The organism is Synechococcus sp. RedBA-s, from assembly GCF_024345495.1.
GTDB lineage: Bacteria > Cyanobacteriota > Cyanobacteriia > PCC-6307 > Cyanobiaceae > Regnicoccus_A.
The window spans coordinates 1-54,731 of the sequence record NZ_JAGQBF010000020.1; the positions used below are offsets into that span (position 1 = coordinate 1).

Below are 54,731 nucleotides of genomic sequence, written 5' to 3' on the forward strand. Positions count from 1 at the left end.
GAGCGGGCGGGGGGGCTCAGCCGCCGTCCCTCTCGCCAACCTGGGCCCGCCCGCTCTGGGGCACCAGGCCGAGACCGTTATGGATCGAGGCGGCCACGCCCCGGCCCCGCACGGTCTGGGTGTTGCCCAGGAACAGACCGGTGGAGCTGCCGCCATCGAGGTTAAGGGCCTCTTGCAGGCCCAGCTGGCGCAGCAGGACCGCTGTTTCGCCCAGGGTGGGTCCGGCATGGTCCACCCCCTGCAGCGTCAGCAACCAGATTTGACGGCCATCGCTGCCGATCACCGTGCGCGGGGCCCCTTGCCCCTGGAAGGCGCTGCTGAACCCTTCGGCCGTGCCGTTGAGCACCACCTGACCCCCCAGCAGCAGCAGGGGGCCGCCCCCCATCACGAAGGCCTGCTGACCGAGCGGATCGCTGGGTTGGCTGGCGAGGGTCAGCCGGCTGGCCTCGGGCCAGGGCGGACTCACGCCGGCCCGTCCCACCACCAGGGTGTCTTCGCGGCCCAGGGGAATGCCCCGCTGCAGCTGGGCGCCATCCAGCCGCTGCAGCACCACCCCAGCCCGGATCAGCACCCCCGATTCGTTGCCGCTCAGGGCCTGGTAGCTGCTCCCCCAGTCGGCGGTGTAGCGGGCCAGACCCCGCTGCACGTAGCCGCTGTTCAGGCTCGACAGCGGCCAGCGCTGACCCCGTTCATCGATCAGCTGCTCCTGCAGGGCCAGCCGACCGAAACTGGGCAGGCCTCCGGGCTGCCAGCCGATGGCGCCACGGTTGAGGATCGGCCCGGAGAGCCAGCGTCCTTCGGCCTTGAGGGCGCCCAGGGGCAGCCGTCGCACGCGGTTGAAAAAGCCGCCGTTGATGGCCACCAGGGCCTTGTCCCGCTGGGCCAGGGCCGTGAGCGAGGTGAGCCCCTGCATCCCGTCAGGACGGGTCAGCACCCTGAGTTCCAGCGGATTCTGCTGGGGATTGAATCGGACACTGTTGACCAGCATGCGCCGGGATCCCACGGGCAGCACCTGGCGATTGACGCTGACGCTGCGATTGAGCAGGGCCTGCAGGCGCGGGTCGAGCGGCGGGGCGGCCTGGGGTGTCGTTGGTGTCGCCCCGGTGCTGGCTCCCGCGGGGATGGCCAACACCACTCGGTCGGGCCCCCCGAGGGTCAACACCCTCCCGCCGCCGCTCGGACGCAGGAGCAGCCCTTCCCGGCTGGAGCTGACCGCCAGACCGAGGGCCTGCAGTTCAGAGCGCTGAGTGGCGGTGCTGAGCAGGCCCAGCAGGATCTGACCGGACTCCTGGCGCACCAAGGCCGCCCCACTGAGATCCAGCACCACCTGGCGATCGGGCCCCGGGGCTGAGGCCCGCACCCGAACAAGCCCGGGCAGGGGCAACTCCAGCAGCAGGCGGTCCCCATCGGTCTGAATGCGGACTCCGGCTGCCTGCAGCAGGGGGATGGCGTCCACGGCCACCTCATCGTCGAGGCTGCGCTGCCCGCTGGCGGGCACCTGCTGCTTTCGCCCGAACCACTCCAGATCCAGTCCTCCATCGACGCGGCTGCTGCTGGCCACCCCCAGCTGGCCCTGCAGCACCTCGAGGGGTAGCCAGAGCTGGGACGGGTTGCCGCCAACGGCTGGCATTCCTTGCCAGCGGGCGCTCTGCTCCCGGCCGTTGATCACGATCCGGCGGCCCTCCTGGAGTGGAGTCGCAGGGCTGCGGGCCAGCAGAATCCCGCGGGCGGCCCCAGGGAGAGCTGCTGCCCCAGGGAAGGGAGCGGCCGCTCGGGCCGGGGCCGAGGCAAAGCTGCCGTCGGCGGCTGGCAGCAGGGCCATCACCGCCAGGCTCATCAGTCCGGCTGGAAGGGATCGGCACGGGACCACGTCTGGACACTCATCCGTTGGTGATGAACGCTATCCCTGAACGCACGTCTCTAAGATCAAAATCCCCTTCCGCGCGGACGTCTCCTTGTTTGAGGCGTCCGCGGTCTACCGACAGGTTGTTGCCGGGCTATGCCACTTCTTCGCCGCTCTGTTTGGCCCCATTGTGACAGTCCGGCACCGACGGAAGTCGCTGGCGAAAAGGATGCCTGCGGGGTTGGTTTTCTCGCCCAGCTCAGTGGTGAGCCCAGCCATTGGCTGCTGGAGCAGGCCCTGCGCGGTCTGGACTGCATGGAGCACCGTGGCGGCTGCGGTGGCGATGGCGATTCCGGCGATGGCGCCGGTGTGCTCTGCGGCATTCCCTGGGGCTACCTGGGGGAGGTCTGGCCCGAATCCAGCCGGGCTGAGGAGGGTCGCCGGGGCCTGGCGATGGTTTTTCTGCCGGTCTCGGAGCCGAAGCGTCAGCAGGCCAAGGCGCTGTGTGAGCAGGCAGCGGCCCTGGTGGGTCTGCGCAGCCTCGGCTGGCGAGAGGTTCCCGTGGAGCCCTCCGTGCTCGGGCCCCTCGCCCTCAAGACCGTCCCACGCATTGAGCAATGGCTGGTGGAAGGCCCGGAGCCGGGCGATGCGCTCGAATCGCTGCTGTTCCGCTGCCGCCGCCGGGCCGTGGATCTGGTGCGGGCCACCCCGGGCGGCGATCCCAACGACCTTTACTTTTCCTCGTTCAGCGGCCGCACCGTTGTGTACAAGGGCATGGTGCGCTCCGAGGTGCTCGCGGCTTTCTATGCCGACCTGCGCGATCCGCGCTTTGCGGTGAGTTTCGCGGTCTACCACCGCCGCTTCAGCACCAACACCCTGCCCCGCTGGCCCCTGGCTCAGCCCATGCGGCTGCTGGGTCACAACGGCGAGATCAACACCCTGTTGGGGAACATCAACTGGGCCCAGGCGGCTGAATCTCACCTCGATGCGGTCTGGGGTGAGGCCTCCTCCGACCTCAAGCCGGTGGTCAATGCCGCCTTCAGCGATTCAGCCAACCTCGACGCCATGCTCGAGCTGATGGTGCGCAGCGGCCGGCCGATCACCGACAGCCTGCTCACCCTCGTGCCGGAAGCGTTCCGACAGCAGCCCGAGCTGGAGTCCCGTCCGGATGTCCAGGCCTTCTATGAATATTCCGCCTGCCTGCAGGAGCCCTGGGACGGCCCGGCCCTGCTGGTGTTCAGCGACGGCCGCAGCGTCGGTGCCACTCTCGATCGCAACGGTCTGCGTCCTGCCCGTTACTGCATCACCAGCGATGGCCTGGTGGTGATGGGTTCGGAAACCGGCGTGGTGGAGATCGACGAGAGCCGCATCGTCGAGAAGGGCCGCCTCGGCCCCGGCCAGATGCTGGCAGTGGATCTCGAGAATGGCCGCCTGCTGCAGAACTGGCAGGTGAAGGAGGAGGCGGCCTCCCGCTATCCCTACGCCGCCTGGCTGCAGGAACACCGCCGCTCGCTGGAGCCCCAGCCCTGGCGCACGGAGCAGCAGCTGGCGAATCTCGATCTGCTCCGTCACCAGACCGCCTTCGGCTTCACCGCCGAGGACCTGGACCTTGTGATCGAAGACATGGCCGGCCAGGGCAAGGAGCCCACCTACTGCATGGGTGACGACATCCCCCTGGCGGTGCTCTCCAGCAAGCCCCACCTCCTCTACGACTACTTCAAGCAGCGCTTCGCCCAGGTCACCAATCCCCCGATCGACCCCCTGCGCGAGGAGCTGGTGATGAGTCTGGAGATGCACCTGGGGCGGCGGGGGTCAGCCCTGCGGCCGGAGCCTTCGGCCGCCTCGGTGCTTCACCTCGCCACGCCCGTTCTCAACGAAGCCGATCTGGAGGCCCTGCCCCTGCAGGGACTGGCCACCACCACCCTGTCCACCCTCTATGGGCTGGATCAGGGTCCGGCTGGTCTGGAGGCCGCTGTGCAGCGCCTCTGTCAGGCGGCGGAGCAGGCCGTGGGCAACGGCAGCCAGATCCTGGTGCTCTCCGACCGAGTCGACGCTGGCCTCAGTGCCACCACCACCTTCATCCCGGCGCTGCTGGCGGTGGGCGCGGTGCACCAGCACCTGCTGCGGCTGGGGGTGCGCCTGCACTGCTCCCTGGTGATTGACACCGCCCAGTGCTGGAGCACTCACCATCTGGCCTGCCTGATCGGCTTCGGCGCCAGTGCCGTCTGCCCCTGGCTCACCTGGGAAACCACCCGCCACTGGTTGGCCCACCCCAAGACCCGCTCCCTGATGGAGCGCGGCAAGCTGCCAGCGATCGACTCCGCCCAGGCCCAGGCCAATGTGCGCAAGGCCCTGGAGGCGGGCCTGCGCAAGATCCTCTCCAAGATCGGCATCTCGCTGCTGGCCAGCTACCACGGGGCCCAGATCTTCGAGGCCATCGGCATCGGCGCCGATCTGATCGATCTGGCCTTCCGCGGCACCACCAGCCGGGTGGCGGGCCTCAGCCTGGCTGATCTCGCCAACGAAACCCTGGCGTTCCACGCCAAGGCCTTCCCCGAGCTCAACCGCACCAAGCTGGAGTTCATGGGCTTCGTGCAATACCGCTCCGGCGGTGAGTTCCACCTCAACAGCCCGGAGATGGCCAAGGCGCTGCATGCGGCGGTGGCCGCGGGTCCCGGCTACGACCATTTCGCCACCTATCGCACCCTGCTGGAGAACCGCCCGGTCACGGGCCTGCGCGACCTGCTGGAGCTGCGGCCCGCCCTCACCCCCCTGCCGATCGAGCAGGTGGAGAGCGTGGAGAGCATCTGCAGCCGCTTCTGCACCGGTGGCATGAGCCTGGGGGCCCTCTCCCGAGAGGCCCACGAGGTGCTGGCGGTGGCCATGAACCGCATCGGCGGCAAGAGCAACAGTGGTGAGGGAGGAGAGGATCCGGCCCGCTATCACCCCCTCACCGATGTGGATGAGGGCGGTCACTCCGCCACCCTGCCTAGCCTCCGCGGCCTAGTGCCCGGCGACAGCGCCTGCTCAGCCATCAAGCAGGTGGCCTCGGGGCGTTTCGGCGTGACGCCGGAGTACCTGCGCAGCGGCAAGCAGCTGGAGATCAAGGTGGCCCAGGGGGCCAAACCCGGCGAAGGGGGCCAGCTGCCCGGTCCCAAGGTGGATGCCTACATCGGCTGGCTGCGCAACAGCAAACCCGGCGTGGCACTGATCTCACCGCCGCCCCACCACGACATCTATTCCATTGAGGATCTGGCCCAGCTGATCCACGACCTGCACCAGGTGCATCCGGCTGCCAAGGTGTCGGTGAAGCTGGTGGCCGAAATCGGCATCGGCACGATCGCCGCCGGCGTGGCCAAGGCCAACGCTGATGTGATTCAGATCTCCGGCCACGACGGCGGCACCGGTGCATCGCCCCTGAGCTCGATCAAGCATGCCGGCAGTCCCTGGGAGCTGGGCCTTTCCGAGGTGCATCGCAGCCTGCTGACGAACGGCCTGCGTGAGCGGGTGCTCCTGCGGGCCGATGGTGGCCTCAAGACCGGCTGGGATGTGCTGATGGCGGCTCTGCTCGGGGCCGAGGAATACGGATTCGGCTCGGTGGCCATGATCGCCGAGGGCTGCATCATGGCGCGCGTCTGCCACACCAACAATTGCCCGGTGGGGGTGGCCACCCAGAAGGAGGCCCTGCGCAAGCGCTTCACCGGCCTGCCGGAGCACGTGGTCAATTTCTTCCACTACGTGGCTGAGGAAGTGCGCCAGTTGCTGAGTGTGCTCGGGGTGGCCCGGCTGGAGGATCTGATCGGACGGGTGGAGCTGCTGCACCCCCGCCAGGTGGCCCTGGCCAAGACCAGCGCCCTTGATCTCACCTGCCTGCTGGCCCCGCTGCCTGGCTCCGACGACCGCAGCTGGCTGCGCCATGACAGCCAGGCCCATGGCAATGGCGCCATTCTCGAGGATCAGCTCCTGGCAGATCCCGAGCTGGTGGCGGCCATTGAGCAGCACGGGCAGGTGGCCCGCCGTCTGGCGATCGTCAACACCGACCGCAGTGTCGGGGCACGCCTGGCTGGTGAGCTGGCGGCCCGCCACGGCAACAAGGGGTTCCAGGGCCTGCTCGATCTCTGCTTCGAAGGTGCCGCCGGCCAGAGCTTCGGCGCCTTCAACTTGCAGGGCATGGACCTGCGCCTGGAGGGGGATGCCAACGACTACGTCGGCAAGGGCATCAACGGTGGCCGCATCACGGTTGTGCCATCGGCGGCAACCCGGGATCCCGGCAATCAGGTGATCCTGGGTAACACCTGCCTCTACGGCGCCACTGGTGGCGAGCTGTTCGCTCTCGGCCGGGCCGGTGAGCGCTTCGCTGTGCGCAACAGCGGCGCTCGCACTGTGATTGAAGGCTGCGGCGACCACTGCTGTGAGTACATGACCGGCGGCGTGGTGGTGGTGCTCGGCAGCACCGGCCGCAACGTGGCGGCGGGCATGACCGGCGGGGTGGCCTTCCTGCTGGATGAGCACGACGCGATGGCGGGGCTCCTCAATCCCGAGATCGTCTCGGTCCATGCCCTGGACACCCCCGAGCAGGAGCAGTTGATCAAACCGTTGCTGGAGGCCCACCTCGAGCGCACCGGCAGCCGCAAAGCCGCCGAGATCCTGGCGAACTGGCCCCAGTGGCGCCCCCGCTTCAAGGTGCTGGTGCCCCCCAGCGAGGTGGCCACGGTGGGGCTGCTGGAGCGGCAGAAACTGGCGATGGCCACCTGAGCGTGGCGGTTCAGCCGCGCTCGAATTCGATCAGGCGTGAAAAATAGAAGGGGGCCTGGTTGAGGTTGCGGCGCTTGGGCTGGAAGCCGGCGGCGGCGGCGGCGGCCACGATGCCGTCCTCCCGCAGGGTGTAGGCCCGGGTGGTCTTGCTGGGTCCGGGGAAGAGCTGGCCGATCGATTTGAGCAGGGCCAGCAGGGGGGTGTAGGGGGCAAAGCTCACGATCAGCCGCCGCTCGGCCAGCCCGCCCAGGTGGCGGACCATCTCCTCGGCCGCGGCCTGGGGGTAGTGGATGAACACGTCCAGGCAGACCACCGTGTCGTAACGGCCCTGGAGGCTCTCCAGGTCGGAGGCGCTGAACTGCACTCGATCAGCGGCAAGGCCGCTGGCCTCCAGGCGACGGCGGGCCTCCTCCACCATGGCTTCCGAGAGGTCGCTGGCGGCGATGTAGCCCGCTCCGAGCTGGGCCAGTGGCAGGCTGAGACTGCCCACGCCGCAGCCGGCATCGCAGAAACTGCGGCCAGGCAGATCGCCCTCCTCCTGCAGCCACTGCAGCACCTGATCCACCGTCTTCTGGTGCCCCAGACGGATGTTGCGCTGCACCTTGTTGACGTCGTCGCTGTCGCTGTAGATCCGCTTCCAGCGCTCGAATCCCGTGCTGTTGAAGTAGTCGCGCACTTCGGCCTTCTCAGCCAGCTTGGCGCCGGCGTCAGGCGCTGAAGAGGTGGCCATGGGGGCGCAGCAACGGGTGGGCGGATCCTAAAGAGCCGCTTCGGACGCGCGCCGCCAGCCCATCGCACCGTCTGCCCCCACGCGCCAGCGCAGGCTTTCGCTCAGGGGTCGTCCGAGCAGCAGCTGGGGCAGTGTTCGCCGCTCGCCGAGCACCCGCCGGGGCACGAGGGTGGCGGCAGCGATCGCCCGGCCCGGTTCACCGCTCCAGCGGGCCAGGCGCGTCGCCCCCTCCAGCAGGGGCAGGGTGACGCCCGCCAGGGTGCCGTCCTCCAGCCGACAGCTGCCGTCTTTCACCAGCAGCACCCGTTCATCCCAGCGGTGGCGGCCCTCCGTCAGGCCATAGGGACCGAGCGCGTCACTCACCAGCAGCACCTGCTCGGGGGCCAGCCGCTGCAGCAGCACCGCCATCGAGGGGGCCACATGCACCCCATCGGCGATCAGCCCGAGGGCCACATCGCCGCGCAGCAGCGCCGCCGCCACCGGACCGGGGGCCCGCCGGTGCAGGTCGGGCATGGCATTGAAGACATGGGTGAGCATGCCCACGCCCGCCGCGAAAGCCCGCTCGGCCTCCGCTTCCGTGGCGGCGCTGTGGCCCAGGCTCACCACGATGCCGCGCTGGCGCAGGGCGGCGATCACCGCATCGGCCCCCTCCAGTTCCGGGGCCAGGGTCACCAGGGCGATCTCCTGTTCATGGCCACTGATGCGCTCCTGCAGGGCCCCAGGGCTGGGGACCACCAGGTGGGCCGCTGGGTGGGCGCCGCGCCGCGCCGCGGCCAGGAAGGGACCCTCCAGATGGGCGCCCAGCAGCTGGCAGCGGCCGGGCCGGTGCTGGAGGCGGGCCTGCTGGAGTACGGCCAGGGCCTGGCGCAGGGGAGGCACGGCGCAGGTCACCAGCGTGGGGCAGATCGCCTCCACCCCATCGGCCCAGAGCAGCTCCAGCAACTCCAGCAGCCGCGGCAGGTCGGTGGACTCCAGTTCTGGGAAGGCCAGCCCCAGGCCTCCGTTGATCTGCAGATCAACGCCGGTGGGGCTGATCCAGTCGCCGTCCCAGTTGTCGCCGGCGGCGTGGCTGCCAGCATCGAGGGGTAGCACCCTCACGATCCGGCCGCTGTGATCGATCCCGAGGCGCCAGCGCCGCTCGGCGCCATGGCGGCATGCCGAGGCTTGGGGCAGACGGACGTTGCTGATCCAGCGCACGGTCATCGGCTCCTGGGCGAGCGGGCGGAGAGAATGCCATCCTCGCCGCACGGCCCCTGCCGCCCCTGCCTTGACCCTCGAACCCGACTCAGCCGCCGCTGTCGCTCCCCTGGTGGCGGTGGTGATGGGCAGCGATTCCGACCTGCCGACGATGCAGCCGGCGGTGCAAGTGCTCGAGGATTTCGGTGTGGCGGTGGAGGTGCGGGTGCTCTCAGCCCACCGCACTCCGCTGGAGATGGTGGCCTTCGCTGAAGCGGCCGCCGGCCGCGGGCTCAAGGTGATCGTGGCGGGGGCCGGCGGCGCCGCCCACCTGCCGGGGATGGTGGCGGCGCTCACCACCCTGCCGGTGATCGGTGTGCCGGTGCAGAGCCGAGCCCTCTCGGGGGTGGATTCGCTCCATTCGATCGTGCAGATGCCGGCCGGGATCCCGGTGGCCACGGTGGCGATCGGCAACGGCACCAACGCCGGGTTGTTGGCGGTGCAGATCCTGGCCACAGCGGATCCGGCCCTGGCCGAGGCGATCAGTCGGTACCGCCTCCGGCTCCATGACCAGGTCTGCGCCAAGGACGCCCGCCTGCTTGAGCTGGGCAGCACGGCCTATCTGGCCGCCATGGAGGCCTGAGGGATGGCGGACCCGAGCCTGGCAACACCTTCACAGGCACTGCGGCGACCGCCGGCGGCCCCCTGGATCTGGTGGCTGTTGTTGTTCCTGGCGGGTGTCTTCAGCCGCTGGCTTACCCGCACCGAGCTGGTGCAGGCCTGGGATGCGGGCAATTTCGTGTTGGCGCTCACCGACTTCGACCTGGATCGCCATCAGCCCCACCTGCCCGGTTGCTTCTGGTGGCTGATCAGTCTCGGGCGCCTCAGCCTGCCGCTCACCGGCGGCAACGGGGTGGCGGCACTGGAGCTGGTGAATGCCCTGGTGTCGGCGGCGGCGCTGCCCTTCGGCTGGATTCTGGCCCGGCGCTGGGGGGGGCAGCGGGCAGCCTGGTGGATGGTGGTGCTGCTGTTCAGCAGCCCCCTGCTCTGGTTCTATGCCAGCCAACCGCTCAGCTACGGCACCGAGCTGGGCTGGGTCATGGCGATCGCCTGCTGTGCCTGGTTCGTGGCCGAAGGGGACCCGCGCTTCCTGCCGCCGCTGGCGCTGCTGATGGCCACCGCCGGTGGCATCCGCCCGAACACCCCCATCTTTCTCTTCCCCCTGGTGCTGGTCTGCTGCCTCAGGGGCTGGCGTCGGGGCCTGCAGGCCTGGCGGCTGCTGCTGGCTGTGGCCCTCGGTCTCGGGGTCCTGGCGTGGTGGGGCCAGGCCTTCCTCGAGGAGGCGGGTGGGCTGGAGGCGTTCTGGTCGCAGTTGATGGCCTGGAAGGGGGACCATTCCCAGCAGGCCGCCGACCGTGGGCTGCTCGGCAACGGTTGGTTGCTGATCCGCACGTTGGCGCTCACGGCACCCGCTGGGCTGGGCCTGGCCCTGGGCACCAGCTGGGCTGGGCCCGCCGCCAAGTCCCCAGGACCGCTGCCGCGGCTGGAGCGGCTCTGGCGGTGCTGGTTCATCGCCCTCTGGGCGCTCCCCTCGGTGTTCTATCTGCTGGTGGTGCACTTCACCCGCATGGGCCATGCCACCACCATTCTTCCGGCCCTGGTGTTGCTGTTGGCTGCCCGTCTGGCGGAGAGGGCCGACGGTGGCGGGGCGCTGCGCTGGCCCCGGCCGCTGCTGCTGGTGCTGGCCCTCCAATGCGCCCTTTTTCTGCTGGTGCCCGGTGATCGCTTCCTGGAGAATCTGCGCTCCTACGATCACGACTGGGGCCTGGCGATCCGCGCGGTGAAGCGCTTCGATCCAGCTACCACCCTGGTGGTGGTGACCGGCCGCTCCAACCGCCGTGCCTACCGCCTGCCCTCGGTGCATCTCCCCGCCTACGACCACGGTGAGGCGGATCTGGTGCTCGACCAACGGGACGAGAGCATTGAGGTGCTCCCACCGCTGCAGCGGGTGCTGCTGCTCGATCGCGGGCTCTCGGTGCAGCCTGGCGATGTGCCGGGCGGACGGTTCGAGGCTCTGATCCCCGGGCGGCTGCAGCTGATCGAGGTGGCGGTGCCCGCCTCCGGCCTGGAGGTGTTCCGCCGGCAGGTGAAGCCCCTGCGCCCGACCCAGCCGGCCCCCTCTGAGTCAGCCCCGCCTGAGTTGGCCCCGGAGGTGGCTCCCTCACCATGATCCGGCCGGCCCCGTTCACCGCCTGGCAGCGGCTGGGCCTGGCCCTGCCCCTGCTGGTGCTCAATTTCTGGGTGCTGCGTCAGCTGTTGCTGCCGCTGGCACCTTTTCCGGCGCTGTTTCTCACCGCGGCGCTGATTGCTTTTCTGCTGGATCTGCCCAGCCGCTGGCTGACGGGTCGCGGCCTGCCGCGACCCCTGGCCCTGGTGCTGGTGCTGGGCCTGGGGCTTCTGGTGCTGGTGCTGGTGGCCCTCTGGATCATTCCCCTGCTGGTGGAGCAGCTGGCAGATCTGCTCACGGCTCTGCCGGGCTGGTTTACCCAGGCGGAAACCCTGCTCAACCAGGCCCAGGCCTGGGCCGTGGAGCATGGCCTGCCGGCAGATTTCGGTGACCTCAGCAGTGACCTGCTGACCCGCTCCACCCAATTCGCCTCGCAGCTGAGCCAGAAGCTCTTGGCACTCCTCGGTGCCACCCTCACCCTGACGATCAACAGCGTGATCGTGATCGTGCTGGCCATCTTTCTGTTGCTGGGCGGCGAGTCGATCAGCCGCGGCCTGGCCCGCTGGTTGCCCGCCAGCTGGCGGGAGATGGTGCTGGGCACCGTGAACCGCACCTTTCGTGGTTACTTCGGCGGCCAGGTGATCCTGGCGCTGATCCTCAGCGCGGCCCAGATCGTGGTCTTCACCCTGCTGGGGATTCCCTATGGCGTGCTCTTTGCCGTGGCGATCGGCTTCACCACCTTGATCCCCTATGCCAGCGCCTTCACCATCGTGCTGGTGAGCCTGCTGCTGGCACTGGAGGATCCCAGCACCGGCCTGGAGGTGCTGGCGGTGGCGATCGCCGTGGGCCAGGTGGTCGACCAGGGGATCCAGCCCCGCTTGATGGGCAAGATCGTGGGACTCCAGCCGGCCTGGCTGCTGCTCAGCCTGCCGGTCGGGGCCAGGATCGGCAGCCTGCTCGGCCTGGGCGACCTGCTCGGTCTGCTGCTGGCGGTTCCGGTGGCCAGCTGTCTCAAGGCGTTCCTCGATGAGGTGGCCCGTCGCCTGGGGCTGCCGGAGCCGGATCTGCTGCTGAACCGGCCGGCCACAGCACCGGGCCTCAGCCCGCCGCGATCAACCCCTGGCCCTCCAGGTAACTGATCACCTCGGCCACGTTGTCCTGGAGCCTGCCGCCGGTGTCGATGCGCAGCTCAGGCGACTCCGGCGCTTCGTAGGGGCTGGAGATGCCGGTGAACTCCTTGATCTCGCCGGCGCGGGCCTTGGCGTAGAGCCCCTTGGGATCGCGCTGCTCACAGACCGCCAGCTCAGCGGCACAGTGGATCTCGATGAAATCATCGCTCTCCACCAGGGCCCGGGCCCGATCGCGGTCGGCGCGGAAGGGCGAAACGAAGGCGGTGAGGGTGATCACACCGGCGTCGAGGAAGAGCTTGGCCACCTCGCCGATGCGGCGGATGTTCTCTTCGCGGTCGGCATCGGAGAAGCCCAGATCGCAGCAGAGACCATGGCGCACGTTGTCTCCATCGAGCAGGTAAGTGGCCAGCCCCCGCTGGAACAGCTCCACATTGACGGCGTTGGCCAGGGTGCTCTTGCCGGCGCCCGAGAGCCCCGTGAACCAAAGGATGGCGCTGCGGTGGCCCCGCTGGCTGGCGCGGGAGTCGCGGTCCACCGCGGCCTCATGCCAGACGATGTTGGTGGCTTTGCTGTTGGAGGCTTTGCTGTCGGTGGGGGAGCTGGTCATCGACGGCGTGGGTGGGGGGAAGTGCGCTGGGGCGATCGTCTCACCTTTGCGCCACCCCTGGCGATAGGCCGTGACGCCGCAGCTGCTCAGCCCCCCGCCTGCTTGGGTCGGAAGCCTTCAGCCGTGAGCGTCTCCAGGCAGGTGCTCAGCTGATCCCCCTGCAGTTCGATCACGCCGTCCTTGAGGGTGCCACCACTACCGGCTGTGGCTTTGAGCCGTTTCAGCAGGACCCGGGCGTCGCTGTCGCTGATCTCCAGGCCGGTGATGGCCGTCACGGTCTTGCCGCCCTTGCCCGCCTTCGTGCGCTGCACCCGCACCCGTTGCTGCGCTCGGGCCGGGGCCGCCGCCCCCGCAGCCTCGGGCCGGGCGGTGCTCACCGCTGCGCTGAATTCCTGCCAGCCTCCCTTGCCCATGGCGCCCATTGCCGCTACGCCTTCCATCACAGCGCACCCCTGAGCTTTTGGATCTGCCGCCCGTTCGCTTCGAGATGCTGCGCCTGAACCTGAACCCCAGCCCGGCGGCGCCGGCCTGCATCCCGGCGCCAGGGTCGGATGCCCAGGTCCTGAGTTTTTCGATGGTGGAGGCGCCCCCCTGCCGCGATCCCTCTGCGCGGCTGGCCGTTGATGAGCCCCCGGGCTGGACCCTGCCGCCGCCACCGGTGCCGCCGCGGCCCACTTCCTAGGCTGGAGTCACCCCGATCGATCGCCGGTGACGAGCACCCTTCCCCCGATCCCCCAGGATTCCGCTGCCCTCGCCGGTGCCGCTGCCCTGGAGGAGGGGGCCCGCCCCAACGCGCAGGGCCGCTTCGGGCGCTATGGCGGCCAGTATGTGCCTGAAACCCTGATGCCGGCCCTGGCGGAGCTGGAGCAGGCGGCGGCGGAGGCCTGGGCTGATTCCGCCTTCACCAGCCGGCTTGATCACCTGCTCAAGACCTATGTGGGCCGCCCTTCGCCGCTCTACGAAGCCGAGCGGCTCAGTGCCCACTACCGGCGCCCCGAAGGCGGTCCCCGCATCTGGCTGAAGCGCGAAGACCTCAACCACACCGGTGCCCACAAGATCAACAACGCCCTGGGTCAGGCGCTGCTGGCCCTGCGCATGGGCAAGAAACGGATCATTGCCGAAACCGGCGCCGGCCAGCACGGGGTGGCCACCGCCACCGTCTGTGCCCGCTTCGGCCTGGAGTGCGTGGTTTACATGGGCGCTGAGGACATGCGCCGCCAGGCCCTGAATGTGTTCCGGATGCGGCTGCTGGGCGCCACGGTGGAACCGGTCACGGCCGGCACCGCCACCCTCAAGGATGCCACCAGCGAAGCCATCCGCGACTGGGTGACCAACGTCGAGAGCACCCACTACATCCTGGGGTCAGTGGCTGGACCCCACCCCTACCCGATGCTGGTGCGCGATTTTCACGCGGTGATCGGCGAGGAAACCAAGGTCCAGTGTCAGGCCGCCTTCGGCCGGCTGCCCGATGTGCTGCTGGCTTGCGTGGGCGGTGGCTCCAACGCCATGGGCCTCTTCCACCCCTTCGTCACCGACACCTCCGTGCGCCTGATCGGCGTGGAGGCCGCCGGTGATGGCGTGGCCACGGGCCGCCATGCCGCCACGATCACCGAAGGCAGGGTGGGGGTGCTGCACGGGGCCATGAGCCTCTTGCTCCAGGACGAGCAGGGTCAGGTGCAGGAGGCCCACTCCATCAGCGCCGGTCTCGATTACCCCGGCGTCGGCCCGGAGCACAGCTATTTGCAGGAGCTGGGCCGCGCCGAGTACGCCGCCGTCACCGACCAGGAGGCCCTCGATGCGCTGCAACGGGTGAGTCTGCTAGAAGGCATCATTCCAGCCCTGGAAACGGCCCACGCCTTCGCCTGGCTGGAACAGCTCTGTCCCACCCTGGCGCCGGGCACCGAGCTGGTGATCAACCTCTCCGGCCGCGGCGACAAGGATGTGACCACGGTGGCCGAGCGGCTGGGGGATCAACTGGCCGGTGGCTGATCTGCTGATCTGATCCCTAGCCTCAGGCCCCGGGGGGCTGGGGCTGCTCCCAGGGGAAGCGGGGCAGCTTCTCCATGGCCTGGCGCTGGGTTTCGATCCAGATCCTGTTGATCTCGGAGATTTCCTTGGCACCCCGCTCCAGCTTCTGGTAATTGGCCACCGCCAGGCTGTCGCGGGGGTAGAGCGCCACCTCGAAGGGGGGGCCCACGGTGAGGTTGGAGCGGCGGGTGATCACCTGCGACACCAGGCAGAGCCGGGCGGCATCCTCCAGCGACATCCGGCAGTGCCCCACCGAATCAAGCGGGGGCTTGCCGTACTTGCTCTCGCCGATCTGCAGGAAGGGTGTCTCCGGCGTGGCCATGATCGCGTTGCCCTGGGGGTAGATCAGGTACAGACCATGGGGCTGGCCGGCGATCTGGCCGCCGAGGATGAAGCTGGCCTCACCGCTGGCACCCACCTGGTGCAGTGCCGAGTGGTTCTCGTTCTGCACTTCCACACTCAGCCGGCCGATGTAAGCGGCCACCTCGAACAGGTAGCTGGCGCTGAGCAGATCGTGCTGCCTGGAGGGCCCGCCGGAACCCCCCTGGCCCATCAACGGCAATCCCGCCAGGGGCGGCCCCTCACGCCGGGCCTGGTTCAGGTCGCGCTTGATGTGGTTGATCACCGCCTGGGTGGTGGCCAGGTTGCCGGCGGCCAGCAGCATGAACAGCCGATCGGGTGCCGGCTCGAAGGTGTGCAGCTTCCGGTACGACGAGATGTAGTCGACACCGGCGTTGGTGCGGGAGTCGGAGGCCATCACCAGGCCGTCTTCCAACCAGAACCCGACGCAATAGGTCATCCCCTTGGGGCCTCAGCTGAGCAGACGCTGCAGGCTAGAGGCCACCGAACGTACCGCTGAGAGGGCCGTGGCGTAGGCCATGCGCATGGGGCCCAGCAACGCCACCTGGCCTTCACTGCCGTCGCCGCTCCGGTAGGTGGCCCGCACTAGCGCGCAATGGTGCAGGGCGGGGTGGGGATGCTCCGCACCGATCCAGATGCCCTCCAGCTGCTGTTCTCTGTCCGGGCGCAGCAGGCGCAGAGGCTCCTCCTCCACCAGCTGCAGCAGGGGCCTGAGATCGGCACTGCGGCTGAATTCGGGCTGCCCCAGCAGTCCGCCCAGACCCACCACCACGGCACTGTCGCCCTCACTGATCCGGGCCTGACGGTGGCTGCGCAGGGCCTGGCGCAGCACGCCGCCGCTGTTGCGCAGCTGGGAGGGGAGGTTCTCCCAGCGGATCTGGCCCCCGGGAGGGCGATCCAGCTCCGACTGCAGCCACCCCTCCAGGGCCGGCAGCTCCGGGCTGACCCCAGGGGGCAGGTGCAGGTTGAGGCTGCTGGCCACCAGCGCGTTCTCCACCAGCAGCACCAGCAGTCGCTCAGCGTTGGCCACCAGCCGAAGGGATTGCAGCCGTGATTCAGCCAGCTGCGGTGGGGTGATCAGGCTCATCAGCCCGGTGAGATCGGCCAGGCGCCGCGCCAGGTGCAGCAACAGATCATCGAGGGCAGCCCACTGCAGGCTCAGGCCCAGCAATTCCCGCTGCAGTTGCACGGCCCCGGCACCGGGAGCTGGTAACAGCTCATTCACGTAGAGGCGGTAGCCCTTCTGGCTGGGGATGCGACCGGCCGAAGTGTGGGGCTGCAGCAACAGGCCCCGCTGCTCCAGGGCTCCCATGGTGGAGCGCACCGTGGCGGCGCTGGCGGCCAGGCCGAAGCGTCGGATCAGGGTGCGACTGCCCACGGGCTCCATCGTGTCGACGTAGTGATGCACCGTGGCCTGCAACACCTGCTGCTGGCGCTGGGGCAGGGCGATCAAATGCGCATCGGCGGACGGTCAGGAGTTGATGGTACGGAGAAAGTCGCCACTGCAGCCAGTCCGCGGCCCTCACGCGGCAATCCAGCAGCGCTGATCGGGCTTCAGTAACGCGGCACCGAGGGATCCGCCTCCACGCTCCAGGCGTCGATGCCCCCCTGCAGGTTGAGTACGTCGTCGTAGCCCTGGGCCTCCATCAACCAGCAGGCGAACTGCCAGCTGCGGATTCCGGCATGGCAGAGCACCACTACGGTCCGGTCGCGACCGATCAGGCTCTCGATGCGCTCCACCCACTCGGCTGAGCGGCTGAGCGGCAGATGCAGCACGGGCTCCTGCAGCGAGGCCATCTCCAGCTCAGCCGGCTCGCGCACGTCCACCAGCAGCAGCGGTTCGCCGGCCTGCAGCCGTTGCTGGAGTTCGTTGGCGCGGATCGCCCGGGGGGTCGGGGTGGTCATGGCATCGATGGTGACGGGATCGGCTGCGCACTGGGCCCTGGGGCTGTCAGCCGGCATGGCCATGGATGAAGATGACAGAACCCCTGAGTGCGGCGCATGAAGGTTCGCCCCTTCCTGGCTGCTGTGCTGACGGCAGCACTGCTTCTGCTCTCCCTGGGGGGAGGCTTCTGGTGGCTGGCTCTGCGCCAGAGTCCCATGCGCCTGGAGCGGCAGCCGTTGCACCTGCCCCTGGCTGCCCGTTTCGTGCCGCGCAGCGCGCTGCTCAGTCTTCACCTGCTGGTGGAACCCGACGACCTGGTGGCCTACGCCAGGGCCGTGGCACCTCCGCGCCAACGTCGGGATGCGGCCGAGCTGATGCTGAACCTGCGCGATGGCGCCTTCGCTACGGCCGGCCTCGACTACTCCAGCGAACTGGCCGGCTGGCTGGGTCCAGACACCAGCCTGGCGGTGATCGCCCCTGAGGGGAGTGGGGGGGCAACGGGTTGGCTGCTGGCGCTGGGTTGCCGCGAACCGGAGGGCGCCCGCCGCTTCCTGCAGCGCTTCTGGCAGTCCCGCAGCCTGGCGGGCACCGCCCTGCAGATCAGCAGTTACCGGGGCATGGGGCTGATCAGCGGCCGCGGCGCCCTGGTGGGTGAGTCGAGCCAGCCCCTGGCCACGGCCCTGATCGACGACCAGCTGGTGCTGATCGCCTCCGGCCGCGGGGTGCTGGAGCAGGCCCTTGATGTGTCTCAGATCGAGGAACTCAACCAGGCGGGGCAGGCCTCGCTCCAGGCCGCCGTGGACCGGCTGGAGCGGGGTGTGGTCCTGCTCACCGCCCGCCCGCAGGCCTTCAGCGACTGGCTCGATCTTCCTCCAGCCTTGGCGGGGGTTGAGGGGATCGGTGAACTGGTGGCGGCCCTGGTGCCTGACGGCCGCAGCCTGCAGCTGCAGGCGCTGCTGCCCGTTCGTCAGGCCTTGTCGCCGCTCCAGCTGGATCCGCTCCCCGACCTGCTCGGCCAGCTCAGCGGGCCGGTGGCGAGCCTGGCTCTGCTCCAGGATCCGGCCTCCCTGCTGGCGGATCCTGCTGATCAGGCCGATCCGGCCAGCGCTGATCTCTGGACGGCCCTGGTGGGGCCGCTGTTGCGACAGAGCCTCGCTCAGCTCGATGGGCCGCTGCCGTCGCTGGTGGCGGCCGCCGACCACGGCCCTTTGCTGGGGCTGCGCCGCAAGGACGACTGGCTGCTCGCCACCGCCGCCTCGGCCCTTGGCAGCGAGGACCTCAGCCCCGCCCTGGCCCAGCAGGGCTACAGCCCAGCGCCCCTGGCCCGCTCGGGCCAGACCCTGCAGGTCTGGAGCCGCCTGGAAGCCCGCCCCGGCAAAGGTGATCCCGACCGGTTGCAGGCCACCTTGGCCGGTGTCCGCTTCGACCAGGGCGACACCTCCTGGTGGGGCGAGGGACTGGCGGCGCTCGACGACCAGCTGCAGGATCGCCAGGCCCCCCGGCAGCGGATCGAGCAACTGCAGACCCTGGGCCGCCGGGACGCTCCCCTACAGGCGGCCTTCGCCGCCGTGCCCTCCCGGGGCCTGCTGGCCCCCTGGCATCCCTGGCAACTGGTCTCCAGCCTGGTGGGCCGTCCGCTGGTGGATGGGGTGGAGGGTCTGGCCTTCAGCCTGGCGATCCAGCCACCCCTGCTGGAGGAGGCGCCGCCACCGTTGGGCCCGTCGTCCCTGCTGGCCCTGCGGGCCCGCCTGGAGCTGGGTTGACCATGGCCAGGCGTTCCCTGCTGCTGCTGCGCCATGGCCTCGCCGAGGAGCGCCAGGCGCCTGGCCCCGGTGCGCGGCCCGACGGTGAGCGCCCCCTGACGGAGCGAGGCAGGCAGCGGACGACCGCGGTGGTGCGGCGGCTCAAGCAGCTGGAGTTGGCCTGCGATCAGCTGCTGTGCAGTCCGCTGCTGCGGGCGCTGCAGACCGCCCAGATCGCCCGCGAGCAGGGCCTCTGCGCTGCCTTGGCGATCGCGACGGGACTGAGCCCCGATGCCGACCCGCTGCCGCTGCTGGAGCAATGGCTGGCCCCAGATGGCCCCCTGGCCGCCGGTGGCCGCCTGGGGCTGGTGGGCCATGAGCCCGACCTCAGCGTCCTGGCCGCCCGCCTCTGCGGCGCCCCCCCAGGCGCTCTGCGCCTGAAGAAGGCCGGAGTGGCCCTGCTGGAGTGGCCAGTCACCGCTGGTGGCTCCCCTCTGCCGCTGGTGGGCCGCGGCTGTTTGCGCCTGCTGATCAGCCCCGCTTGCCTCATCTGAGCACTGGTCTGCAGGGCTACGGCAGGGGGCGGAGCCTCGACCTAGCTTCGGGTCCAAAGCAGGGACGATGCCAATGGTGGTGGATGCAAACCGGGTCGCGGCCGATGCGGCACCCGTCTTCCGTCCCGGGCTGGAGGGTGTGCCGGCGACCCAGTCGGCCATCTGCGACATCGATGGCCTCAAGGGTCTGCTCACCTACCGCGGCTATCCCCTGGAGGAACTGGCGGCCTACAGCACCTTCCTGGAAACCACCCATCTGCTGATCTGGGGTGAGCTGCCCACCACTGAGCACCTGCGGGCCTTCGAGCACAACGTGCAGATGCACCGGCGGGTGAGCTTCCGCATCCGCGACATGATGAAGTGCTTCCCGGCCGACGGGCACCCCATGGACGCGCTGCAGTCGAGCGCGGCTTCCCTTGGCCTGTTCTATTCCCGCCGGGCCCTGGATGATCCCGCTTACATCGAGGCGGCGGTGGTCCGTCTGATCGCCAAGATTCCCACGATGGTGGCTGCCTACCAGCTGATCCGCCTGGGCCAGGATCCGATTCAGCCCCGCGACGATCTCTCCTATTCCGCCAACTTCCTCTACATGCTCACCGAGCGGGAGCCCGACCCGCTGGCGGCCAGGATCTTCGATGCCTGCCTGATCCTGCACGCCGAGCACAGCCTCAACGCCAGCACCTTCAGCGCCCGGGTCACCGCCAGCACCCTCACCGACCCCTACGCCGTGGTGGCCTCGGCGGTGGGCACCCTGGCCGGCCCGCTCCATGGTGGTGCCAACGAAGACGTGCTGGCCATGCTCGAGCAGATCGGCAGCGAAGACCGGGCGGAAGCCTGGCTGGATCGGGCCATTGCCGAGAAACAGAAGATCATGGGCTTCGGCCACCGGGAATACAAGGTCAAGGACCCCCGGGCCGTGATTCTCCAGGGGCTGGCCGAGCAGCTGTTCGATCGCTTCGGTCACGACGCCATGTACGACGTGGCCCGGCGGGTGGAGGAGGTGGCCTCCGAGCGGCTGGGGCCCAAGGGCATCTATCCCAACGTCGATTTTTATTCCGGGCTGGTGTACCGCAAGCTGGGCATCCCCAGGGACCTGTTCACGCCGATCTTCGCCATCGCCCGGGTGGCGGGCTGGCTGGCCCACTGGAAGGAGCAGCTGGGAGCCAACCGCATTTACCGGCCCACGCAGATCTATACCGGTGCGGCCCGGAGGACTTGGTTGCCTCAGGATGCCCGCAACGCCCTGCCAGGCGTTTAAGTTGCCCCCATCTCAGCTCAACGCGGAGTTGTCACGGTGTTGATCGACCCGGCACCAGTTCCCTTGTCCACCGCTGGCTCAGCCCTGGCAGTGGTGGGCCCCGGCCTGGACCTGCAATCCAGTTTCACCAGTGCGATGGAGGGCTTCGGCCTGAGCCAGGGCACGGCCCATCTGCTCTGGCTGCCCCTGCCGATGCTGCTGGTGCTGGTGGCCGCCGTCATCGGCGTGCTGGTCAACGTCTGGCTGGAACGCAAGATTTCGGCTGCCGTGCAGCAGCGGATCGGCCCTGAATACGCTGGCGCCCTGGGGGTGCTGCAGCCGATGGCCGATGGCCTCAAGCTGCTGTTCAAGGAAGACGTCATCCCCCGTCGCGCCGACGGCCTGCTGTTCACCCTCGGCCCGGTGCTGGTGCTGGTGCCGGTGATCCTCTCCTGGCTGGTGGTGCCGTTCGGCCAGAACCTGCTGATCAGCGATGTGGGCATCGGCGTGTTCCTCTGGATCGCCCTGAGCAGCATCCAGCCGATCGGGCTGCTGATGAGCGGCTACGCCAGCAACAACAAATATTCCCTTCTGGGCGGCCTGAGGGCTGCGGCCCAGTCGATCAGCTACGAAATCCCCCTGGCCCTGGCGGTGCTGGCGGTGGTGATGATGAGCAACTCGCTCAGCACCGTCGACATCGTCAACCAGCAGAGCGGCGCCGGCATCCTCAGCTGGAACATCTGGCGCCAGCCGGTGGGCTTCCTGATCTTCTGGATCTGCGCCCTGGCCGAATGCGAACGCCTCCCCTTCGACCTCCCCGAGGCTGAAGAAGAGCTGGTGGCCGGCTACCAGACCGAATACGCCGGCATGAAGTTCGCCCTGTTTTATCTGGGCAGCTACATCAACCTTGTGCTCTCGGCCCTGCTGGTGGCGGTCCTTTATCTCGGCGGCTGGGGCTTCCCCATCCCCGTGGAGTGGCTGGCCGGCGCCATCGGTCAGTCGGTGGATGCTCCGCTGGTGCAGTTGATCACCGGTTCCCTCGGCATCGTCATGACGGTGCTCAAGGCCTATCTGCTGGTGTTCATCGCCATCCTGTTGCGCTGGACGCTGCCTCGGGTGCGCATCGACCAACTGCTGGATCTGGGCTGGAAGTTCCTGCTGCCGATCGCCCTGGTCAACCTGCTGGTCACCGCCGGCCTGAAGCTGGCCTTTCCGGCCTTTTTCGGCGGATAAGCAGCCAGCCCGTCATCATGGGCCCAGTGCTCAGACCCAGGTCCAGCGTCGGTTCCAGCTCCAGCTCCAGCTTTTCAGCCCCTGTCTTCGTTCCTCTCCGACTCCCCCGCCATGTTCGGATTCCTGCAAAAGGTCGGTGACTACACCAAGGACGCCGTCGGCGCGGCCAACTACATCACCCAGGGCCTCTCGGTCACGTTTGATCACCTGCGCCGCCGGCCGATCACCGTTCAATACCCCTACGAGAAGCTGATCCCCTCGGAGCGCTACCGCGGCAGGATCCACTACGAGTTCGATAAGTGCATCTCCTGCGAGGTCTGCGTGCGGGTGTGCCCAATCAACCTGCCTGTGGTTGATTGGGTGATGAACAAGGAGACCAAGAAGAAGGAGCTGAAGAATTACTCGATTGATTTCGGGGTATGCATCTTCTGTGGCAACTGCGTGGAGTATTGCCCCACCAACTGCCTCTCCATGACTGAGGAGTACGAGCTGGCGGCCTTTGATCGCCACAGCCTCAACTACGACAACGTCGCCCTTGGCCGCCTGCCCACCAGCGTCACCAGTGATCCGGCGGTGGTGCCCCTGCGCGAGCTGGCCTATCTGCCCAAGGGTGAGATGGACCCCCACGGGGTGGACCCCACCAGAGCCAGGGCCGGCAAACTGCCCGAGCAAGTGCAGGCTGAGATGGCGGCCGCAGCGGCCCAGACTGCGGAGAAAGCCTGATGACGATCGCGTCCGTCACCCAGCTCATCTGCTTCGTTGTCCTCTCCCTCACCCTGGTTGTGGGCTCATTGGGGGTGGTGCTGCTGCCCAACATCGTTTACTCCGCCTTCCTGCTTGCTGGGGTATTCCTCTCGGTGGCAGGTTTATACCTGATGCTGAATGCCAGCTTTGTCGCCGCGGCCCAGGTGCTTGTGTACGTGGGCGCCGTGAACGTGCTGATCCTGTTCGCGATCATGCTCGTGAACAAGAAAGAGGAGATGGCCGAGATTCCTGGTCTGCTGCTGCGGCGGGTGCTCTCCGGCGCCGTCTGCCTGGGCCTTTTCCTGCTGATCCTGCGGGTTGATCTCACCACCCCCTGGGCGGTGCCTGGCCCCGCCCCGCTAGCCGACGACTCTGCCCTCTTGATTGGCATCCACCTCTTCAGCGACTATCTGCTGCCCTTCGAGCTGGCCTCTGTGCTTCTGCTGATGGCCATGATCGGAGCGATTGTGCTCGCCCGCCGCGACGTGTTCAGCAGCGATGTGATCACCGGTGAAGCGGCTGATCAGGGACTTCTGGAGAAGGAGCGCACCCCCCTGCTGCTGGAGAGCACCGCCGGCGAGACCACCCTGCTGGAAAAAGTCTGACCATGCCTGCAACCTCCTTTGATATTCCGCTCCAGGCCTACCTGGTCCTCGCGGCCCTCCTCTTCTGCACCGGTGTCTGGGGCCTGATCAACAGCCGCAACGCCGTGAGGGTGCTGATGTGCATCGAGCTGATGCTCAATGCCGTCAACATCAACTTGATGGCCTTCTCCAGCTACATCGATGGCCAGCAGATCCGCGGTCAGGTGTTCACCATCTTCGTGATCACCGTGGCGGCCGCCGAAGCGGCCGTGGGCCTGGCGATCCTGCTCTCCCTCTACCGCAACCGCGAAACCGTCGACATGGAGCGCTTCAACCTGTTGCGCTGGTGAGAACCGCCCCCGCACCAGCGCCGGAGTGGCGATTCGGGGTTCACGCCTGATCCTATGCAGCTCCAGCGGGTCTGGCTGATCGTTCGCTCCGGCAGCCAGGCGGCCCAGCGCCAGGCCAGGCGTTGCTGCGAAGACCTGCGCTCTCAGGGGGTTGAGGTGACTGTGGCCAGCAGCGGAGCCAGCTCCAATCCCTTTCCGGGCCTGCTGGCCACCGAGCCCTGCCTGCCCGACCTCACCGTGGTGCTGGGTGGTGACGGCACCGTGCTGGGGGCGGCCCGCCACCTCGGCCCCCTGGATGTGCCGATCCTGAGTTTCAACGTCGGCGGACACCTGGGTTTCCTCACCCACGAGCGCAAGCTGCTGGTGCTCAGCACCAGCAACCTGGAGGACAACCTCTGGCAGCGTCTGCGCGACGATCGCTTTGCCCTCGAGCGGCGCATGATGCTGGAGGCCTTCGTGGATCGCGGCGATGGGGTGCCGGAAGGCGAGGAGCCGGAAGACCCCGCCACCGGCGGCCCCGCCCGGCTGCACCGGGCACTCAATGACTTCTATTTCCGCCCCTTCCTCGATGAGCTCTCACCCACCTGCGTCCTGGAGCTGGAGATCGACGGCGAAGTGGTGGATCAGTTCCGCGGTGATGGCCTGATCATCGCCACCTCCACTGGCTCCACCGGTTATGCCATGGCGGCAGGTGGTCCGATCCTCCATCCCGGCATCGATGCGATCGTGGTCAATCCGATCTGCCCGATGAGCCTCTCCAGCCGGCCGGTGGTGGTGCCGCCGCGCTCGCAGCTGGCGATCTGGCCCCTGGGAGAGCCCAGCCGGCGGGTGAAGCTCTGGAAGGACGGTGCCCATGCCACGGTGCTGGAGCCGGGCGATCGCTGTGTGGTGCAGCGCTCCAGCCACTGCGCCCTGATGGTGGTGCTGCAGCAGAGCCCCTCCTATTACCGCACCCTCAGCCATAAGTTGCACTGGGCCGGCGACCTCACCGCTTCAGAACCCTCCGCCAACTGAGCACAGCAGCAGCGCAGCTGGCCCTGGCGCCAGGATGGCCGGGCCTGAGTGGGGATTGCATCGGTGGCTCTTGAGATCGAGCGCCGCTTCCTGGTGGTGGGGACCGGCTGGAGAGAGCACATCCTCTGGCAACAGCAGCTGCGCCAGGGCTATCTGCAGGGCTCGGCCGATGGGGTCACCGTGCGGGTACGCCTGGCGGAGGAGCGAAGCGAAGTGGTGCGGGAGGCCAGGGCCTGGCTGACCCTCAAGGCCAGGGTCACCGCTATCACCCGGGCGGAGTTTGAGTATGAGATTCCCGTCGCTGATGCCAGGGAGCTGCTGGATCTAGCGGCGGCCAGCCTGAGCAAGGAGCGCTATGGCCTTGACCTGCCCGGTGGCGACTGGGTGCTGGACGTGTTCGAGGCGGAGAACGCCCCCCTGGTGGTGGCGGAGGTGGAGCTGGAGCGGGAGGACCAGGCGCTGATACTGCCGGCCTGGTGCCAGCTGGAGATCACTGGGCGCGGGGAGCTCAGTAATGCGGCCCTGGCGCGGCGGCCCTGGGGCCGTTGGCCGCAAGGGGAGCGGCAGGATCTGTGGGCGGAGGGCCTTTGTAACGACAGCGACATCCACTAGGATTTCGTTAAGGATTTCTCCTTATTCCCCTTGCCCCAGATCAGCTCGTGATCGGCCTCTACGACCACCAGGGTGTGCTGCGCTTTGCCGGCCGCGACAGTGAGGATTGCCTCGACTATGCCGATCTTTTCGGCCTCGGCCCCGATGGCTATAGCCTCCAGTCGCTCACGGCCAGTGTTGAGGCGCCCCAGCTACAGCGCGCGTTCTCGGCTGGGGCTCAGTCCTGAGGGCTGGGCAAGTGGCAGCAGTTGAACCCATCACGGCAGATCTTGCCGTTGTCCATCGCCCAGTTCAGGAGGGCCACGCGGTTCTTGGCGCCTGTCTTGGTGAAGATGTTGCTGACGTGGTTGTCGACGGTGCGCTTGCTGATCATCAGCTCCAAGGCGATTTCCTGATTGGTCAGGCCAGTAGCAACCCGCTCGATGATTTCAAGCTCGCGTTCCGAAAGACTGGAGCGCAGCTGGATGAGATGGTCTCGATCGGACATCCAGATTCCAGGCCTCCACTGTCCCACTGTAAGCAGTGGCCGCTGGCGCATGATGGGGCCTGAGCGATCTTCTGCCCTTTGCTTCTGCGCCAGGCCCTGGAGAGCGGTCAGTTCGCCATCACCGCTGAAGTGACCCCTCCGCGGGGAGGTGATCCCAGTCGCACCCTGGCGGTGGCCGCCCAGCTGCGCGGTCTGGTCCATGCCGTCAATGTCACCGACGGCAGCAGGGCCGTGATGCGCATGAGCAGCCTCGCCCTCTGCCGCCTGCTGCTCGATGGCGGGCTGGAGCCCGTGCTGCAGCTGGCCTGCCGCGACCGTAACCGGATCGCCCTCCAGGCCGAGCTGCTCGGTGCCCATGCCCTCGGCATTCGCAATGTGCTCTGCCTCACCGGGGATCCGGTGGGCGCTGGTGATCAGCCCGGCGCCCGGCCCGTCAATGAGCTGGAGGCGGTGCGTCTGCTGCAGTTGCTGGGTCGTCTCAACGCGGGTCTCGATCCGGTGGAGGGCCTGCTGCCGGACGGTCCCACGGCCCTGTTCCCCGGGGCTGCGGCCGATCCCCAGTCGGGCAGCTGGAGTGGCCTGCGGGCCCGGGTGGCGCGCAAACAGGCGGCCGGTGCCCGCTTCCTGCAGACCCAGATGGTGATGAACACGGAAGCCCTGCGTCGCTTCTGCGCTGAGATCAGTGAACCCCTCGGCCTGCCGGTGCTGGCGGGGGTATTCCTGCTCAAGTCGGCGCGCAACGCCGCTTTCATCAACCGCGTGGTGCCGGGGGCTTCGATCCCCCAGTCGATCATCGACCGGCTTGCAGCCTCGGCAGATCCGGCGGCCGAGGGGGTGGCCATCGCCGCCGAGCAGGTGCGCTCCTACAGCGGCATTGCCCAGGGGGTTCACCTGATGGCGGTCAAGGCGGAGGAGCGCATCCCCCAGATCCTGGCCGAGGCGGGTGTTTCAGCCCTTGCTGGATCGCTGCTGACGGAAGTCAGCTCCCGCCCACGCTGAGGGCGAGATCGGTGCCGAGCAGATCAGCCATCGCCTTCTGCTGGGGCGAGGGCTGGCCCACGTCCTGGCGGCGCACGTCGGTGATCAGCCAGTCGAGGGACGCTTCCTGCAGGTCGAAGTGATCGCCGTTGCGATCGACGCAGTAGCGGCCGAACACCAGCTTCTCCACCAGGCGCACACCGGCACCGATGCGGGAGTAGTCGAAGATGATCGAGTTATCGATCGTGGCGCCCTCACAGATGTGGCAGCTAGGTCCGATCATCGCCGGTCCCACGATCGTCACCCCCGGATCGATGCGGGTCATTCCGCCCACGTAAATGGGACCGGTCACGTTGATCTTGTCCCAGTCGGCGGCCACGTTCAGGCCGGTGAAAATCCCCGGCCGCACTTCCCGACCCGGCACCTGCACCTGACGCACCTTGCCCTCGAGCACGCTGCGGATCGCCTGCCAGTAATCGGGCACCTTACCGATGTCCACCCACTCGAAATCCATCGGCAGGGCGTAGAAGGGGGCCTTGGCTGTCACCAGCCGTGGGAAGAGGTCGGCACCGATGTCAAAGGGGATGCCGGCGGGAATGTGCTCGAGAACCTCCGGCTCGAAGATGTAGATGCCGGTGTTGATCATGTCGCTGGCGGCCTCTTCCAGGGAGGGCTTCTCCTGGAAGCTCAGCACCCGGTTGTCCTGATCGGTGACCACCACGCCGTAGCTGCTCACCTGATCCCTGGGCACCCGCTTGGTGACCAGGGAGGCCATCGCCCCCTTCTCCTTGTGGCGGCGCACAGCCTCGGTGAGGTCGAGATCGATCAGAGCATCGCCGCAGAGCACCACGAAGGTGTCGTCGAAGAAGGGTTGAAAGGTCTGGATCTTCTTGAGACCGCCGGCGGAGCCCAGGGCGGCACCAATGAGTTCACCGTCTTCAATGCGACCTTCAAAGCTGTAGGCGATCTCGACACCGAAGCGCTGCCCATCTCTGAAATAATTCTCGATTTCCGCAGCCAGGTGTGAAACATTGACCATGACTTCGGTGAACCCGTGCTGACGCAGCAGCTCCAGCAGAAACTCCATCACGGGTTTCTGCAGAATCGGGATCATCGGCTTGGGAATCGTGTGGGTGATGGGCTGCACCCTGGTTCCCTTGCCGGCCGCGAGAATCATGGCCTTCATGGGCACCTGTCCGCTTGTGATCAGATTCAATGCAGTTTAATGAAGGACTTCATGCTGCTCGAGCTTCCCGAGCCGGAGACGGAGCTGGCCCCAGTCCCTGCGGCAGGGCAGAGGGCAGCCTGGTCACCCCCTCCTCCAGGCAGCCCCTGAGGAAGAGGGGCCCGAAGAGATCGCCACCCTGTTGCAGGTCGACCTTGCCCTGGGAGCAGAGGAAGAGCAGCGCCCAGAACACGCCCACCCGGTCCTGGTCCAGATCCGCCGGGGCGGCCTCGGCCCAGGCCTCCACCAGCAGCTCGAAGTCCACCCAGTCGCTGGCGGCCTGCCACTCCAGCAGGAAATGGCTGAGGGCGGCGGTGGTTTCCGGCAGTTTCTCGCGGTGGGCCAGGGCCGCCACCTGCTCGATCGCCGCCCGTTCGCTGTAGCGGCGTCCGCGCTGGCGGGTTCGTCCGCTCACGTCCCCCTGCTCCAGCCGCTCGGAGATGTCCTCCAGCTGGCGGATCAGCTCCCCCAGGGTCACCGGACGCTGCAGAGGAGGAGGTGCCACGGCGCGCCTCAGCAGGTGCCGCTCCGGCCGCCGCGGCAGCTGAAACGACAGCAATTCAAAGGATTCAGCGTCGTCGTCACCGAAGGGGAAGGCTTCCAGTTCCGTTTCCGGCTCCGGCGGCAGGGTCTGCTGCTCGAGGATCTCAGCCTTGAGGCTCACCAGCACGGAGGCCGCCAGGAAGGCCTCGCTGGTGACGGCCAGATCGCTCTCGAAGCTGCCGCCCTCACCAGGCCTGCTCACCAGCCTGGGGGCACCGATGCGCTGGCGCAGCTGGTCGAGGAAGCCATCGACCACGGCAATCACATCCACGTCCCAGGGGTCGATCTCGCCGCGCTCGGCGGCATCCTGCAGCAGGCGAATCGCCAGCCTGGCGCCGGCTTCAGCCAAGACCCTTCCCCATCTGAGCGAAACGTACCCCGCCTGGGGTGCTGTGGCCAGCAGGGCCTGGTCTCAGGCTTCGTTGGAGGCGGGCTCAGGGCTCGGGGCTGAACTCTGGCCGGCGGCCGGCAGCAGGCTCAGCTGGGCATCCACCGTGGCCCGGTAGCGCTGAACGTCGGCTTCCAGCTCCTGGATCCGCACCTGCTGGGCCACCAGCTCGCCCTGCTCCTGCAGCTCCTCCACCTTCTTGACAACGCCCGTCCAGACGGCGAACACCCAGGCGGCGGTGGCGCCGAGACCTCCCACCACCAGCATCATCGCGGCCAGGGGCAGGGTGGCGCTCACCCCGGGCAGGAAGTGCACTGTGGTGGCTGTGGTGTTTTCCAGGGTGAACATCACCGTGGCCAGACCAAAGCTGAAGATCAGCACGAAGTTCAGCTGACGCATGGTTCGAAACGCTTGGGGCGAGGCGAAAGAAAGGGTGAAGGCTGGAGCCCGGATGGCCCCGGTGGGCCCGACTGGCTGGGAGCGTAGGCATCCCCCCAGGACAGGGGGATGGGAGGGAGCGATCCGCAGAGTTTCGTAACTCCCCCGTTACCCCCCTGCTGAGGGCAGCAGGGGGGCCACCAGCAGGTGCTGCTGGGCTTCCCCTCCAGGGTTGAGCAGGGCCAGGGGAAGATTCTGGCGGATCAGCCCCTGGCGGCCGGCTGGAATCATCCGGGCCATGGAGGCCTCCTCACGCTGCACCAGGGCTTCGATCGACGCGCGGTAGCTGTCGGTCATCAGGCGGGGGTAGAGGCCGATGCCGATGATCGGCACCAGCAGGCAGGAAATCACGTAGATCTCCCGCGGTTCGGCATCCACCAGCTTGGAGTGGGAGACCAATTCGCTGTTCTCCTTGCCGAAGAAGATCTCTCGCAGCATCGAGAGCAGGTAGATGGGAGTCAGGATCACCCCCACCGCCGCCAGGGAGGCCATGACGATGCGGAAGCTGAGCGAATAGGCCTCACTGGTGACGAAGCCGACGAACACCATCAGTTCGGAAACGAAGCCGCTCATCCCAGGCAGGGCCAGCGAGGCCAGGGAGCAGACGGTCCAGAGGGCGAACATCTTGCGCATTTTCTGGCCCACCCCGCCCATTTCATCGAGTTGAAGGGTGTGGGTGCGGTCGTAGGTGGCTCCCACCAGGAAGAACAGGCTGGCGCCGATCAGGCCGTGGCTGACCATCTGCAGCATGGCGCCGCTGGTGCCGAGGGCACTGAAGCTGCCGATGCCGATCAGCACAAAGCCCATGTGGCTGATGGAGCTGTAGGCGATTTTGCGCTTGAGGTTGCGCTGGGCGAAGGAGGTGAGCGCCGCGTAGATGATGTTCACCACCCCCAGAACCACCAGCAGGGGGGCGAATTGGGCGTGGGCGTCGGGCAGCAGCTGCACGTTGAAGCGCAGCAGCGCATAGCCCCCCATCTTCAGCAGGATGCCGGCCAGCAGCATGTGCACCGGTGCCGTGGCTTCGCCGTGGGCATCGGGCAGCCAGGTGTGCAAGGGCACAATCGGCAATTTCACGCCGAAGGCGATCAACAGGCCGGCGTAGGCCAGCAGCTCGAAGCGGGTGCCGAACTCCTTAGCCGCCAGGGCTGTGTACTCAAAGCTGGGGGGGCCACCACCCTGGAAGCCCATCGCCAGAGCAGCCAGCAGGATGAACACCGAGCCGCCGGCCGTGTAGAGGATGAACTTGGTGGCGGCGTACTGGCGCTTTTTGGCGCCCCAGATCGCCAGCAGCAGGTACACCGGCAGCAGCTCCAGCTCCCAGGAGAGGAAGAACAGGAGCATGTCCTGCACGGCGAAGACGGCGATCTGGCCGCCGTCCATGGCCAGGATCAGGAAATAGAACAGGCGAGGTTTGAAGGTGACCGGCCAGGCCGCCAGCACCGCCAGGGCGGTGATGAAGCTGGTGAGCAGGATCAGGGGCATCGAGAGCCCATCGGCGCCCACCGACCAGGCCAGGCCCAGCTTGGGCACCCACTCCACCCGCTCGATCAGCTGAAGTCCGGCCACGGAGGGGTCGTAGCCGTTGAGGTAGGCGCCGGCGGTCACCAGGAAGGTGACCAGAGCAACACCAAGGGCGTACCAGCGGATCGTCTTGCCGTCGCCTGGATCCGGGATGAAGGGGATCAGCAGGGCCGCGGCGATCGGCATCAGGATCGAAACGCTCAGCCAGGGGAAGGCGGTGGCGGGGGCGTCGCCCAAGGCCGCAAGGGCGCCCGTGGCAACGGCAGGATCGAGCGGCACGGAGGCAGGGATCAGGTCTGGGCGGAGTGTAGAAATACCTGCCGCTCAGCCCGCCCCCAGATAAGGGATGACACACACAGTGCCCGGGCTCAGAAGCTGCTGAACAGCACCACCAGGGCGATGACGCCACCGAACACGATCAGGGCATAGAACTGGGCCCGGCCGGTTTCGAAGTACTTGAGACCTTCGCCGCTGCCCAGCGTCAGCAGGCCGGTGAGGTTCACCACCCCATCCACCACCTTGGCGTCCACCTCAAGCACCTGACGGGCCAGCTTGCGACTGCCGCGGACAAACAGCTTGTCGTTGAGGTCGTCGAGATACCACTTGTTGGCCAGGAAGGCGTTGAGGCTGGGGAAGCGGGCGGCCACCAGGGTGGCCAGATCCAGCTTGTGCAGCGAGTAGGCCAGCACCGCAATGGTGATGCCGGTGATCGAGACCGCCACCGAAGCCGCCGCCAGGGGTAGGAATTCAGCCCATGAGAAATGCTCCGCCATCTCAGCGGCCACCTCGGGATTCAGCAGACCGGCGAAGCGGCTGTGCCAGGGGGTGCCCAGCAGGCCGATCAGCGCCGACGGCACCGCCAGCACCGCCAGGGGGAGAGTCATCTGCCAGCCGGATTCATGGGGGTGGCTGGCGTGCTGGCCATGGCCGGCTCCCTCGCCTTCCACCGCGGCCCCAGGGGCCGCCTTGCCGGCCTCTTGGAGCAGCTGGGCCCGAACGGCTGCGTCGTTGCCGCGGAATTCGCCCTCGAAGGTGAGGAAGTAGAGCCGGAACATGTAGAAGGCCGTCATGCCGGCGGTGAGGAAGCCCACCACCCAGAGCAGTGGATAGGTGTTGAAGGCCTGGCCAAGGATCTCGTCCTTGCTCCAGAAGCCCGCCAGGGGCGGAATGCCGCTGATGGCCACACAGCCGATCAGGAAGGTGATCGATGTCACCGGCATGAACTTGCGTAGGCCTCCCATCAGGCGCATGTCCTGGGCCAGCACCGGCTCATGGCCCACCACCTCCTCCATGGCATGGATCACCGAGCCGGAGCCCAGGAACAGCATCGCCTTGAAGAAGGCATGGGTGACCAGGTGGAACATGCCGGCCACCGGGGCTCCGCAGCCCATGGCCAGCATCATGTAACCCAGCTGACTGACTGTGCTGTAGGCCAGCCCCTTCTTCAGGTCCATCTGGGTGAGGGCGATCGAGGCCCCCAGGAAGCAGGTGATCGTGCCCACCACGGCGATCACCAGCTGCACCTGTGGAAAGGGTGCGTAGACCGGTTGCAGCCGCGCCACCAGGAAGACGCCGGCGGCCACCATCGTGGCGGCATGGATCAGGGCGGAGATGGGGGTGGGACCCTCCATGGCGTCGGGCAGCCACACGTGCAGGGGGAACTGGGCCGACTTGGCCATCGGTCCCATGAACACCAGCAGGCAGAGCAGCACCGCCGCACCGTTGGAGAGGCTGCCGCTGGCCACGGCCTCGGAGAGGCGCGCGCCGATCTCCTCGAAGCCGAAGGCACCGGTGGCCCAGAAGAGCCCGAGGATGCCCAGCAGCAGGCCGAAGTCGCCGACCCGGTTCACCACGAAGGCCTTCTGGGCGGCGTTGGCGGCTCCGTCACGGTCGTACCAGAAGCCCACCAGCAGGTAGGAGCACATGCCCACCAGCTCCCAGAAGACATAGATCTCCAGAAGGTTCGGGCTGATCACCAGGCCCAGCATTGAGCTGCTGAACAGGGCCAGATAGGTGAAAAAGCGCACATAGCCCTTGTCGTGGGCCATGTAGCCATCGGAATACACCATCACCAGCAGGGCGATGGTGGTGACCAGCGACAGCATCACGGCGCCGAGGGCATCCACTCGGAAGCCCATCTGCAGATTGAAGCTGCCGGCGCTGGCCCAGTCGAAGAGCACTTCGGTGGTGGGTGCCCCCGCTAGCTGCTCTGCCAGCACGGCGAAACTGAGCACCGCAGCCGCCCCGACGCAGCTCAGCAGCAGCAGGGCCACCGGCTTACGCAGCCGGTTGACGGTTCGATTGAAGCTGATCAGGCCGAGGCCGGTGATGGCCGCCCCCGCCAGGGGCAACACGGGGATCAACCAGGCAAGTTCGGCAGCCGACGTCATCCAGCTCAGGGTGCGGGCCACCGGAGTGTAAGCAGCTTGCCCCGTTGGCTTCGGGCTGTGTGTTGGACCGCGATCAGGGGGCCAGCGCTGCTGTCAGGGGCCACCTCAGCCCAGCAGCCGACCCAGCGGTCCCCCCAGAAACGCCCCGGCCGCCAGGCCCAGGAAGCGGTGGCTCCACCAGAGCAGAGCGATGGCGATGACGATTCCCAACTGGGAGGGCCGCAGGACTTCTGCCCAGACCAGCTGCTGGCGGCCGTCGAGCACGGCGCGGAAAGGAATCACTGAGGTGCTGGCGCGCAGCTCCTCGAAGGCCTCCCCGAAACGAGCCCGCAGCCGCCGGTCGCCATGCCAGACCGCGAACAGGTGGTGGCCGATCAGCCCAACGCAGGTGACCACCATGAAACTGCTGCCGATCCAGAGCAGGTGGGTGGCGCACCAGAGCACCTGTCCCACCGCCTGGGGATGGCGGCTGATGCGGATGATCCCGGTGGCATAGAGGCGCACCTGCGGCTTCAGTACTGCCGGGATCTCCAGCAGGTTGTAGGTGGCCGGGTAGAGAAAGAAAAAGCTGATGGCCGTGCCCACCCAGACCAGCGGGATCAGTCCTGGGGTGCCCTGGAGGTTCCACAGCCGCACCCCCTCGTAGCGGTGGGCGATGAAATAGCCCACCACCACCACGGCCGACGGGATGCTCACCGCGGCGAACAGCAGGCGCCACAGCCGGGGCCCCAGGAGCTGTTCCGCCCGCACCCGCAGGGCCGCACCACCGCTGTGGACCAGGGCGAAGGCCAGCAGCAGGGCGAGCATCACCAGGCTGGAGTGGTGCTCCGGCGGCACGACCTCGAGGCCGGCGCCAGGGCCGGCGGCGAGAGCGGCGGTGAGCAGGGCGAAGCAGGGCGGGGACAGAGCCAAGAAGCCGCAGCGGAAGCGGAGATTCTGGCGGAGGTGTCGTTCCATCCCGGCCTGGGGTCACGGGCAACGGGGGGAACGAGTTTCCCCTTTAGAGTTCTGGCTTCCAGCCGGAGCCAGGCCCAGGGCCCATCCCATGGCTGATCTGCCCTTCACCCTCGATCAGCTGCGCATCCTGCGCGCCATCGCCAGCGAGGGCAGCTTCAAGAAGGCTGCCGACAGCCTCTACGTCACCCAGCCGGCGGTGAGTCTGCAGATCCAGAACCTGGAGAAGCAGCTGGATGTTTCCCTGTTCGATCGGGGCGGTCGCAAGGCGCAGCTCACTGAAGCCGGCCACCTCCTGCTCAGCTACTGCGACCGGATCCTCAGCCAGTGCCAGGAGGCTTGCCGCGCCCTCGATGATCTCCACAACCTGCGCGGTGGCTCCCTGATCGTGGGGGCCAGCCAGACCACGGGCACTTATCTGATGCCCCGCATGATCGGCCTGTTCCGCCAGAAATACCCCGATGTCTCGGTGCAACTCCAGGTGCACAGCACCCGCCGCACCAGCTGGAGCGTGGCCAATGGTCAGGTCGATCTGGCGATCATTGGCGGCGAGCTGCCCACCGAACTGACGGATCTGCTCCAGGTGGTGCCCTACGCCAACGATGAGCTGGCGCTGGTGTTGCCGGTGAAGCATCCCCTCGCGCGCCTGCCGGAGCTGCACAAGGACGACCTCTACCGCCTCGGCTTCGTCTGCCTCGATGCCCAGTCAACCACCCGCAAGATGGTGGATCAGCTGCTGGCGCGCTCCGGTTTCGAGGTGCAGCGCCTCAAGATCGAGATGGAACTCAACTCCTTTGAGGCGATCAAGAACGCCGTGCAGTCGGGCCTTGGCGCCGCCTTCCTGCCGGTGGTTTCGATCGAGCGCGAACTGGCCACGGGCAGCCTGCACCGCCCGATCGTCTCTGATCTGCTGGTGCGCCGTCAGCTCAAGCTGATCACCCACCCCGCCCGCTACTGCTCCAGGGCCTCCGAGGCCTTCCGCCGCGAAATTCTGCCGGTGTTCGCCAGTCCAGATAGCCCCCTGCGCCAGCCCGCGGTACGGCCTTCGGCCACCCCGGTGGAGGCTGTGGCCCAGGCGGCCTCGGCCTCCTGAGCCAGCACTCCGATCAGAACTGGCCAGCTTCGGGGGTGAGGCCGGCGGCATCGTCGGCAATGCCCTTGGTCTGGAACTTGTTGCCGCTGATGTCGGTCTGGTAAACGCAGCGCACGACAGGCTTGTCGCGGATCGAGCCGATGTAGGCGAAGGTGTTCATGCGCTGCTTGCACTGGCGTATTTGCTCGGAGGTCACCGCGCCCTCCTTCTGCAGCACGCTCCAGTTTTCCCGCCGGATCACGCAGCCCGGCTGCAGGGTGGGCTGGGTCACGAAGCTGCTGCTGGGGTTCATGGTGGTGTAGAGCTCCACATCCATCACAAAGGCACTGGCCCCCCACTGCTTGCAGAACTCGGGATCGGGCACCGCCAGATCCAGCTGCTGGCTGCTGGCAATGTTGCCCTGGTTGCCGGGGGTGTTGCTCGACAGTGCTGTGCCGATACCGATGCCCAGTACCAGCACGCCGGCCAGCACGGCAATGGTGCCGACATTCAGCTGAATCGGACTGCCGCCACCGCCGCCGGCTCCACCAGTGCCGCCCGGCCCACCACTGCCGCCGCCACCGCCTCGCTCGGCCATCCGTCGGCCCCGGGGCTCGCGCTCATAGGCCTCATAGGGATCGCGTCCCTCTGCGGCTGGCTTGGGACGGGTCTCGCTGCCACGGCCATAGCTGCTGCGGCCACCGTCAGCACGGCTGCTGTCACCGCGAGTGCTGTCTGGGCGGCTGTAGCGGGATCGTGTCAAGGGGTCTCCGGGGTGCGGGGCAGGCCCATCGAGTAATTGAGCACGCGGGCGCCCGGGTTGTAGCGCAGCTCCCCGGCCTGCAGCAGCTGGCGGATGAAGCCTTCGAGCTCCGAGCCGATGCGGCGCAGGTTGTATTCGCTCAGGTCATGGCCGGCGCTGGCGGCCACCAGCTCGCGGAAGCGCTGCTGGACCTTGGCGAGCACGGACACCTCCCAGAGGAATTCATTGTCCGGGTCCAGGTCCAGGGTCAGCTGGCTGGGATCGGCGATCAGCTCGCCGTCCTCCACCCGGGCGGTGAACACCCTGACGTGGCGGGTGGTGGATTTGAGCAGGCTGGCATCGACCATGGCTGGGGGTCGTGGGCAGGCAGGACGCCTCACGGATCTCGACTTTAGGAACCCTTGTGGCCTTCGGTCTGCTCCTCGGGACGCCGTTGCCAGCGGCAGCCCTTTTATGGTTGCCGTTGACTTTTCGTTTTGCCATGCGCGTCGCCATCGCCGGAGCAGGCCTGGCCGGTCTCTCCTGCGCTAAATACCTCAGCGATGCGGGCCACACGCCCGTGGTCGTCGAGGCCCGCGATGTGCTCGGCGGCAAGGTGGCGGCCTGGCAAGATGAGGACGGCGACTGGTATGAAACCGGTCTGCACATCTTTTTCGGGGCCTACCCCAACATGCTGCAGCTCTTCGCCGAGCTGGGCATCGAAGACCGTCTGCAGTGGAAAGACCACGCGATGATCTTCAACCAGAAAGATTCACCGGGCAACTACAGCCGCTTCGACTTTCCCGACCTGCCCGCACCGCTCAATGGCGTGGTTGCGATTCTCGGCAACAACGACATGCTGAGCTGGCCGGAGAAGATCCAGTTCGGTCTGGGGCTGGTGCCGGCGATGCTGCGCGGTCAGAATTATGTTGAAGAGTGCGATAAGTACTCCTGGTCGGAGTGGCTTGAGCTTCATAACATTCCCAAGCGTGTGAATGATGAAGTGTTCATCGCCATGAGCAAGGCCCTGAATTTCATCAATCCGGATGAAATTTCCAGCACGGTGATCCTCACGGCCCTGAACCGCTTCCTCCAGGAGAAGAACGGATCGAAGATGGCCTTTCTCGATGGCAACCCGCCCCAGCGCCTGTGCGAACCGATCGTGGAGTGGGTCCGCGAACGCGGCGGTGAGGTGCACCTCAACAGTCCCCTGCGCCAGATCGAGCTGGCAGGCGACGGCAGCGTGTCCGGGTTCCGGCTGGCCGGCGTGCAGGGGCAGGAGCCCCGCCTGCTGCAGGCCGACGCCTACGTCAGCGCCCTGCCGGTGGATCCACTGAAGCTGCTGCTGCCCGAGCCCTGGAAGCAGCTGCCCTATTTCGAGAAGCTGCAGGGCCTGCGGGGGGTGCCGGTGATCAACATTCACCTCTGGTTCGACCGCAAGCTCACCGACATCGATCACCTGCTGTTCAGCCGCTCCGATCTGCTCAGCGTCTACGCCGACATGAGCAACACCTGCCGGGAGTACGCCGATTCCGAGCGCTCGATGCTGGAGCTGGTCTTCGCTCCGGCCGAGGAGTGGATCGGCCGCAGCGACGAGGCGATCGTGGAGGCCACCTTGAGCGAACTGCGGCGGCTGTTCCCCGACCACTTCAGCGGCGACGACCAGGCTCAGCTGCGCAAGGCACGGGTTGTGAAGACACCGCTCTCCGTCTACAAGACGGTGCCAGGCTGCCAGCAGCTGCGGCCATCGCAGGACACGCCGATCGCCAATTTCTTCATGGCCGGTGACTACACCATGCAGCGCTACCTCGCCTCGATGGAGGGAGCCGTGCTGAGCGGCAAGCTCTGTGCTGAGGCCGTCAGCCACAGCCGGGCCAAGACCCCCCTGGCGGTTTGACGGTGCTGGCTGCCTCCACCACGGTGTCCTGCGCCTCCCTGCCGACCCTGGAGGAGGCCTACCAGTCCTGTCGGCAGGAAACAGCCCAGTGGGCCAAGACCTTCTATCTCGGCACCCTGCTGATGCCGCCGGCGAAGCGACGGGCGATCTGGGCGATCTACGTCTGGTGCCGCCGCACCGACGAGCTGATGGACAGTCCCCAGGCCCAGTCCCTGCCGGTGGACTGCCTGGCCGAGCGGCTCGACCGCTGGGAGGAACGCACCCGTTCCCTGTTCAGCGGCCAGGTCCATGACGCCCTTGACCTGGTGATGGTGGACACCCTGCAGCGCTACCCCCAGCCGCTGCAGCCCTATCTCGACATGATCGAGGGCCAGCGGATGGATCTGCAGCGCCACCGCTACGCCCGCTTCGAAGACCTGGAGCTCTACTGCTACCGGGTGGCGGGCACGGTGGGTCTGATGACCCAGGAGGTGATGGGCCTGGATCCCGCCTACACCTCAGCCCCCTGGAGCGAGCGGCCGGACACCTCGAGTGCGGCCGTAGCCCTGGGCATTGCCAACCAGCTCACGAACATCCTGCGGGACGTGGGCGAAGACCGCGCCCGAGGGCGGATCTATCTGCCCCAGGAGGATCTTGTGCGCTTCGGTTATTCCGAGGCCGACCTGCTGGCCGGCACCCTCAACGACAACTGGCGTGCCCTGATGGATTTCCAGCTGCGCCGGGCCCGTCAGTGGTTCGCCCGCTCCGAGGCTGGAGTGCGCTGGCTCTCCGCCGATGCCCGCTGGCCGGTGTGGGCCTCCCTGCGGCTCTATCGCGGCATCCTCGCTGTGATCGAGCAGCTCGACTACGACGTGTTCAGCCACCGCGCTTACGTGCCCCGGCCGCTCAAGCTGCTGGATCTTCCCTGTTCCTTTGTGATTGCTCAGTCGCGCTGAGCCACTCGATCAGGATCGGGTTCACCAGCTGCGGGGCTTCGTCGTGGGGGCAGTGGCCCAGCCCCGGTAAAAGCCGCAGCTCACGGACGCCGCTGAACTGATCGGCCCACCGTCTGGCTTCAGCGGGATTTTCCCAGGGATCGAGTTCGCCCCAGATCATGCGCACCGGCAGGCAGCCAAGGCGCGCGAGGATCTCCGGGGCCAGGTGATCGTCGAAGAGATTGATGAAGCCGCGGAAGCTCTCCGGCGCCCCCTCATCAGTGCTGGGGCGAAAGAGAAGCTCCACCAGGGCGTCGTCGATGTTGGCGCCACTGGGATAGGCCATGGCCAGCACGCGCCGGATGAAAGCGGGCCGCGCCAGGGTGCGGAACAGGGGGGCGATCAGCCAGCGCTGGCGCACCAGCTGCTGGATCAGCGGCCGGCTGACGCGTTGGGGCCAGGGCAGCAGGGCCAGCCGTTTCTGGTCGAGGGTGCGCTGGGCACAGTCGATCAGGATGACCTGGCTGGGAGCCAGCCCTCGGGCGATCAGCAGTTCACTGGCCCGCAGAGCCACCACTCCACCGATGGAATTGCCCACCAACTGCAGGCTGGGCGCCGGGCCTGGATCCTGGCTGCCGCCTGCGGCCAGGATCCAGGCGGCGAAGTCGGCCACCTGCTCGGCCCAGAGATCGAAGCCATAAGCGACAGCTCCCACCCTGGCGGTTTCCCCGCGCAGCTGGGAGCAGGGTTTGTCGCTGGAGCCGAACCCCAGCAGGTCGATGGCGTAGGTGCAGAAGTGCTCCCCCAGCTCCGGCAGGTTGTGGCGCCAGTGGCCACTGGAGGCTCCGAAGCCGTGGATCAACACCACCACACTGGGGACAGGGTGAGCTGATCCCCTGTGCTCCGGGCTCGGTAGCTGGCTGGTGAAGCCGATCGAGTGACCCCGCCAGCACCAGTGCTGAAGCGGGCGAGGAGCATCGACAGCTGGATCAGTCACGCAGCAGGCCGGAGGGGCGCAAACGGAGGACCCGGCTCAGACAGCGGCGGTCTGGTTGGCCAGGAGAGCCTTGAGCTTGGCCAGTTCGCCGGACCAGCGGGGATCGGGTGCGCCTTCGGTGATGTCGTCGCTGTGGACCACCTTGTTGACGGCTTTGCGGGCCACCGTGGCGGTGGCTCCACCGGCACGGCGGTCGCTGCTGGGGGCAGCGCCGCGGCTGTCGCGCCGCTCGGAGCGCTCGATGCGCAGGCTGTTGCCGCCGAAGTCGCGGCCGTTGAGTTGCTCGACCACCGCATCAGCGAGCTTTTCGTCGTCGACGTTGGCGAAGCCGAAGCCGCGGCAGGCACCCGTTTCGCGGTCTTGGACGGTCTTGAAGCGCACGCCTTCACCGACGGCGGTGAACAGAGCAGTCAGCTCCTTGTCATCGAAGCTCTGCGGCAGGTTGCCGACGTAAAGACGAACGCTCATGAAACGAGGGAGGAAGGGGGAATGTTTGACCGATGGCGGAGTGTTGATCGATGAACAGGTTGGTCTGGAGAGCCAGTGGCTCGGAAATCCCTTGACGAAACCTCAGACGATCAGCCGATGCTTACGGGCGGTGTCAGGCTGTGAATAGATGCCTTTTCACAGTTCAGTAAATCATGCCGGGGTGCTCTCTAGCCAGACCCTGGCCTGGCGCAGGGCCTGCTGAGGCCCATGGATGCGGCCATAGGCGGATTCGAGGGTGAGGTGGGCGAGCAGCTCCCCCAGCCGTCGGGACGGGCTAAGCCCCAGCTGCTGCTGCAGGCTGCGCCCATCGATCGGCGGACTGGGATGAAACAACGGATCCTGGGGATTACGCCAGCGCATTAACCATTCCGCCGCCAGGTTGGCTGGGAAAAACAGCAGCAGCGCCGGAAGATCCGCCTCCAGCTGCAGATGCAGGCTCAGGCGCTCCGCTTCGCCCAGGCGCCGCAGGCCGGCGGCGACACCTCCTCTGCTGTCGAGCAGCCGCAGCAACCAGCCGCGCAACTGCCCGCAGCGCTGCTGCAGCTGACGGCTGCTGCGCAACCGCTCCAGTGCCGCTGCATCGAGCACCCGTGCCAGCCGGGCCAGGGGCAGGGCCCGGACCGCCTCCGCGGCGGTCAGCTCCAGCCCCGTTGCGAGCTCCCCTCCAGGCCCCAGCGCCGCTCCCCAGACGGGCTCCGGCCCGACCGAGCGCCAGGGCTCGAGCAGGCCGCAGGCGAGCGCCTCCGCCAGGCCCCTCCCCCCGCCGGGGGCCTGGGCCAGCTTCTGCAGTTCCTGCAGCACCCGCTCCGGCGCCACCTGGCTGATCCGGCCGTGGTGGCGCTCGATCCAGCCTCGGGTGCGCGGCTCCAGGCAGAAGCCCAGCTCCGCGGCCAGGCGCACCCCTCGCAGCATCCGCAGCGGATCGTCCAGCAGGTTGGCCTCCCGCACCGCCACCAGCTCTCCCCTCAGCAGGTCCGCCAGCCCACCGGTGGGATCCAGCAATTCAGCCCCGGGTGCCAGCGGCAGGGCCAGGGCATTCAGCCTGAAGTCCCGCCTCCAGAGGTCACTCTCCAGATCGTCTCCCACCTGGCGGGCCAGGTCCAGGCTCCAGCCGCGCAGCACCAGCCGGGCGATCGAGCGCTCGCCATCGAGCACCACAACGCTGCCGCCGTGACTGCGGCTCAGCCTGGTGCAGAGGGCGATGGCGTCAGCGGGCACCACCAGATCCAGATCGGGCTGCGGTCCAAGGCGTCCCAGCAACCCATCGCGCACGGCGCCACCCACCAGGGCCGTGCCGCTGGGGAAGGCGTTGGGCGGCCAGGGCCAGCCCTCCATAGCCAGGGCCCGGCGCAGCACGGCGGTGGCCGCTGCCCTGGGTCCCTGGGGGGCCTGGGCCCACTCCAGAATGGGGTCAGTGGAGGGCTCCGGCGGCATGTGCATCTGCGTCGACTGCCACTGGGTGGAGCGTTGTCAGGCCTATCACGCGGTGGAGAGGCAGCACGGTGTGGAGCACCTCAGTGTGGATCCGGATTTCACTCCCACGGCCCCGCGCATCCACGTTCAGGTGATCAGCCTGGCGGCGGATCAGGTGGGGGTGGAGTGGGATGTGCGGGCCTGCTCCAGCTTTCGCAGCGAGCCGGGTCGCTGGAGCCGCCTGCGCCCGGGTGAGAGGGTGCCGGCATGAGTGCTGTCTCCCCCCCCTGGCTGCTGGCGCTGCACAGCAGCAGCGAGGTGCTGGGGCTGGGGCTCGCCCCCCTGGAGCCGGCCCCTGGCACGAGCTCCCGCATCAGCAGCCATCCCCTGGGCCGGCGGCTCTCCAACGATCTGCTGGCCTGCGTGGAGCAGCTGCTGCCTGCCCCCCAGTGGCGCCAGCTGGGTCGCCTGGCGGTGGCCACCGGTCCGGGCGGGTTCACCGGCACCCGGGTGACCGTGGTTTTCGCCCGCACCGTGGCCCAGCAGCTGGGGTTGCCCCTCGATGGCTTCAGCAGCTTCCTGCTGATGGCTCACCGCTTGCGTCAGCGCGCCGAGGTGGGTGATCAGCCCTTCTGGCTGTTGCAGGAGCTGCCCCGCCGCGGCATCGTGGCGGGTTGCTACGCCGTCGACGAGTGGGCACTGGGGGGAATCGCCGAGCGCGAGGCGCCACGCCTCTACGCCCAGCTGGCCGATCTGCCGGCCGGCGTTCGGCTGGAGGCGCGGGTCGATCCGGAGGCCGACGTGGATCAGTTGCTGCGCCTGAGTGGGCTGGCGGCGGCGGCGGGAGCGGCGGCTCCCTGGGCCAGCGTCCTGCCGCTCTATCCCACCAGTCCGGTGGGCCAGCCGCTGGGGCAGGCCTGATGCGACGGCTGCTGGTGGCAGCCCTGCTGGCCGGCGCTCTGGTGCTGGTGACCCGAGGGCTGCTGCTGCCCAGCCTCGGCCGGCCCCAGATGATTCTGGTGCTGGGGGGCGATATCGAGCGGGAGAAGCTGGCCGGCCGGCTGGCCCACCGGGATGGGCTGCCCCTGCTGGTGAGTGGCGGCAGCAATCCGGAATATGCCCAGTGGCTGTTCAGCCAGGAGGGGCTCGATCACCGGCAGTTTCGCCTCGATTACCGCGCCCGCGACACCCTCGGCAACTTCACCACGGTGGTGGATGACCTTCAGCGTCTGGGGATTCAGCATGTGCTGCTGGTCACCAGCAGCGATCACATGGACCGGGCGCTGCTGGTGGGACGGATTGTGGCCGGCAGCCGGGGCATTCACCTCACTCCTGTGGCGGTGCCCTGCGGCGAGAGCTGCCGGCCGGAGGGGCGCCGCAAGGTCTGGGGTGATGGCCTCAGGGCCGCGGCCTGGGTGGTCACGGGTCGGGATCTGCGCTCGTGGGCGGCAGGGCGGCTGGCTCCCGCCCTGGGGCCAGCAGGCCCTGATCCAGCAGCGCATTGATCTGCTCCTGGCAGGCGGCGGTGGTGGCCAGCAGGTCGGCGCGGCGGCGGGAGGCCGGTGGCGGAATGATCTGGCCGATGCGGATGTGGATCGGCACCAGCCTTGGGGTGCTCTGACCAGTACCGAGGGCCCGGTGACTGTTGATGATCGCCACCGGCAGCAGGTGAGCCCCCGCCCGTGCCGCCAACAGGGCGGCACCAGGCTGCGGCTGGTTCACGCGCCCGTCCGTCTGGCGGGTGCCGTCGATGAACACACCAGTGGCCCAGCCCTCCAGCAGCCGGTCGGTGGCGATGCGGATGGCCTCCCGGTCGCTGGCGCCACGGGAGACGGGATAGGCGCCGCAGGCCCGGATGATCGGCCCCAGCAGGGGCACCCGGAACAGCTCGGCCTTGGCCATGAAGGCCACCGGACGCCCCAGGGCATGCCCCAGCAGGGGCGGGTCGAGGTGGGAACCATGGTTGGCGACCACCACCAGGGCCCCCTCCATCGGCACCAGGCCATTGCCACTGGTGCGGCCCCTGAACAGCAGCCGGAACACCGGAAACACCAGCAGATAACTGATCAGGCGGTAGGTGAGGCTCGGCCTGGGGGTGAGCAGAGTCGGCGGCTCCGTCCGTCGCCGACGGCGCAGGCCGCGGCGACGGGGTTCGAGTGGTCCGCTGGCCGGCAGGCCCTCCTCGGTATCGATCACAGCCCCAGGTCGGCGCTGGTGCTGATCTGGGCGGTGGTGACACCGCTCAGGCTGCGTTTGACCAGGCCACTGAGCACGGAGCCAGGGCCGATCTCGACCACGGTGTCGATGGCGTGGACCGCCAGCTGATCCATGGTTTCGCGCCAGCGCACCCCGCTCACCATCTGCCGCTGCAGCCGCTGCTTGAGCTTGGCCCCGCTGCTGCTGGGGGTGGGGTTGGTGTTGCTCAGCACCGGGATGCTGGCGTCGGCGAAGGGAACCTCCTCCAGCAGGGCGGCGAAGGACTCGGCCGCAGTGGCCATGAAGGGGGAGTGGAAGGCCCCTGAAACCGCCAGGGGGATGGCCCGCTTGCAGGTGAGCTGGGCGGCCACGGCGGCCACAGCCTCAGGCAGGCCGGAAATCACCACCTGGCCTGCGCTGTTGTCGTTGGCGATCACCACGCCCTCAATGACCTCCACCAGCGCCTCCAGCTCGTTGCGCTCAAAGCCCATCACCGCGGTCATGGCCCCGCCACCGGCGGCGGCCATCAGCTCGCTGCGGCGGCGCATCAGCTCCAGGCCCGTATGGAAATCGAAGACATCAGCGGCATAGAGGGCCACCAGCTCACCGAGGCTGTGGCCGGCCACCAGATCAGCCCGGCGGCCCTGGGCCTTGAGGCCATCCACCAGCAGGCTTTCCAGTACGAACAGGGCCGGCTGGGTGTTGCGGGTGTCGCCCAGATCGAGCGGCGCTCCTGGCGCTGCCCCCTCCACCTCGCTCGCCTCGCCGGCACAGATCGCCAGCAGATCGCGTCCCAGCAGCGCGGAGGCGGCGGCGAAGCGCTCGCGAGCCCCCGCCAGCTCCAGCACCCCACTGGCCATGCCGGTTTTCTGTGAGCCCTGACCGGGAAACACCCAGGCAATCCCCATGGCGACACGCGCTCGAACCGGCTGGAGATTACGGCGGTGCGGTTCAGCCGGACTCAGCGGCTGCCTGGGCCCCGCCGCCGGGGCCACCCCAGCGCAGCAGGGCCGCTCCCCAGCTCAGGCCCGCTCCGAAGCCGCTGCTGGCGATCAGGTCGCCCGGGCGCACCCGGCCATCGCGCACCGCCTCATCCAGCATCAGCGGGATGGTGGCGGCGGAGGTGTTGCCGTAGCGGGCCAGGTTGCTGAGCACCCGTTCATGGGGGATGGCGAAGCGGTCGGCCACCGCATCGAGGATGCGCTGGTTGGCCTGGTGCAGCAGCAGCCAGTTGAGCTGCTCCGCGCTGGTGCCCGTGCTCTGCAGTAGCTCCTGCAGGACAGCCGGCACCTCGCGCACGGCGAACTTATACACCTCCTGGCCGTTCATGTGAATGGTCTCGAAGCCGCCTTTCTGGCTCAATTGACCCTCCAGCAGAGGAACATGATCGTCGCGCTGGCGCAGGGAGAGGCAGTCGGCCCGGCGGCCATCGGAGTGCATCTTGAAGCCCAGCAGGCCATTGCGCGGTTCCTCGCAGGCCTCCACCGCCACGGCGGCGGCACCGTCGCCGAAGAGCACGCAGGTGCTGCGGTCGTCCCAGTCGATCCAGCGGCTGAGCTGATCGGCGCCGATCACCAGCGCTCGCCCCACCGTTCCCCCGCGGATGTACTGGCCGGCGGTGATCAGGGCAAAGAGAAAGCCGCTGCAGGCGGCGGTGAGATCGAAGGCCGCCGCCCGCCGGGCCCCAAGGGCCCCCTGCACCCGCGGGGCGTTGCCGAACAGATCGTCGGGGCTGGAGGTGGCCAGCAGGATCAGGTCCAGATCCTCGGCCTCCCAGCCGGCCTGCTCCAGGGCGGCCTGGGCGGCAGCGGTGGCCAGGCTGGTGATCGTTTCACCAGGACCGGCCACCCGGCGGGCTGTGATGCCGGTGCGGCTGCGGATCCAGGCGTCGTTGGTGTCGACCCGGCGGCTGAGCTGTTCATTGCTGACACTGACCAGCGGCAGGGCACTGCCGCTACCCACCAGGGCCATGCCTGCGCCCATCCGGCCGAGCGACACCGTCTCAGTCCTCAGTTGGGCTCAGTCAACCACAGGCGCTGACGCTGTCTTCCTGGGCGCTGAGCTGATGCAGGTCGTCCATGACCCCATGGCTGGCGGCCAGGTGGGCGAGGCGCAGGGCACTGACTACCGAGAGGGCCTTGCTGCTGCCGTGGCCGATCACGCAGACCCCGTTCACCCCCAGCAGCAGGGCGCCGCCGTGTTCGGCATGGTCGAGGCGCTTCTTGATCCGGATCAGATTGCTGCGCAGGAAGGCGGAGCCCACCTTGCCGCGGCGGCCGCGGGGCAGTTCCGCTCGCAGCACATCCAGCAGCACGCTGCCCACCGACTCAAGGAACTTGAGCAGCACGTTGCCGGTGTAGCCATCGCAGACGACCACATCGAAGCTGCCGGAGAGCACATCGCGGCCTTCACAGTTGCCCTTGAAGCTGATCCTGGGCTCAGCTGCCAGCAGCGGAAACGCCTTGAGGGTGAGCTCATTGCCCTTACACTCCTCCTCGCCGATGTTGAGCAAGCCGACGCTTGGGCTGGCCACCCCAAGCACATCGCGGCTGTAGATGCTCCCCAGCAGGGCGAACTGGTGCAGGTAGCCCGGCTTGCAGTCCATGTTGGCGCCCACATCGAGCACCAGCACCTGCTGGGACGGGTCCTTGGTGGGGAAGAGGGCGCCGATGGCCGGTCGGTCGATGCCCTTGAGCCGCCCCAGGCGGAAGATGGCCGAGGCCATCACGGCTCCGGAATTGCCGGCCGAGTAGATCGCGGTGGCTTCACCCCGCTTCACCAGGTCCATCGCCAGGTTGATGCTGGCGTCGCGCTTGCGCCGCACCACCGTGGCCTCGTCGTCCATGCCCACCGAAGGGCCGCTGGGCACCATCTCGATCAGGCCCCGCTGGATCGCCTCCCGCAGCGACTCGCCCAGTCCCAGCTGGGACACCACCGCATTCACCACCGCGGTTTCGGCCACGAAGCGGACGCGCACCGGCAGGATCTGCACTGCCCTCAGGCAGCCCTCCAGAATCGGCCCCGGAGCGTGGTCACCGCCCATGCCGTCGACGGCCACCCAGAGGCGATCGCCGCGGTGGATGGCGGCCAACTCCTCGCCACCGCTCTGCTGCAGCCGGCGCAGGGGATCGATCACCAGGGGGTTGAGCACCGAGCCCGCCGTGGAGGCCACGCTGCCGGCCACCGACCCCGCAGCCGAGGCCACCGAACCGGCGGAGGAGGTGGCCGTGCCCACGATCGAGGTGACCGCCGCATTGCGGCGATACCAGATCACCAGCCGGCGAATAGCCCGGCTGGGCTTGGCACGCCTGCCGAAGCGGGGATCGAGATCAGGTTCCTTCGGAGGCAACGGCTTCCACGATGCGCTGGAACAGATATCCCGTGCCGCGAGCCGTGAGGATCAGCTCAGGATTGGCTGGATCATCCTCCAACTTGGAGCGCAGGCGGGAGATGTGGACATCCACCACCCTGGTGTCCACATGGCGCTCGGGGGTGTAGCCCCACACCTCCTTGAGGATTTCGCCGCGGCTGAAGGGTTCACCCGAGCGGCTCACCAGCAGCTCCAGCAGGCTGAACTCCATGCCGGTGAGGCGGATGCGCTCCTCCCCGCGGTACACCTGGCGCTTGTTGGTGTCGATGCGCAGCTCCCCCACCTGGATGACACCGGAGTTGGGGATTCCCACCACCGGGTCCTTCTCCACCCGCCGCAGCACACAGCGGATGCGGGCCTCCAGTTCCTTGGGGCTGAAGGGTTTGACGACATAGTCGTCCGCACCCAGCTCCAGGCCGGTGATTCGATCGGCCACATCACCCAGGGCGGTGAGCATCACGATCGGCACATCCGATTCCTTGCGCAGCTCCTGGCAGACCCCGTAGCCGTCGAGCTTGGGCATCATCACGTCGAGCACCACCAGGTCCGGGCTCGATTGTCTGAAGGCTTCGAGCGCCTCGATCCCGTCGGAGGCCGTGACCACCTGATACCCGATCATCGAGAGGCGCGTGTCCAGGATCCTGCGGATGCTGGCTTCGTCGTCGACGACCAGGATGGTCTCCTTCGCTGAGCTGGAAACCGTCATCGCGCCGCCGGCACTGTTACAAAATCTCCGCCTACTGAAAAGGCACGAGCGCCCGCCAGTTCACCCAAAGCCACCATTCTTCACAAACCTCTTTGGGACGTTCCACTCCTTTCTACGCCTGCCAGAGCTGCGGGGCCCAGTCCCGCCAGTTCTTCGGCCGCTGTCCCGGCTGCGGCAGCTGGAACAGCCTGGTGGAGCAAAGCAACCCCGCCGCTGATGGCCGCCGCCGGCGCGCCGCCCCCGCTCCTCCCCCAGAGGGGGCCGCACCCAGGGCGCGCCGCTCCGAGCCGATCCACAGCGTGGGCGAACGACCGCTGCGGCGCCTGGCCACGGGCTTCCCTGAACTGGATCGGGTGCTGGGGGGTGGCCTGGTGCCCGGATCGCTGGTGCTGGTGGGCGGCGATCCGGGCATCGGCAAGTCGACGCTGCTGCTGCAAAGCGCTCGGGCCCTGGCGGACTCCTGCTCAGTGCTCTATGTGAGTGCCGAGGAATCAGCCCAGCAGGTGAAGCTGCGCTGGCGGCGCCTGGGCCCGGAGCAGGGGACGAAGGAGGAGGAGCCGCTCCAGCAGGCGGGACTGCAGCTGCTGGCTGAAACCGATCTGGAGCTGGTGCTGCAGGAACTGGAGGCCCTGCGCCCGGCGGTGGCGATCATCGACAGCATCCAGGCTCTCCACGACGCCGAGCTCAGCAGTGCTCCCGGCTCGGTCTCCCAGGTGAGGGATTGCGCCGCGGCCCTGCAGCGGCTGGCCAAGCGCCAGGACACGGCCCTGCTGTTGGTGGGCCACGTGACCAAGGAGGGGATGCTGGCGGGGCCGAAGGTGCTGGAGCACCTGGTGGATGCCGTGCTCACCTTCGAGGGCGATCGCTTCGCCAGCCACCGCCTGCTGCGGGCCGTCAAGAACCGCTTCGGTGCCACCCACGAGCTGGGGGTGTTCGAGATGCGCGACCGCGGCCTGGCGGAGGTCACCAACCCCAGCGAGCTGTTTCTGGGGGGGGAAGGTCCCTGCCCCGGTACCGCCACGATCGTGGCCTGTGAGGGCACCCGGCCCCTGTTGGTGGACCTCCAGGCCCTGGTGAGCAGCACCAGCTACGCCAGTCCTCGTCGAACCGCCACGGGCATCGGCATCAACCGTCTGCACCAGATCCTGGCGGTGCTGGAGAAGCATCTGGGCCTGCCCCTCTCCCGTTTTGATTGCTACCTGGCGGTGGCCGGGGGGCTTGATGTGGAGGAGCCCGCAGCCGACCTGGGGGTGGCCGCCGCGGTGGTGGCCAGCTTCCGCGACCTCACCCTGCCCGCCGGCACGGTGCTGGTGGGGGAGCTGGGGCTGGGGGGACAGATCCGCCCAGTGGGGCAACTGGAGCTGCGGCTGCAGGAGGCGGCCCGTCTGGGCTTCACCAGGGCCGTGGTGCCCCGCGGCAGTGGATTGGCTCCGGCCGCCGCCGCCCTGGGGCTGGAGCTGCTGGAGGCGGGCGGTGTGGCCGAGGCCCTGGTGGCGGCCCTGGGGGTGAACCCCGCTGCTGTCAAGGATTGAGCAGGAGCGACTTGCGCTCGTCACCAGGCGGGAGTGAGGAGGGGAGGAAGCGAAGGAGCACTCCGGCCAGAATCAGGCCTGTGCTCAGCAGGATGGGCCAGGACAGTGGTTCGCTCAGCAGCCAGGCGGCGCTGAGCACCGTGACCACCAGACTGGCTGAGCCGGCGAAAGCGATCTGGGACACCTGGAAATGACGCTGGCTGGCCTGGCGCAGGACTTCGGTGCCAAGGCAGAGCGTGAGTCCGTACACAACAATTACTCCCAGCACCCACCACCAGCGCAGGTAGAAAAAGTGCCCGGGACCATAACGGATCAGGGCGATGATCGCGAAGGCGACGGCACCGGCCAGATTGGGGATTCCTGTGGATAATCCGCGGCAGAGCTCCAGTCCGGCCAGTCGACGGCGAAGCGAATTCCTCAGGGCTGTGGCGCCCACCGAGACGATGGCCCAGAGATAGCCATCGAGGCCATCAAGCATCCGCATGGGCCCCGCAGGCCCGCTGGATTCCATGACACCAAAGACTTTGCCGGCCAGCAGGCCTGCCAAGATCAGCAGCAGGCTGAGGTTGAAGCGATGCGGCAGCCGTTCGCCCAGCCACCACAGGGCAATGAGGGCTGAGGCCGGCAGGGTGAGCGAGAAAACCAAGGTCTGTGTGATCACGCTCAGCTGTTCCAGAGCGAGATAGAACGCCAGCGGCGCCAGGAAACAGCCGAGGAAGGCATCGGCTGCGATCAGTGGAGCAGCGCTGGCCGGCAGTTGGGTGAGCTGTCGCCGGACCTTTTTCGGCTCGACACTGATCAGTGCCAGGCCGATCATCAGTTGGCTGATGAGGAAGACGTTGCAGAAGCTGATGGGATTGTCTCCCCCGATCGGATGGCTCGCGCCCTGCAGTTGCAGTCCCTTGAGGGCTGTGCTGCGCAGCCCCGACACCACGACGTAGCCGATCAGGGCCAGGGACGCGGCAGTGGGCTGGACCATTGATCGCCGCATGGGGGAGTCCTAGGGATCGAGCAGAGGGAGCGGTGCCCCGCCGGTTCGCAGCACGGAACCGTTCAGTCCGTTCACCTGGAGATAGCCATCCGCCAGCGGCGCGATCGTCCGGAAGACGGAGGGCGCGGACCGATAGAACTGTTTGATGGCGTTTCCCGGAACGTACCTTCCACTCGACAGATAGCGCTTCAGCACCTGGGACTGGCTGACGGATTCCGGCACCAGCACACTCACCAGGAACACCCGATAGCCGAGGCTCCGCAGGCGGGGAATCAGGCTCAGGTAGCGCCGGGAACTTGACATGGTCCCGTCATAGATCAGGTCCGTGGGACAAGGCGACCCCACCCCGCTCAGGAGCTGGTCCACCAGATCGCCAACCTCCACCTGGGTGATGGCGGCGTTCCAGCCCTGGTAGTCCGGCAGTTGCATCCGCAGCTCATCGGCATCGACGCGCAGAGTTGTTGGCCTGAGCAACATCGGCGCGTGTCGCCGCAGCCAGGTGGTCTTGCCGGCGCCGGGGGGGCCTCCTGTCAGCACCGCAATCGGAGGGCGTCCGCTCACGCAGGCCAGTCCCGTGGTGGCGGTGGCGAGGATGCGGCTGTGCAGGGCCTGGCGCTCCGGCGTGTAGATGCCGTTCACCCTGTAGAGATCACTGGTCTGGGGGAGCCGTGCCAGACAGCGCTCGAGGGCAGCGATCGCCTCAGGTGTGGCCAGCGTCGGGCTGGTTGTTCCGGGCCCTGGACAGGTCGCGGCGGGGGCAGTCTCCGCAGTCGCCGTTGCCGCCCTGTTCAGGGGTGCTCCGGCAAGGATCGCGCCAGTGAGCAGCAGCACAAGCAAGGCTGGCTTGCCGACGAGGGTTCTCAGCGCTTCCCTCGCCGCAATGCGCATCAGAAGTACACGTCGACGGAACCGCGACCGCTGGTCTTGATCCAGTTCTGGGCCTCGATGTAGTTATTGGGGGCCATCCGGATGGCTTTGGTCCAATACTCCGCGGCCTGGGCGAAGCGACGGTCCGATTCGTCGGTGTCGCCCCGCTCCTCGGCCAGGGACCCCAGGTGATGGTGGATCACCGCCATGTTGTTGAGGGCCTGGGGCATGTGGCTGTTGAGCTCCAGCACCTGCTCGTAGGTCTCGATCGCCCGCTGGTGATCGCCGTTGCTCGTGTACACCAGCGCCATGTTGTAGAGGATGAAGGCGCGATCGAGGGGATCGTCCTCCAGCTTCAGCGCCTCGTCGTAGTTCTCCAGCGCCTCGGCGTATTCACCATCGCCCTGGGCGCTCATGCCGTCGCGGTAGTAGGCGAAGGCTTCCTTGGCCCGACGGTTGGTGGGCAGCACCTTGAGGATCAGGTCGGCCATCACCGTGAAGCTTTTGTCGATGAAGTTGTCGTTGCGTTGGCTGCGGGGCACGGCGCGGCTGGCGTGATCGGTGCTCCCATCCTGACGGGTGCCTGCCAGGCCAGGGAGCCTTCGCCACACTCCCTACCCTTGGGGCCTGAGCATCGGCCCGTGACCCTGACCTCCCCCCTCCCCGCGCCCAGCGCAGCAACCGTTGCTGTTGAGCCCCTGCTCCTGGATGTGGACGGCATGAAGTGCGGCGGTTGCGTGCGGGCGGTGGAACGTCGCCTGCTGGAGCAGCCCGGGGTCAGTCAGGCCAGCGTCAATCTGGTGACCCGCACCGCTTGGATCGGTCTGGATCCGGCCCAGGGCATCCCGGCCGAAGACCCGGCCACGGCGCTGATCGCCAGCCTGCAGTCTCTGGGATTCGAAGCCCATCGGCGTGACCTGGTGGGCCCTGACCCCAGCCGCGCCGAGCGCGAGCAGCAGCGCCGTTGGCGTCAGGAGTGGCGCCAGCTGATCGTGGCCCTCAGCCTGATGCTGGTGTCGGTGCTGGGCCACCTGGTCCAGGGGGGGCACCTGCCGCAGGCCCTGATGGCCCTGCCCGGAGTGCCCACGCTGGGTGATCTTGGCTTCCATGCCCTGGTGGCCAGCGCGGCACTGCTCGGACCCGGTCGGGGAATCCTGGTGCGGGGCGCCCGCAACGCCTGGCAGCGGACTCCGAGCATGGACACCCTGGTGGGGCTGGGCATGGGCAGTGCCTACCTGGCCAGCTTGGTGGCCTATCTGCGCCCGGCATCCGGCTGGCCCTGCTTCTTCAATGAGCCGGTGATGCTGCTGGGCTTCGTGCTGCTGGGTCGCTTCCTGGAGGAGCGGGCCCGCAACCGCACGGGTCAGGCCCTTGAGCAGCTGGTGCGCCTGCAGCCCGACACTGCCCTGTTGCTGCTCGGCGATGGACCGCCACGGGAGGTGCACGTCGGCGGCCTTCGCCCTGGTGATCGGGTGCGCCTGCTGCCCGGTGATCGCGTCCCCGTGGATGGTGAGGTGGTGGAGGGACACTCCGCGGTGGATGTCTCCAGCCTCACGGGGGAACCGCTGCCCCTGGAGGCCGGGCCCGGCAGTGAGCTGATGGCCGGCATGCTCAACCTCCAGGCCCCCCTCGAGCTGGAGGTGCGGCGCACGGGCCCTGAATCCACCTTGGCGCGGATCATTGCTCTGGTGGAGCAGGCCCAGGCCCGCAAGGCGCCGATCCAGAGCCTGGCGGATCGGGTGGCGGGCCGCTTCAGCGTGGCCGTGTTGCTGCTGGCCCTGGCCACGTTTGTGTTCTGGTGGCAGTGGGGCACCAGGCTCTGGCCCCAGGTGCTCATGGGGGCGGACCACGGTGGCCATGGAGCCCACGGGGTTCTGGGGGCCGTGGCCACCACCCCCTTCTCCCTCGCCCTGCAGCTGGCGATCGCGGTGCTGGTGGTGGCCTGTCCCTGCGCCCTGGGCCTGGCCACCCCCACGGCGATCACGGTGGGATCGGGCCAGGCGGCCCGCTCCGGCCTGCTCTTCCGCGGCGGCGATGCCATTGAGATGGCCGCCCGCCTCGAGAGCGTGCTCTTCGACAAGACCGGAACCCTCACCTTGGGCCGCCCCCTGGTGACGGCCGTGCTGCCGGCCGGCGGAGGCGATCCCGCCGGTGCGGCCGGCGACGCCCTGATCCAGCTGGCGGCCAGCCTTGAGCAGCACACCCGCCACCCCCTGGCCCATGCCCTGCTGCAGGAGGCCCAGTGTCGCGGCCTGGCCCTGGCAGAGGTGAGTGACAGCCGTACTGAGGTGGGATCGGGTGTGGAGGGCCGGCTGGAGGGCCAGGGGGGGCTGGCCAGGGTCGGACGGCCAGGTTGGTTGCAGCAGCACGGCTTGGCCCTCTCCGCTGACCTGGAGCTGCAGCTGGACCAGCTGGAGTCGGAGGGGGCCACGGTGTTGGTGGTGGCTACCCCTGCTGCGCTGCTGGGGCTGGTGGCGGTGCAGGATCAGCCACGCGCTGATGCGGCCCAGGCCTTGACAGACCTCGGCGGCATGGGCCTGCGCCTGGGGGTGCTCAGTGGAGATCGCCGCGAGCCGGTGCTGCAGCTGGGCGACCGCCTGGGGCTGCCCAGCACCGGCCTGGCCTGGGAACTGAACCCCCAGCAGAAGCTGGAGCACATCCTGCGCTGGCGCCAGCAGGGGCCCGTGGCGATGGTGGGGGATGGCATTAACGACGCCCCGGCCCTGGCTGCTGCTGATCTGGGCATCGCCGTGGGCACGGGTACCCAGATCGCCCAGGACACCGCTGATCTGGTGATCCTCGGCGACCGGCTGGAGTCGCTGGTGGAGGCGCTGCGCCTGGCTCGCCGCACTCTGGCGAAGGTGAAGCAGAACCTGCTGTGGGCCTTCGGCTACAACCTGATCGTGCTGCCGATCGCCGCCGGTGCCCTGCTGCCCGGCTTCGGTCTGCTGCTCTCTCCCCCGCTGGCCGCCCTGCTGATGGCTGTCAGCTCGATCACTGTGGTGGTCAACGCCTTGCTGCTCCATGGCCGCCCCTGAGGGCCCGCGGGGCCGTTTTGTGGTGCTGGAGGGCATCGACGGCTCGGGCAAAACCAGCCAGCTGGAGCGCCTGGGCCGCTGGCTGCCCCGCAGCGGCCTGATGCCAGCCGGCTCCCGAGTGGTGAGCACCCGGGAGCCGGGGGGAACCCCGCTCGGTCAGGGACTGCGGCAGCTGCTGCTCCATCCCCCGCAGGAGGTGGCCCCTCTGGCCAGAGCCGAGCTGTTGCTCTATGCCGCCGACCGCGCCCAGCATGTGCAAAGCCTGATCGAACCGGCGCTGGCGGCTGGTGCCTGGGTGCTCAGCGATCGCTTCGCCGGCTCCACCGCCGCCTACCAGGGCCATGGTCGGGGCCTGTCGATGGCCTTGATCGATCAGCTGGAGGTCGTCGCCACCGCCGGTTTGGTGCCCGATCTCACCCTCTGGCTCGACCTGCCCCTGACTCTCTCGTCCCAGCGCCGGGACCATCGCGGCGCCGATCGGATTGAGGCGGCCGGCCTGCCGTTTCTGCAGCGGGTGTCGGCCGGTTTTGCCCAGCTGGCGGCGGAGCGGGGCTGGAGCCGGGTGGATGCTGCTGGATCAGCCGCTGAGGTGGAGACGGCCCTGCGCGCGGCTCTGCTGGAGCGCTTTCCCCGCGTTTGGCCAGGCGATCCCGATGGCTGAATTGTTCGCTGATCTGATCGGTCAGCCCACAGCGGTGGCGCTGATGGGCGCCGCCCTGGAGCGGCAGCGCCTGGCGGCCGCCTATCTGCTCACGGGCCCTGATGGGGT

The 54,731-nt window shown here is 68.0% G+C and carries 55 protein-coding genes (1 of these 55 running past the window's edge); 27 read left to right on the forward strand and 28 right to left on the reverse strand.

From position 1 onward, the window contains the following. Window positions 1-16 precede the first annotated feature (16 nt). Window positions 17-1,837, reverse strand: coding sequence for a phosphodiester glycosidase family protein (locus KBY67_RS09535; protein ID WP_255110795.1), 1,821 nt, complete (start codon window positions 1,835-1,837; stop codon window positions 17-19). 162 nt (window positions 1,838-1,999) lie between these two features. Between KBY67_RS09535 and gltB the strand changes: the two genes are divergently transcribed. After that, window positions 2,000-6,598 carry a glutamate synthase large subunit gene (gene gltB / locus KBY67_RS09540; RefSeq protein ID WP_255110796.1) on the forward strand — a complete coding sequence of 1,533 codons (4,599 nt, stop codon included), beginning with the start codon at window positions 2,000-2,002 and terminating at the stop codon, window positions 6,596-6,598. A gap of 10 nt (window positions 6,599-6,608) precedes the next feature. Here gltB and bchM read toward each other — a convergent pair whose 3' ends face one another. Further along, window positions 6,609-7,328: a magnesium protoporphyrin IX methyltransferase gene (gene bchM / locus KBY67_RS09545; protein WP_255110797.1), complete on the reverse strand. Its 720-nt coding sequence runs from the start codon at window positions 7,326-7,328 to the stop codon at window positions 6,609-6,611. Between the two features lie 27 nt (window positions 7,329-7,355). Continuing rightward, window positions 7,356-8,531: an N-acetylglucosamine-6-phosphate deacetylase gene (locus tag KBY67_RS09550; RefSeq protein ID WP_255110798.1), complete on the reverse strand. Its 1,176-nt coding sequence runs from the start codon at window positions 8,529-8,531 to the stop codon at window positions 7,356-7,358. Between the two features lie 118 nt (window positions 8,532-8,649). On the opposite strand from KBY67_RS09550, the gene purE reads away from it, so the two are divergent. The 3 genes from purE to KBY67_RS09565 are packed head-to-tail and all read left to right on the forward strand — an operon-like array spanning window position 8,650 to window position 11,870. Then, on the forward strand, window positions 8,650-9,147 hold the full coding sequence (gene purE / locus KBY67_RS09555; RefSeq protein ID WP_255110843.1) for a 5-(carboxyamino)imidazole ribonucleotide mutase: 498 nt from the start codon (window positions 8,650-8,652) through the stop codon (window positions 9,145-9,147). A gap of 3 nt (window positions 9,148-9,150) precedes the next feature. Then, window positions 9,151-10,734: a hypothetical protein gene (locus KBY67_RS09560; RefSeq protein WP_255110799.1), complete on the forward strand. Its 1,584-nt coding sequence runs from the start codon at window positions 9,151-9,153 to the stop codon at window positions 10,732-10,734. Next, a complete protein-coding gene (locus KBY67_RS09565) occupies window positions 10,731-11,870 on the forward strand; it encodes an AI-2E family transporter (protein ID WP_255110800.1) in 1,140 nt (379 codons plus the stop codon). The genes KBY67_RS09560 and KBY67_RS09565 overlap by 4 nt, the downstream gene beginning before the upstream one ends. Here the strand turns inward: KBY67_RS09565 and cysC are convergent. After that, a complete protein-coding gene (cysC, locus tag KBY67_RS09570; protein ID WP_255110801.1) occupies window positions 11,830-12,468 on the reverse strand; it encodes an adenylyl-sulfate kinase in 639 nt (212 codons plus the stop codon). The genes KBY67_RS09565 and cysC overlap by 41 nt on opposite strands. Window positions 12,469-12,554: 86 nt before the next feature. Further along, window positions 12,555-12,881, reverse strand: coding sequence for a translation initiation factor (locus tag KBY67_RS09575; protein ID WP_255110844.1), 327 nt, complete (start codon window positions 12,879-12,881; stop codon window positions 12,555-12,557). Between the two features lie 47 nt (window positions 12,882-12,928). On the opposite strand from KBY67_RS09575, the gene KBY67_RS09580 reads away from it, so the two are divergent. Together KBY67_RS09580 and trpB are read left to right on the forward strand one after the other, a co-directional pair. Then, a complete protein-coding gene (locus tag KBY67_RS09580) occupies window positions 12,929-13,150 on the forward strand; it encodes a hypothetical protein (protein WP_255110802.1) in 222 nt (73 codons plus the stop codon). Window positions 13,151-13,176: 26 nt separating this feature from the next. After that, entirely contained in the window at window positions 13,177-14,457 is a 1,281-nt protein-coding gene (trpB, locus tag KBY67_RS09585; RefSeq protein WP_255110803.1) for a tryptophan synthase subunit beta, read from the forward strand. 22 nt (window positions 14,458-14,479) lie between these two features. On the opposite strand, the gene KBY67_RS09590 is transcribed toward trpB, so the two are convergent. From KBY67_RS09590 to KBY67_RS09600, 3 genes are all read right to left on the reverse strand, one after another. After that, a complete protein-coding gene (locus KBY67_RS09590) occupies window positions 14,480-15,295 on the reverse strand; it encodes a 20S proteasome subunit A/B (protein ID WP_255110804.1) in 816 nt (271 codons plus the stop codon). 12 nt (window positions 15,296-15,307) lie between these two features. Next, entirely contained in the window at window positions 15,308-16,309 is a 1,002-nt protein-coding gene (locus KBY67_RS09595; protein WP_255110805.1) for a heat-inducible transcriptional repressor HrcA, read from the reverse strand. 101 nt (window positions 16,310-16,410) lie between these two features. Beyond that, complete coding sequence (locus KBY67_RS09600) at window positions 16,411-16,824, reverse strand: rhodanese-like domain-containing protein (protein ID WP_315855573.1); 414 nt, start codon at window positions 16,822-16,824, stop codon at window positions 16,411-16,413. Window positions 16,825-16,857: 33 nt separating this feature from the next. Here KBY67_RS09600 and KBY67_RS09605 point away from each other — a divergent pair, with 33 nt between their 5' ends. From KBY67_RS09605 to KBY67_RS09650, 10 genes are all read left to right on the forward strand, one after another. After that, entirely contained in the window at window positions 16,858-18,504 is a 1,647-nt protein-coding gene (locus KBY67_RS09605; protein WP_255110806.1) for a DUF3352 domain-containing protein, read from the forward strand. 2 nt (window positions 18,505-18,506) lie between these two features. Beyond that, window positions 18,507-19,037: a histidine phosphatase family protein gene (locus KBY67_RS09610; RefSeq protein WP_255110807.1), complete on the forward strand. Its 531-nt coding sequence runs from the start codon at window positions 18,507-18,509 to the stop codon at window positions 19,035-19,037. 67 nt (window positions 19,038-19,104) lie between these two features. Beyond that, complete coding sequence (locus KBY67_RS09615; RefSeq protein ID WP_255110808.1) at window positions 19,105-20,295, forward strand: citrate synthase; 1,191 nt, start codon at window positions 19,105-19,107, stop codon at window positions 20,293-20,295. Between the two features lie 93 nt (window positions 20,296-20,388). Then, window positions 20,389-21,507 (forward strand): NADH-quinone oxidoreductase subunit NuoH, encoded by a 1,119-nt coding sequence (gene nuoH / locus KBY67_RS09620; RefSeq protein ID WP_255110846.1) that lies wholly within the window; start codon window positions 20,389-20,391, stop codon window positions 21,505-21,507. A 111-nt stretch (window positions 21,508-21,618) separates the two neighbouring features. Next, entirely contained in the window at window positions 21,619-22,230 is a 612-nt protein-coding gene (gene ndhI, locus KBY67_RS09625) for an NAD(P)H-quinone oxidoreductase subunit I (RefSeq protein ID WP_255110809.1), read from the forward strand. Next, a complete protein-coding gene (locus tag KBY67_RS09630) occupies window positions 22,230-22,856 on the forward strand; it encodes an NADH-quinone oxidoreductase subunit J (RefSeq protein WP_255110810.1) in 627 nt (208 codons plus the stop codon). The genes ndhI and KBY67_RS09630 overlap by 1 nt, the downstream gene beginning before the upstream one ends. Before the next feature lie 2 nt (window positions 22,857-22,858). Next, window positions 22,859-23,185 (forward strand): NADH-quinone oxidoreductase subunit NuoK, encoded by a 327-nt coding sequence (gene nuoK / locus KBY67_RS09635; protein ID WP_255110811.1) that lies wholly within the window; start codon window positions 22,859-22,861, stop codon window positions 23,183-23,185. A gap of 54 nt (window positions 23,186-23,239) precedes the next feature. Next, window positions 23,240-24,199, forward strand: a complete 960-nt coding sequence (locus KBY67_RS09640) for an NAD(+) kinase (protein WP_255110812.1) — start codon at window positions 23,240-23,242, stop codon at window positions 24,197-24,199. A 63-nt stretch (window positions 24,200-24,262) separates the two neighbouring features. After that, the gene (locus KBY67_RS09645; RefSeq protein ID WP_255110813.1) at window positions 24,263-24,811 is read left to right on the forward strand and encodes a CYTH domain-containing protein; all 549 of its coding nucleotides are present in this window, start codon (window positions 24,263-24,265) and stop codon (window positions 24,809-24,811) included. Between the two features lie 47 nt (window positions 24,812-24,858). Then, window positions 24,859-25,038 carry a hypothetical protein gene (locus KBY67_RS09650; RefSeq protein WP_255110814.1) on the forward strand — a complete coding sequence of 60 codons (180 nt, stop codon included), beginning with the start codon at window positions 24,859-24,861 and terminating at the stop codon, window positions 25,036-25,038. Here the strand turns inward: KBY67_RS09650 and KBY67_RS09655 are convergent. Next, window positions 25,029-25,298, reverse strand: a complete 270-nt coding sequence (locus tag KBY67_RS09655; protein WP_255110815.1) for a LuxR C-terminal-related transcriptional regulator — start codon at window positions 25,296-25,298, stop codon at window positions 25,029-25,031. The two genes, KBY67_RS09650 and KBY67_RS09655, sit on opposite strands and share 10 nt — an antisense overlap. Window positions 25,299-25,376: 78 nt before the next feature. Here KBY67_RS09655 and KBY67_RS09660 point away from each other — a divergent pair, with 78 nt between their 5' ends. Beyond that, window positions 25,377-26,297: a methylenetetrahydrofolate reductase gene (locus KBY67_RS09660; RefSeq protein ID WP_255110816.1), complete on the forward strand. Its 921-nt coding sequence runs from the start codon at window positions 25,377-25,379 to the stop codon at window positions 26,295-26,297. On the opposite strand, the gene KBY67_RS09665 is transcribed toward KBY67_RS09660, so the two are convergent. The 6 genes from KBY67_RS09665 to KBY67_RS09690 all read right to left on the reverse strand — a co-directional run bounded on the left by KBY67_RS09665 (window position 26,278) and on the right by KBY67_RS09690 (window position 33,591). Further along, window positions 26,278-27,462, reverse strand: a complete 1,185-nt coding sequence (locus KBY67_RS09665; RefSeq protein ID WP_255110817.1) for an NDP-sugar synthase — start codon at window positions 27,460-27,462, stop codon at window positions 26,278-26,280. The two genes, KBY67_RS09660 and KBY67_RS09665, sit on opposite strands and share 20 nt — an antisense overlap. A gap of 49 nt (window positions 27,463-27,511) precedes the next feature. Further along, complete coding sequence (locus KBY67_RS09670) at window positions 27,512-28,393, reverse strand: segregation/condensation protein A (RefSeq protein ID WP_255110818.1); 882 nt, start codon at window positions 28,391-28,393, stop codon at window positions 27,512-27,514. Between the two features lie 63 nt (window positions 28,394-28,456). Next, window positions 28,457-28,831 (reverse strand): LapA family protein, encoded by a 375-nt coding sequence (locus KBY67_RS09675; protein ID WP_255110819.1) that lies wholly within the window; start codon window positions 28,829-28,831, stop codon window positions 28,457-28,459. A 147-nt stretch (window positions 28,832-28,978) separates the two neighbouring features. Then, the gene (locus KBY67_RS09680) at window positions 28,979-30,580 is read right to left on the reverse strand and encodes an NAD(P)H-quinone oxidoreductase subunit 4 (RefSeq protein WP_399214254.1); all 1,602 of its coding nucleotides are present in this window, start codon (window positions 30,578-30,580) and stop codon (window positions 28,979-28,981) included. Window positions 30,581-30,762: 182 nt separating this feature from the next. Continuing rightward, entirely contained in the window at window positions 30,763-32,784 is a 2,022-nt protein-coding gene (locus KBY67_RS09685) for an NAD(P)H-quinone oxidoreductase subunit 5 (RefSeq protein ID WP_255110820.1), read from the reverse strand. Between the two features lie 105 nt (window positions 32,785-32,889). After that, window positions 32,890-33,591 (reverse strand): NnrU family protein, encoded by a 702-nt coding sequence (locus tag KBY67_RS09690; RefSeq protein ID WP_255110848.1) that lies wholly within the window; start codon window positions 33,589-33,591, stop codon window positions 32,890-32,892. 238 nt (window positions 33,592-33,829) lie between these two features. Here KBY67_RS09690 and KBY67_RS09695 point away from each other — a divergent pair, with 238 nt between their 5' ends. Then, the gene (locus KBY67_RS09695; RefSeq protein WP_255110821.1) at window positions 33,830-34,831 is read left to right on the forward strand and encodes a LysR family transcriptional regulator; all 1,002 of its coding nucleotides are present in this window, start codon (window positions 33,830-33,832) and stop codon (window positions 34,829-34,831) included. Between the two features lie 13 nt (window positions 34,832-34,844). Here KBY67_RS09695 and KBY67_RS09700 read toward each other — a convergent pair whose 3' ends face one another. Both KBY67_RS09700 and KBY67_RS09705 read right to left on the reverse strand, forming a co-directional pair. Next, window positions 34,845-35,573 carry a DUF3172 domain-containing protein gene (locus KBY67_RS09700; protein ID WP_399214246.1) on the reverse strand — a complete coding sequence of 243 codons (729 nt, stop codon included), beginning with the start codon at window positions 35,571-35,573 and terminating at the stop codon, window positions 34,845-34,847. Continuing rightward, window positions 35,570-35,920: an NAD(P)H-quinone oxidoreductase subunit M gene (locus KBY67_RS09705; RefSeq protein WP_255110822.1), complete on the reverse strand. Its 351-nt coding sequence runs from the start codon at window positions 35,918-35,920 to the stop codon at window positions 35,570-35,572. The genes KBY67_RS09700 and KBY67_RS09705 overlap by 4 nt, the downstream gene beginning before the upstream one ends. Window positions 35,921-36,054: 134 nt before the next feature. Here KBY67_RS09705 and pds point away from each other — a divergent pair, with 134 nt between their 5' ends. Further along, window positions 36,055-37,449 (forward strand): 15-cis-phytoene desaturase, encoded by a 1,395-nt coding sequence (gene pds / locus KBY67_RS09710; protein ID WP_255110823.1) that lies wholly within the window; start codon window positions 36,055-36,057, stop codon window positions 37,447-37,449. A gap of 5 nt (window positions 37,450-37,454) precedes the next feature. Beyond that, the gene (locus tag KBY67_RS09715) at window positions 37,455-38,384 is read left to right on the forward strand and encodes a phytoene synthase (protein WP_399214256.1); all 930 of its coding nucleotides are present in this window, start codon (window positions 37,455-37,457) and stop codon (window positions 38,382-38,384) included. Here the strand turns inward: KBY67_RS09715 and KBY67_RS09720 are convergent. The 3 genes from KBY67_RS09720 to KBY67_RS09730 form a co-directional block, all read right to left on the reverse strand. Further along, window positions 38,335-39,360 carry an alpha/beta fold hydrolase gene (locus tag KBY67_RS09720; protein WP_255110825.1) on the reverse strand — a complete coding sequence of 342 codons (1,026 nt, stop codon included), beginning with the start codon at window positions 39,358-39,360 and terminating at the stop codon, window positions 38,335-38,337. The genes KBY67_RS09715 and KBY67_RS09720 overlap by 50 nt on opposite strands. 36 nt (window positions 39,361-39,396) lie before the next feature. Then, entirely contained in the window at window positions 39,397-39,828 is a 432-nt protein-coding gene (locus tag KBY67_RS09725) for an RNA-binding protein (protein WP_255110826.1), read from the reverse strand. A gap of 171 nt (window positions 39,829-39,999) precedes the next feature. Beyond that, entirely contained in the window at window positions 40,000-41,283 is a 1,284-nt protein-coding gene (locus KBY67_RS09730; RefSeq protein ID WP_255110827.1) for a CCA tRNA nucleotidyltransferase, read from the reverse strand. On the opposite strand from KBY67_RS09730, the gene KBY67_RS09735 reads away from it, so the two are divergent. Genes KBY67_RS09735 through KBY67_RS09745 form a run of 3 tightly spaced genes read left to right on the forward strand, consistent with a single transcriptional unit; the run spans window position 41,282 to window position 42,767 of the window. Then, on the forward strand, window positions 41,282-41,533 hold the full coding sequence (locus KBY67_RS09735) for a Ycf34 family protein (RefSeq protein WP_255110828.1): 252 nt from the start codon (window positions 41,282-41,284) through the stop codon (window positions 41,531-41,533). The two genes, KBY67_RS09730 and KBY67_RS09735, sit on opposite strands and share 2 nt — an antisense overlap. Then, on the forward strand, window positions 41,530-42,183 hold the full coding sequence (gene tsaB, locus KBY67_RS09740; RefSeq protein ID WP_255110829.1) for a tRNA (adenosine(37)-N6)-threonylcarbamoyltransferase complex dimerization subunit type 1 TsaB: 654 nt from the start codon (window positions 41,530-41,532) through the stop codon (window positions 42,181-42,183). The genes KBY67_RS09735 and tsaB overlap by 4 nt, the downstream gene beginning before the upstream one ends. Beyond that, on the forward strand, window positions 42,183-42,767 hold the full coding sequence (locus KBY67_RS09745; RefSeq protein ID WP_255110830.1) for a YdcF family protein: 585 nt from the start codon (window positions 42,183-42,185) through the stop codon (window positions 42,765-42,767). Before tsaB ends, KBY67_RS09745 begins: the two co-directional genes overlap by 1 nt. On the opposite strand, the gene KBY67_RS09750 is transcribed toward KBY67_RS09745, so the two are convergent. The 5 genes from KBY67_RS09750 to rpaB are packed head-to-tail and all read right to left on the reverse strand — an operon-like array spanning window position 42,682 to window position 47,534. Continuing rightward, window positions 42,682-43,398, reverse strand: a complete 717-nt coding sequence (locus tag KBY67_RS09750; RefSeq protein WP_255110850.1) for a 1-acyl-sn-glycerol-3-phosphate acyltransferase — start codon at window positions 43,396-43,398, stop codon at window positions 42,682-42,684. The genes KBY67_RS09745 and KBY67_RS09750 overlap by 86 nt on opposite strands. A 56-nt stretch (window positions 43,399-43,454) precedes the next feature. Beyond that, the gene (gene fabD / locus KBY67_RS09755; RefSeq protein WP_255110831.1) at window positions 43,455-44,366 is read right to left on the reverse strand and encodes an ACP S-malonyltransferase; all 912 of its coding nucleotides are present in this window, start codon (window positions 44,364-44,366) and stop codon (window positions 43,455-43,457) included. Between the two features lie 43 nt (window positions 44,367-44,409). Further along, window positions 44,410-45,429: a beta-ketoacyl-ACP synthase III gene (locus KBY67_RS09760; RefSeq protein ID WP_255110851.1), complete on the reverse strand. Its 1,020-nt coding sequence runs from the start codon at window positions 45,427-45,429 to the stop codon at window positions 44,410-44,412. A gap of 52 nt (window positions 45,430-45,481) precedes the next feature. Then, entirely contained in the window at window positions 45,482-46,807 is a 1,326-nt protein-coding gene (gene plsX / locus KBY67_RS09765) for a phosphate acyltransferase PlsX (protein ID WP_255110832.1), read from the reverse strand. Then, window positions 46,788-47,534 carry a response regulator transcription factor RpaB gene (gene rpaB / locus KBY67_RS09770; RefSeq protein WP_255110833.1) on the reverse strand — a complete coding sequence of 249 codons (747 nt, stop codon included), beginning with the start codon at window positions 47,532-47,534 and terminating at the stop codon, window positions 46,788-46,790. Before rpaB ends, plsX begins: the two co-directional genes overlap by 20 nt. 92 nt (window positions 47,535-47,626) lie before the next feature. Here rpaB and radA point away from each other — a divergent pair, with 92 nt between their 5' ends. After that, the gene (radA, locus tag KBY67_RS09775) at window positions 47,627-49,066 is read left to right on the forward strand and encodes a DNA repair protein RadA (RefSeq protein ID WP_255110834.1); all 1,440 of its coding nucleotides are present in this window, start codon (window positions 47,627-47,629) and stop codon (window positions 49,064-49,066) included. Here the strand turns inward: radA and KBY67_RS09780 are convergent. Genes KBY67_RS09780 through KBY67_RS09790 form a run of 3 tightly spaced genes read right to left on the reverse strand, consistent with a single transcriptional unit; the run spans window position 49,056 to window position 51,466 of the window. Then, window positions 49,056-50,057 carry a DMT family transporter gene (locus KBY67_RS09780; RefSeq protein ID WP_255110835.1) on the reverse strand — a complete coding sequence of 334 codons (1,002 nt, stop codon included), beginning with the start codon at window positions 50,055-50,057 and terminating at the stop codon, window positions 49,056-49,058. The genes radA and KBY67_RS09780 overlap by 11 nt on opposite strands. 9 nt (window positions 50,058-50,066) lie before the next feature. Further along, window positions 50,067-50,888 (reverse strand): zeta toxin family protein, encoded by an 822-nt coding sequence (locus KBY67_RS09785; protein ID WP_255110852.1) that lies wholly within the window; start codon window positions 50,886-50,888, stop codon window positions 50,067-50,069. Between the two features lie 56 nt (window positions 50,889-50,944). Then, window positions 50,945-51,466, reverse strand: a complete 522-nt coding sequence (locus KBY67_RS09790; RefSeq protein WP_255110836.1) for a photosystem I assembly protein Ycf3 — start codon at window positions 51,464-51,466, stop codon at window positions 50,945-50,947. 99 nt (window positions 51,467-51,565) lie between these two features. On the opposite strand from KBY67_RS09790, the gene KBY67_RS09795 reads away from it, so the two are divergent. The 3 genes in view from KBY67_RS09795 to KBY67_RS09805 are tightly spaced (each overlapping or abutting the next) and all read left to right on the forward strand, a layout consistent with a single transcriptional unit that may run on beyond the window. Then, entirely contained in the window at window positions 51,566-53,962 is a 2,397-nt protein-coding gene (locus KBY67_RS09795) for a cation-translocating P-type ATPase (protein ID WP_255110837.1), read from the forward strand. Beyond that, a complete protein-coding gene (gene tmk, locus KBY67_RS09800) occupies window positions 53,949-54,623 on the forward strand; it encodes a dTMP kinase (protein ID WP_255110838.1) in 675 nt (224 codons plus the stop codon). Before KBY67_RS09795 ends, tmk begins: the two co-directional genes overlap by 14 nt. Beyond that, on the forward strand, window positions 54,616-54,731 hold the beginning of the coding sequence (locus tag KBY67_RS09805) for a DNA polymerase III subunit delta' (protein WP_255110839.1). The gene runs 871 nt beyond the window's last position; the window shows 116 of its 987 coding nt (coding positions 1-116); it begins with the start codon at window positions 54,616-54,618; the stop codon falls past the right edge of the window. The genes tmk and KBY67_RS09805 overlap by 8 nt, the downstream gene beginning before the upstream one ends.

What these genes read in the sequence shown, in the direction of transcription:
- KBY67_RS09535 (WP_255110795.1), bottom strand. Translation starts at nt 1,837, where the DNA reads ATGAGCCTGGCGGTGATGGCCCTGCTGCCAGCCGCCGACGGCAGCTTT.
- gltB (WP_255110796.1), top strand. Translation starts at nt 2,000, where the DNA reads ATGCCACTTCTTCGCCGCTCTGTTTGGCCCCATTGTGACAGTCCGGCA.
- bchM (WP_255110797.1), bottom strand. Translation starts at nt 7,328, where the DNA reads ATGGCCACCTCTTCAGCGCCTGACGCCGGCGCCAAGCTGGCTGAGAAG.
- KBY67_RS09550 (WP_255110798.1), bottom strand. Translation starts at nt 8,531, where the DNA reads ATGACCGTGCGCTGGATCAGCAACGTCCGTCTGCCCCAAGCCTCGGCA.
- purE (WP_255110843.1), top strand. Translation starts at nt 8,650, where the DNA reads ATGGGCAGCGATTCCGACCTGCCGACGATGCAGCCGGCGGTGCAAGTG.
- KBY67_RS09560 (WP_255110799.1), top strand. Translation starts at nt 9,151, where the DNA reads ATGGCGGACCCGAGCCTGGCAACACCTTCACAGGCACTGCGGCGACCG.
- KBY67_RS09565 (WP_255110800.1), top strand. Translation starts at nt 10,731, where the DNA reads ATGATCCGGCCGGCCCCGTTCACCGCCTGGCAGCGGCTGGGCCTGGCC.
- cysC (WP_255110801.1), bottom strand. Translation starts at nt 12,468, where the DNA reads ATGACCAGCTCCCCCACCGACAGCAAAGCCTCCAACAGCAAAGCCACC.
- KBY67_RS09575 (WP_255110844.1), bottom strand. Translation starts at nt 12,881, where the DNA reads ATGGGCAAGGGAGGCTGGCAGGAATTCAGCGCAGCGGTGAGCACCGCC.
- KBY67_RS09590 (WP_255110804.1), bottom strand. Translation starts at nt 15,295, where the DNA reads ATGACCTATTGCGTCGGGTTCTGGTTGGAAGACGGCCTGGTGATGGCC.
- KBY67_RS09600 (WP_315855573.1), bottom strand. Translation starts at nt 16,824, where the DNA reads ATGGCCATGCCGGCTGACAGCCCCAGGGCCCAGTGCGCAGCCGATCCC.
- KBY67_RS09605 (WP_255110806.1), top strand. Translation starts at nt 16,858, where the DNA reads ATGAAGGTTCGCCCCTTCCTGGCTGCTGTGCTGACGGCAGCACTGCTT.
- KBY67_RS09610 (WP_255110807.1), top strand. Translation starts at nt 18,507, where the DNA reads ATGGCCAGGCGTTCCCTGCTGCTGCTGCGCCATGGCCTCGCCGAGGAG.
- KBY67_RS09615 (WP_255110808.1), top strand. Translation starts at nt 19,105, where the DNA reads ATGCCAATGGTGGTGGATGCAAACCGGGTCGCGGCCGATGCGGCACCC.
- ndhI (WP_255110809.1), top strand. Translation starts at nt 21,619, where the DNA reads ATGTTCGGATTCCTGCAAAAGGTCGGTGACTACACCAAGGACGCCGTC.
- KBY67_RS09630 (WP_255110810.1), top strand. Translation starts at nt 22,230, where the DNA reads ATGACGATCGCGTCCGTCACCCAGCTCATCTGCTTCGTTGTCCTCTCC.
- nuoK (WP_255110811.1), top strand. Translation starts at nt 22,859, where the DNA reads ATGCCTGCAACCTCCTTTGATATTCCGCTCCAGGCCTACCTGGTCCTC.
- KBY67_RS09640 (WP_255110812.1), top strand. Translation starts at nt 23,240, where the DNA reads ATGCAGCTCCAGCGGGTCTGGCTGATCGTTCGCTCCGGCAGCCAGGCG.
- KBY67_RS09655 (WP_255110815.1), bottom strand. Translation starts at nt 25,298, where the DNA reads ATGTCCGATCGAGACCATCTCATCCAGCTGCGCTCCAGTCTTTCGGAA.
- KBY67_RS09665 (WP_255110817.1), bottom strand. Translation starts at nt 27,462, where the DNA reads ATGAAGGCCATGATTCTCGCGGCCGGCAAGGGAACCAGGGTGCAGCCC.
- KBY67_RS09675 (WP_255110819.1), bottom strand. Translation starts at nt 28,831, where the DNA reads ATGCGTCAGCTGAACTTCGTGCTGATCTTCAGCTTTGGTCTGGCCACG.
- KBY67_RS09680 (WP_399214254.1), bottom strand. Translation starts at nt 30,580, where the DNA reads ATGCCGATCGCCGCGGCCCTGCTGATCCCCTTCATCCCGGATCCAGGC.
- KBY67_RS09685 (WP_255110820.1), bottom strand. Translation starts at nt 32,784, where the DNA reads ATGACGTCGGCTGCCGAACTTGCCTGGTTGATCCCCGTGTTGCCCCTG.
- KBY67_RS09690 (WP_255110848.1), bottom strand. Translation starts at nt 33,591, where the DNA reads ATGCTCGCCCTGCTGCTGGCCTTCGCCCTGGTCCACAGCGGTGGTGCG.
- KBY67_RS09695 (WP_255110821.1), top strand. Translation starts at nt 33,830, where the DNA reads ATGGCTGATCTGCCCTTCACCCTCGATCAGCTGCGCATCCTGCGCGCC.
- KBY67_RS09705 (WP_255110822.1), bottom strand. Translation starts at nt 35,920, where the DNA reads ATGGTCGATGCCAGCCTGCTCAAATCCACCACCCGCCACGTCAGGGTG.
- pds (WP_255110823.1), top strand. Translation starts at nt 36,055, where the DNA reads ATGCGCGTCGCCATCGCCGGAGCAGGCCTGGCCGGTCTCTCCTGCGCT.
- KBY67_RS09725 (WP_255110826.1), bottom strand. Translation starts at nt 39,828, where the DNA reads ATGAGCGTTCGTCTTTACGTCGGCAACCTGCCGCAGAGCTTCGATGAC.
- KBY67_RS09735 (WP_255110828.1), top strand. Translation starts at nt 41,282, where the DNA reads ATGTGCATCTGCGTCGACTGCCACTGGGTGGAGCGTTGTCAGGCCTAT.
- KBY67_RS09730 (WP_255110827.1), bottom strand. Translation starts at nt 41,283, where the DNA reads ATGCCGCCGGAGCCCTCCACTGACCCCATTCTGGAGTGGGCCCAGGCC.
- tsaB (WP_255110829.1), top strand. Translation starts at nt 41,530, where the DNA reads ATGAGTGCTGTCTCCCCCCCCTGGCTGCTGGCGCTGCACAGCAGCAGC.
- KBY67_RS09745 (WP_255110830.1), top strand. Translation starts at nt 42,183, where the DNA reads ATGCGACGGCTGCTGGTGGCAGCCCTGCTGGCCGGCGCTCTGGTGCTG.
- fabD (WP_255110831.1), bottom strand. Translation starts at nt 44,366, where the DNA reads ATGGGGATTGCCTGGGTGTTTCCCGGTCAGGGCTCACAGAAAACCGGC.
- KBY67_RS09760 (WP_255110851.1), bottom strand. Translation starts at nt 45,429, where the DNA reads ATGGCCCTGGTGGGTAGCGGCAGTGCCCTGCCGCTGGTCAGTGTCAGC.
- rpaB (WP_255110833.1), bottom strand. Translation starts at nt 47,534, where the DNA reads ATGACGGTTTCCAGCTCAGCGAAGGAGACCATCCTGGTCGTCGACGAC.
- KBY67_RS09780 (WP_255110835.1), bottom strand. Translation starts at nt 50,057, where the DNA reads ATGCGGCGATCAATGGTCCAGCCCACTGCCGCGTCCCTGGCCCTGATC.
- tmk (WP_255110838.1), top strand. Translation starts at nt 53,949, where the DNA reads ATGGCCGCCCCTGAGGGCCCGCGGGGCCGTTTTGTGGTGCTGGAGGGC.